The sequence below is a fragment of the Bordetella ansorpii genome, from assembly GCF_900078315.1.
In the GTDB taxonomy this organism is placed as follows: domain Bacteria; phylum Pseudomonadota; class Gammaproteobacteria; order Burkholderiales; family Burkholderiaceae_B; genus Bordetella; species Bordetella ansorpii.
Genome location: NZ_FKBS01000029.1, coordinates 537,950 through 594,633, shown reverse-complemented (window position 1 = coordinate 594,633; position 56,684 = coordinate 537,950). Strand labels below are relative to the sequence as shown.

55 protein-coding genes (2 of these 55 running past the window's edge) are annotated in these 56,684 nt (G+C 67.9%); 49 read left to right on the top strand and 6 right to left on the bottom strand.

The genetic code is table 11. The annotated features are described in order from the left end of the window. A protein-coding gene (locus A7W11_RS24440; protein WP_066420335.1) for a gluconate 2-dehydrogenase subunit 3 family protein crosses the window boundary here: on the bottom strand, positions 1–19 show its 5' portion. The gene continues 701 nt to the left of window position 1, outside the view; only the first 19 of its 720 coding nucleotides appear in the window; the start codon lies at positions 17–19; its stop codon lies beyond the left edge, outside the window. A 188-nt stretch (positions 20–207) separates the two neighbouring features. Between A7W11_RS24440 and A7W11_RS24435 the strand changes: the two genes are divergently transcribed. The 29 genes from A7W11_RS24435 (at position 208) to A7W11_RS24295 (ending at position 30,661) form a co-directional block, all read left to right on the top strand. Next, positions 208–1,254: a CDP-6-deoxy-delta-3,4-glucoseen reductase gene (locus A7W11_RS24435; RefSeq protein ID WP_066421749.1), complete on the top strand. Its 1,047-nt coding sequence runs from the start codon at positions 208–210 to the stop codon at positions 1,252–1,254. A gap of 165 nt (positions 1,255–1,419) precedes the next feature. Beyond that, entirely contained in the window at positions 1,420–2,676 is a 1,257-nt protein-coding gene (locus A7W11_RS24430; protein ID WP_066420334.1) for a D-amino acid dehydrogenase, read from the top strand. A 5-nt stretch (positions 2,677–2,681) separates the two neighbouring features. Continuing rightward, on the top strand, positions 2,682–4,013 hold the full coding sequence (locus A7W11_RS24425) for an extracellular solute-binding protein (protein ID WP_066420333.1): 1,332 nt from the start codon (positions 2,682–2,684) through the stop codon (positions 4,011–4,013). A gap of 293 nt (positions 4,014–4,306) precedes the next feature. Continuing rightward, complete coding sequence (locus A7W11_RS24420; protein ID WP_156523224.1) at positions 4,307–4,747, top strand: hypothetical protein; 441 nt, start codon at positions 4,307–4,309, stop codon at positions 4,745–4,747. Between the two features lie 135 nt (positions 4,748–4,882). Beyond that, positions 4,883–5,758 carry a TrbG/VirB9 family P-type conjugative transfer protein gene (locus A7W11_RS24415; protein ID WP_066420331.1) on the top strand — a complete coding sequence of 292 codons (876 nt, stop codon included), beginning with the start codon at positions 4,883–4,885 and terminating at the stop codon, positions 5,756–5,758. Then, positions 5,755–7,344, top strand: a complete 1,590-nt coding sequence (locus tag A7W11_RS24410) for a hypothetical protein (protein ID WP_412778750.1) — start codon at positions 5,755–5,757, stop codon at positions 7,342–7,344. The genes A7W11_RS24415 and A7W11_RS24410 overlap by 4 nt, the downstream gene beginning before the upstream one ends. A gap of 9 nt (positions 7,345–7,353) precedes the next feature. Then, positions 7,354–8,634, top strand: coding sequence for a type 4b pilus protein PilO2 (locus A7W11_RS24405; protein ID WP_066420329.1), 1,281 nt, complete (start codon positions 7,354–7,356; stop codon positions 8,632–8,634). Then, positions 8,621–9,238: a hypothetical protein gene (locus A7W11_RS28200; protein ID WP_156523223.1), complete on the top strand. Its 618-nt coding sequence runs from the start codon at positions 8,621–8,623 to the stop codon at positions 9,236–9,238. The genes A7W11_RS24405 and A7W11_RS28200 overlap by 14 nt, the downstream gene beginning before the upstream one ends. Next, complete coding sequence (locus A7W11_RS24395; protein WP_412778749.1) at positions 9,231–10,943, top strand: GspE/PulE family protein; 1,713 nt, start codon at positions 9,231–9,233, stop codon at positions 10,941–10,943. The genes A7W11_RS28200 and A7W11_RS24395 overlap by 8 nt, the downstream gene beginning before the upstream one ends. Then, positions 10,940–12,106 (top strand): type II secretion system F family protein, encoded by a 1,167-nt coding sequence (locus A7W11_RS24390; RefSeq protein ID WP_412778748.1) that lies wholly within the window; start codon positions 10,940–10,942, stop codon positions 12,104–12,106. Before A7W11_RS24395 ends, A7W11_RS24390 begins: the two co-directional genes overlap by 4 nt. A 34-nt stretch (positions 12,107–12,140) precedes the next feature. Then, on the top strand, positions 12,141–12,758 hold the full coding sequence (locus A7W11_RS24385) for a type 4 pilus major pilin (protein ID WP_066420325.1): 618 nt from the start codon (positions 12,141–12,143) through the stop codon (positions 12,756–12,758). Between the two features lie 7 nt (positions 12,759–12,765). Continuing rightward, positions 12,766–13,830: a PulJ/GspJ family protein gene (locus tag A7W11_RS24380; protein ID WP_066420324.1), complete on the top strand. Its 1,065-nt coding sequence runs from the start codon at positions 12,766–12,768 to the stop codon at positions 13,828–13,830. A gap of 85 nt (positions 13,831–13,915) precedes the next feature. Further along, entirely contained in the window at positions 13,916–16,534 is a 2,619-nt protein-coding gene (gene alaS, locus A7W11_RS24375; protein ID WP_066420316.1) for an alanine--tRNA ligase, read from the top strand. Further along, on the top strand, positions 16,521–16,787 hold the full coding sequence (locus A7W11_RS24370; RefSeq protein ID WP_066420310.1) for a sulfurtransferase TusA family protein: 267 nt from the start codon (positions 16,521–16,523) through the stop codon (positions 16,785–16,787). The genes alaS and A7W11_RS24370 overlap by 14 nt, the downstream gene beginning before the upstream one ends. Positions 16,788–17,014: 227 nt before the next feature. Further along, a complete protein-coding gene (locus A7W11_RS24365) occupies positions 17,015–17,536 on the top strand; it encodes an RDD family protein (protein ID WP_066420309.1) in 522 nt (173 codons plus the stop codon). Between the two features lie 26 nt (positions 17,537–17,562). Then, positions 17,563–19,260 carry a stage II sporulation protein M gene (locus A7W11_RS29025; RefSeq protein ID WP_268874745.1) on the top strand — a complete coding sequence of 566 codons (1,698 nt, stop codon included), beginning with the start codon at positions 17,563–17,565 and terminating at the stop codon, positions 19,258–19,260. Beyond that, on the top strand, positions 19,247–19,981 hold the full coding sequence (locus A7W11_RS24355; protein WP_066420308.1) for a hypothetical protein: 735 nt from the start codon (positions 19,247–19,249) through the stop codon (positions 19,979–19,981). The genes A7W11_RS29025 and A7W11_RS24355 overlap by 14 nt, the downstream gene beginning before the upstream one ends. Continuing rightward, positions 19,965–20,750 carry a DUF4129 domain-containing protein gene (locus A7W11_RS24350; protein WP_156523222.1) on the top strand — a complete coding sequence of 262 codons (786 nt, stop codon included), beginning with the start codon at positions 19,965–19,967 and terminating at the stop codon, positions 20,748–20,750. Before A7W11_RS24355 ends, A7W11_RS24350 begins: the two co-directional genes overlap by 17 nt. Further along, positions 20,747–22,168 carry a hypothetical protein gene (locus tag A7W11_RS24345; protein WP_066420306.1) on the top strand — a complete coding sequence of 474 codons (1,422 nt, stop codon included), beginning with the start codon at positions 20,747–20,749 and terminating at the stop codon, positions 22,166–22,168. The genes A7W11_RS24350 and A7W11_RS24345 overlap by 4 nt, the downstream gene beginning before the upstream one ends. A gap of 14 nt (positions 22,169–22,182) precedes the next feature. Further along, the gene (locus A7W11_RS24340) at positions 22,183–23,172 is read left to right on the top strand and encodes an AAA family ATPase (protein WP_066420304.1); all 990 of its coding nucleotides are present in this window, start codon (positions 22,183–22,185) and stop codon (positions 23,170–23,172) included. Between the two features lie 6 nt (positions 23,173–23,178). Next, positions 23,179–24,543, top strand: a complete 1,365-nt coding sequence (locus A7W11_RS24335; protein WP_066420300.1) for a DUF58 domain-containing protein — start codon at positions 23,179–23,181, stop codon at positions 24,541–24,543. 113 nt (positions 24,544–24,656) lie between these two features. Beyond that, a complete protein-coding gene (rpsP, locus tag A7W11_RS24330) occupies positions 24,657–24,917 on the top strand; it encodes a 30S ribosomal protein S16 (RefSeq protein WP_066130660.1) in 261 nt (86 codons plus the stop codon). Between the two features lie 36 nt (positions 24,918–24,953). Beyond that, a complete protein-coding gene (gene rimM, locus A7W11_RS24325; RefSeq protein ID WP_066420297.1) occupies positions 24,954–25,577 on the top strand; it encodes a ribosome maturation factor RimM in 624 nt (207 codons plus the stop codon). A 3-nt stretch (positions 25,578–25,580) separates the two neighbouring features. Next, positions 25,581–26,354 (top strand): tRNA (guanosine(37)-N1)-methyltransferase TrmD, encoded by a 774-nt coding sequence (trmD, locus tag A7W11_RS24320; RefSeq protein ID WP_066420296.1) that lies wholly within the window; start codon positions 25,581–25,583, stop codon positions 26,352–26,354. 163 nt (positions 26,355–26,517) lie between these two features. Beyond that, positions 26,518–27,201, top strand: a complete 684-nt coding sequence (locus tag A7W11_RS24315; RefSeq protein ID WP_066420295.1) for a helix-turn-helix domain-containing protein — start codon at positions 26,518–26,520, stop codon at positions 27,199–27,201. Then, the gene (locus A7W11_RS24310) at positions 27,198–27,953 is read left to right on the top strand and encodes an ABC transporter substrate-binding protein (RefSeq protein WP_066420294.1); all 756 of its coding nucleotides are present in this window, start codon (positions 27,198–27,200) and stop codon (positions 27,951–27,953) included. The genes A7W11_RS24315 and A7W11_RS24310 overlap by 4 nt, the downstream gene beginning before the upstream one ends. A 13-nt stretch (positions 27,954–27,966) precedes the next feature. Next, positions 27,967–28,620: an amino acid ABC transporter permease gene (locus tag A7W11_RS24305; protein WP_066420293.1), complete on the top strand. Its 654-nt coding sequence runs from the start codon at positions 27,967–27,969 to the stop codon at positions 28,618–28,620. 2 nt (positions 28,621–28,622) lie between these two features. Then, on the top strand, positions 28,623–29,354 hold the full coding sequence (locus tag A7W11_RS24300; protein WP_066421721.1) for an amino acid ABC transporter ATP-binding protein: 732 nt from the start codon (positions 28,623–28,625) through the stop codon (positions 29,352–29,354). 11 nt (positions 29,355–29,365) lie between these two features. After that, entirely contained in the window at positions 29,366–30,661 is a 1,296-nt protein-coding gene (locus A7W11_RS24295; protein ID WP_066420291.1) for an NAD(P)/FAD-dependent oxidoreductase, read from the top strand. A gap of 19 nt (positions 30,662–30,680) precedes the next feature. Here A7W11_RS24295 and A7W11_RS24290 read toward each other — a convergent pair whose 3' ends face one another. Together A7W11_RS24290 and A7W11_RS24285 are read right to left on the bottom strand one after the other, a co-directional pair. Beyond that, positions 30,681–32,234, bottom strand: coding sequence for an ATP-binding protein (locus A7W11_RS24290; protein WP_235816962.1), 1,554 nt, complete (start codon positions 32,232–32,234; stop codon positions 30,681–30,683). Then, complete coding sequence (locus A7W11_RS24285; RefSeq protein ID WP_066420289.1) at positions 32,231–32,899, bottom strand: response regulator transcription factor; 669 nt, start codon at positions 32,897–32,899, stop codon at positions 32,231–32,233. The genes A7W11_RS24290 and A7W11_RS24285 overlap by 4 nt, the downstream gene beginning before the upstream one ends. A gap of 166 nt (positions 32,900–33,065) precedes the next feature. Here A7W11_RS24285 and A7W11_RS24280 point away from each other — a divergent pair, with 166 nt between their 5' ends. Further along, a complete protein-coding gene (locus tag A7W11_RS24280) occupies positions 33,066–33,824 on the top strand; it encodes a MipA/OmpV family protein (protein WP_066420285.1) in 759 nt (252 codons plus the stop codon). A 176-nt stretch (positions 33,825–34,000) separates the two neighbouring features. On the opposite strand, the gene A7W11_RS24275 is transcribed toward A7W11_RS24280, so the two are convergent. Further along, positions 34,001–36,907: a valine--tRNA ligase gene (locus A7W11_RS24275; protein WP_066420284.1), complete on the bottom strand. Its 2,907-nt coding sequence runs from the start codon at positions 36,905–36,907 to the stop codon at positions 34,001–34,003. A gap of 188 nt (positions 36,908–37,095) precedes the next feature. On the opposite strand from A7W11_RS24275, the gene ndk reads away from it, so the two are divergent. The 16 genes from ndk to A7W11_RS24195 all read left to right on the top strand — a co-directional run bounded on the left by ndk (position 37,096) and on the right by A7W11_RS24195 (position 53,212). Next, on the top strand, positions 37,096–37,521 hold the full coding sequence (gene ndk / locus A7W11_RS24270; protein WP_066130635.1) for a nucleoside-diphosphate kinase: 426 nt from the start codon (positions 37,096–37,098) through the stop codon (positions 37,519–37,521). 47 nt (positions 37,522–37,568) lie between these two features. After that, a complete protein-coding gene (gene rlmN, locus A7W11_RS24265; protein ID WP_066421716.1) occupies positions 37,569–38,726 on the top strand; it encodes a dual-specificity RNA methyltransferase RlmN in 1,158 nt (385 codons plus the stop codon). After that, complete coding sequence (locus A7W11_RS24260) at positions 38,723–39,226, top strand: helix-turn-helix domain-containing protein (protein WP_066420283.1); 504 nt, start codon at positions 38,723–38,725, stop codon at positions 39,224–39,226. Before rlmN ends, A7W11_RS24260 begins: the two co-directional genes overlap by 4 nt. A 24-nt stretch (positions 39,227–39,250) precedes the next feature. Further along, positions 39,251–40,528 carry a flavodoxin-dependent (E)-4-hydroxy-3-methylbut-2-enyl-diphosphate synthase gene (gene ispG, locus A7W11_RS24255; protein WP_412778747.1) on the top strand — a complete coding sequence of 426 codons (1,278 nt, stop codon included), beginning with the start codon at positions 39,251–39,253 and terminating at the stop codon, positions 40,526–40,528. Between the two features lie 61 nt (positions 40,529–40,589). After that, on the top strand, positions 40,590–41,873 hold the full coding sequence (gene hisS, locus A7W11_RS24250; RefSeq protein ID WP_066421713.1) for a histidine--tRNA ligase: 1,284 nt from the start codon (positions 40,590–40,592) through the stop codon (positions 41,871–41,873). A 7-nt stretch (positions 41,874–41,880) separates the two neighbouring features. Continuing rightward, complete coding sequence (locus tag A7W11_RS24245; protein ID WP_066420279.1) at positions 41,881–42,519, top strand: YfgM family protein; 639 nt, start codon at positions 41,881–41,883, stop codon at positions 42,517–42,519. Between the two features lie 2 nt (positions 42,520–42,521). Further along, positions 42,522–43,682 carry an outer membrane protein assembly factor BamB gene (gene bamB / locus A7W11_RS24240; RefSeq protein ID WP_173678837.1) on the top strand — a complete coding sequence of 387 codons (1,161 nt, stop codon included), beginning with the start codon at positions 42,522–42,524 and terminating at the stop codon, positions 43,680–43,682. 34 nt (positions 43,683–43,716) lie between these two features. Continuing rightward, positions 43,717–45,078 carry a ribosome biogenesis GTPase Der gene (der, locus tag A7W11_RS24235; protein WP_066420275.1) on the top strand — a complete coding sequence of 454 codons (1,362 nt, stop codon included), beginning with the start codon at positions 43,717–43,719 and terminating at the stop codon, positions 45,076–45,078. Beyond that, a complete protein-coding gene (hisC, locus tag A7W11_RS24230) occupies positions 45,075–46,154 on the top strand; it encodes a histidinol-phosphate transaminase (RefSeq protein WP_066420273.1) in 1,080 nt (359 codons plus the stop codon). Before der ends, hisC begins: the two co-directional genes overlap by 4 nt. Before the next feature lie 112 nt (positions 46,155–46,266). Next, a complete protein-coding gene (hfq, locus tag A7W11_RS24225; RefSeq protein ID WP_003810707.1) occupies positions 46,267–46,503 on the top strand; it encodes an RNA chaperone Hfq in 237 nt (78 codons plus the stop codon). Positions 46,504–46,623: 120 nt separating this feature from the next. After that, positions 46,624–47,730 carry a GTPase HflX gene (hflX, locus tag A7W11_RS24220; protein ID WP_066420272.1) on the top strand — a complete coding sequence of 369 codons (1,107 nt, stop codon included), beginning with the start codon at positions 46,624–46,626 and terminating at the stop codon, positions 47,728–47,730. Beyond that, entirely contained in the window at positions 47,696–49,003 is a 1,308-nt protein-coding gene (hflK, locus tag A7W11_RS24215) for an FtsH protease activity modulator HflK (RefSeq protein ID WP_066420271.1), read from the top strand. Before hflX ends, hflK begins: the two co-directional genes overlap by 35 nt. Before the next feature lie 17 nt (positions 49,004–49,020). Further along, positions 49,021–49,926 carry a protease modulator HflC gene (gene hflC, locus A7W11_RS24210; RefSeq protein WP_066420270.1) on the top strand — a complete coding sequence of 302 codons (906 nt, stop codon included), beginning with the start codon at positions 49,021–49,023 and terminating at the stop codon, positions 49,924–49,926. A 189-nt stretch (positions 49,927–50,115) separates the two neighbouring features. Beyond that, positions 50,116–51,273 carry an ATP phosphoribosyltransferase regulatory subunit gene (locus A7W11_RS24205; protein ID WP_066420269.1) on the top strand — a complete coding sequence of 386 codons (1,158 nt, stop codon included), beginning with the start codon at positions 50,116–50,118 and terminating at the stop codon, positions 51,271–51,273. Positions 51,274–51,366: 93 nt separating this feature from the next. Further along, on the top strand, positions 51,367–52,662 hold the full coding sequence (locus A7W11_RS24200; RefSeq protein ID WP_066420267.1) for an adenylosuccinate synthase: 1,296 nt from the start codon (positions 51,367–51,369) through the stop codon (positions 52,660–52,662). A 10-nt stretch (positions 52,663–52,672) separates the two neighbouring features. Further along, positions 52,673–53,212 carry a phosphoribosyltransferase gene (locus tag A7W11_RS24195; RefSeq protein WP_066420266.1) on the top strand — a complete coding sequence of 180 codons (540 nt, stop codon included), beginning with the start codon at positions 52,673–52,675 and terminating at the stop codon, positions 53,210–53,212. Positions 53,213–53,271: 59 nt separating this feature from the next. Here A7W11_RS24195 and A7W11_RS24190 read toward each other — a convergent pair whose 3' ends face one another. Beyond that, a complete protein-coding gene (locus tag A7W11_RS24190) occupies positions 53,272–54,585 on the bottom strand; it encodes an O-antigen ligase family protein (protein ID WP_066420265.1) in 1,314 nt (437 codons plus the stop codon). Further along, complete coding sequence (locus tag A7W11_RS24185) at positions 54,582–55,607, bottom strand: glycosyltransferase (RefSeq protein WP_066420264.1); 1,026 nt, start codon at positions 55,605–55,607, stop codon at positions 54,582–54,584. The genes A7W11_RS24190 and A7W11_RS24185 overlap by 4 nt, the downstream gene beginning before the upstream one ends. 242 nt (positions 55,608–55,849) lie before the next feature. On the opposite strand from A7W11_RS24185, the gene A7W11_RS24180 reads away from it, so the two are divergent. From A7W11_RS24180 to dnaG, 3 genes are all read left to right on the top strand, one after another. Beyond that, positions 55,850–56,146, top strand: a complete 297-nt coding sequence (locus A7W11_RS24180) for a helix-turn-helix domain-containing protein (protein WP_082887459.1) — start codon at positions 55,850–55,852, stop codon at positions 56,144–56,146. 257 nt (positions 56,147–56,403) lie between these two features. Beyond that, positions 56,404–56,616, top strand: a complete 213-nt coding sequence (gene rpsU, locus A7W11_RS24175; RefSeq protein ID WP_066130597.1) for a 30S ribosomal protein S21 — start codon at positions 56,404–56,406, stop codon at positions 56,614–56,616. A gap of 48 nt (positions 56,617–56,664) precedes the next feature. Then, a protein-coding gene (dnaG, locus tag A7W11_RS24170) for a DNA primase (RefSeq protein ID WP_066420263.1) crosses the window boundary here: on the top strand, positions 56,665–56,684 show its beginning. 2,095 nt of this gene lie beyond the right edge of the window; only the first 20 of its 2,115 coding nucleotides appear in the window; its start codon is at positions 56,665–56,667; its stop codon lies off the right edge, out of view.

Below are 56,684 nucleotides of genomic sequence, written 5' to 3'. Positions count from 1 at the left end.
GTTCGGTATTGTTGGTCATCGTGTTCCACACATATAAATGTCTAGCGACAGAAATTGTACGCATACAACCTTCCTGGAACCTTAAAGCAAGCTGTCTACCTGACTGGGGCGCTAGAATCTGTCAATTCGACGTCAATGAATTCAGCCCGATCCCGGCTGGCGTTCTTTTTGCGCCACAGCCGGCAAGCGGGTATCCGCCACCAGATCATGAGCTTTCAGGTAACGATCCAACCCAGCAAGCATCAATTCCAGGTCGAGTCCGGCCAGACCGTGCTGGAGGCCGCGATGGCCGCCGGCTTCGTGCTGCCGTACAGTTGCCGCACCGGCGCGTGTTCCACCTGCAAGGGCAAGGTGCTCGAAGGCCAGTACGACGCAGGCCCGTATCCGGCGCAGGTGCTGGCTCCCGAGGAGCTGGCCCGCGGCTATACGTTGTTCTGCCAGGCCCGTCCGCAGACCGACCTGGTCGTGGAGGCTGCCGAGGTGCGGCTGGCCACCGACATTCAGATCCGCAAACTGCCCTCGCGCGTACAGACGCTCGAACGCGTCGCGCCCGACGTGGTGGTGATCAAGCTGCAACTGCCGGCCGCCGAGCAGTTCCGCTATTACGCGGGGCAGTACGTCGAGATCATCCTGAAGGACGGCAAGCGCCGCAGCTACTCGATGGCGGGCGCGCCGCACAACGGCAGCCCGCTCGAACTGCACGTCCGGCACCTGCCGGGCGGCCTGTTCACCGACCACGTCTTCGGCGCTGGCGCCACCCAGATGAAAGAGCGCGAGATCCTGCGCCTGGAAGGGCCGTTCGGCTCGTTCTTCCTGCGCGAGGACAGCGCCAAGCCCATCGTGCTGCTGGCCAGCGGCACCGGCTTCGCGCCGGTCAAGGCCATCGTCGAGCACATGCTGCACAAGCAGATCACGCGTCCGGTCACGCTGTACTGGGGGGGGCGTCGTCCTCGGGACCTGTACATGGACGAGCTGGCGCGCTCGTGGGAACAGGCGCTGCCCAATCTGCGCTACGTGCCGGTGGTGTCCGATGGCCTGCCCGAAGACGGCTGGCAGGGCCGCACGGGCTACGTGCACGAGGCCGTCCTCCAGGACCTGCCCGACCTGTCGGGCCACCAGGTGTATGCCTGCGGCGCGCCGGTGATGGTCGATGCCGCACGCCGCGAGTTCAGCCTGCAGTGCGGGCTGCCGCCCGAAGAGTTCTACGCCGATGCGTTTACCTCGGAAGCCGACCTGGCGCGCGCAGCGGGCTGACGGCCCGTGGCGTGATGCTTGCGGGGTCTTGCCAGGCCCTGTTTTACGCATTGAAATGACGAACCCGGCAGGCCGTCACGGTACACTGCCGGACCAGCACCCTGTCCGGGGCGCACGGCTTTCAGCCGTTCCGGACGGGCTTCGCACGCAGGGAGCGATTCGCGCATGAAAGTAGCGGTTTTGGGCAGCGGCATCATCGGCGTCTCCACCGCGTGGTGGCTCAGCCAGTCGGGTCATGAGGTCGTGGTCATCGACCGCCGCGCCGGGCCGGCCCAGGAAACCAGCCTGGCCAATGGCGGCCAGATATCGGTGTCCTACGCCGAACCCTGGGCCAATCCGCAGGCGCCCCTCAAGCTGCTGAAGTGGCTGGTGCGCGACGACGCGCCGCTGCTGTTCCGTCCGCAGCTCGACTGGCGGCAATGGATGTGGGGGCTGGCCTTCCTGCGCGAATGCCTGCCGTCGCGACTGGCGCCCAATATCCGGGCGATGGTGCGCATGGCCGAATACAGCCGTTCCACGCTGCGCGGCATGCGCGCCCAGATGGGCATCCAGTACGAACACCTGGAGCGCGGCATCCTCAATTTCTACCGCGATCCGCACGAATTCGAGGCCTCGCAGCAGGCCGCCGGCCTGATGCGCGATTTCGGCGTCGAGCGGCGCGTCATCGGACCCGACGAGGTCATCGCCATCGAGCCCGCGCTGGCGCCGCACCGCGGCACCATCGTCGGCGGCGACTACACGCCCGAGGACGAAAGCGGCGACGTGCACCTGTTCACCGCCGCGCTGGCGCAGCATTGCGAGGCGGCCGGCGTCGAGTTCCGTTTCAACACCCAGGCCACGCGCCTGGAAAGCGTCGGCGGCAGCGTGCAGGCCGTCGAGCTGATCGGCCCCGATGGCCGCTACGGCCGCCTGACGGCCGATGCCTACGTGGTCGCCATGGGCAGCTACACGCCCATCCTGGTGCGTCCGCTGGGCGTGCCTTGCAACGTCTATCCCGCCAAGGGTTATTCGGCCACGTTTCCGGTGCTGGCGCCCGAGCGCGCGCCCTCCGTCAGCCTGACCGACAGCAGCCACAAGGTGGTCTTCTCGCGCCTGGGCAACCGCCTGCGCATGGCGGGCACCGCGGAGCTGGCCGGCTACGACCGCAGCCTGAACGCGGCGCGCTGCGAGGCCCTGCTGCGCCTGGCGCGCGAACTCTTTCCCGACGCCCTCGATTTCGAGGGCGTCAACTACTGGTCGGGCCTGCGCCCGTCCACGCCTTCGAACGTACCGCTCATCGGCCAGACCCGCATACCCAACCTGTATCTCAACACGGGCCACGGCACGCTGGGCTGGACCATGGGTGCGGGTTCGGGACGAGCCTTGGCCGACCTGCTCAGCGGACGCAGGCCGGAACCTGACTTTCCCTTTCTGGGGTCGTGACACTTATGAAGACATTGCAACTCTCGGGCGTGGCCCGTGCACTGGGCGCCACGCGCCGCGTGTGGCTGTTCGGCCTGGCGATGACCGCCTGCGGCGCGGCGTACGCCGATTCGGTCCAGATCCAGGTCTGGCACACGCTGATGGGCCCCAACAAGGCCGAGTTCGAGAAACTGGTCAAGCAGTACAACAAGGAACAGGGCGACGTCGAAGTCACCTTGCGCGCCTTCCCGACCCAGGCCGCCCTGAAGCAGGAGGCCGTCGCATCCCGCAAGGCCAAGAACGGCCCGAACCTGGTCCAGCTGGACGACAACCACTCGCCCGAAGTGGTGGCCGAGCACCGCGACATCCTGCCGATGTACGAACTGCTGGCCAAGTATCCGATCAAGGATGCCAACTGGTTCCTGCCCACCACGTCCAGCTTCACGCGCGATGCCCGTGGCCGCTTGCTGGCGTTCCCGTGGATGGCCGAGATCCCGGTCATGTTCTACAACCTGGACCAGTACAAGAAGGCGGGCCTCGATCCGGCCAGGCCGGCCCGCACCTGGGCCGACCTGCAGGGCGACCTGCTGAAGCTGCGCGACGTGGCCGAGTCCAACTGCCCGTACGCCACCAGCGAACAGGTCAGCGTCCACCTCGAGAACCTGGCGCCGCTCAACGGCCAGACCTACACCAGCAACGAAAACGGCCTGGACAAGGGCCGTGCCGCGCCCGCGTTGCAGTTCGACACGCTGTACATGCGCCATCTGTCGCTGATGGTCAGCTGGAAGCGGTCCGAGCTGTTCACCAACCATTCCGAAGACCGTGCCAGCGACGCGTTGTTCGCCAAGGGCGACTGCTCGGTGCTGACCACCGGCTCGGGCGCGCTGGGCCAGTTCCTGAACGCCAAGTCGCTGAAGTTCGGCGTGGCGCCGCTGCCGTTCTATGACCAGGCCACCCCGACGGCGGGCCGTCCGTTCGTCAGCGGCGCCGCACTGTGGGCCATCGAAGGCCATCCGCAGTCGCAGGAAAAGGCCACGGCCCAGTTCCTGGCCTGGCTGTCCAAGCCGGTGATTGCCGCCGAATGGCATCAGCGAACGGGCTACCTGCCCCTGACCGAAGCCGCGTTCCGCGCGTCCGACGTGTCGTTCTACGACCGCATGCCGGGCGCGCAGCAACTGGTGGCTGCCATGCGCAACCAGCCGGCCCCCAGCGGCCGCGGTTTCCGCATGGCCAACTACGATCGCATCGAGCCGGTGCTCAGCCAGGGCCTGAACGAAGCGCTCGAAGGGCGCACGCCGCCGATGGCGGCCTTGAACAACGCCGCGTCCCAGGCGCGTGCGATCGCGCAACAGAAGTAAGGCTGTCGTAATAAGCGCCCCGATATAATTCGGGGCGTTTTTTTGAATTAGGCGAATTAATTCACCCCTTGCGCCGGCACGATCCGGCAAATGCGGAATATGCAACCGCGATAAATAAAAGGGGCGGTTGGTGTTTTTGTGTTTTGAACAAGACGTTGTGCTCCGTCGAGTCCATCCTGGCCGGCGTGTGTCGCGGATAGGCGAAAGATCCGTGCCGTGCGTTGGCGGTTTGAGGAGGGTGAGGTTTCGCGTGGAGCGCGCGGTAACTTAAAAGAAGAAAGGTTTTGACTGGCATGTCTGATCCGATGATCAGTGGTTTGCGAGTATTCGATAACAATAATTGGAATATCTCGATCGATGGAATACCCGGCCTCGGCCCCACGCTGCGGCAACTGGCACATGAACTGACGGCGGTATTCGACCACGTGGCCGCATCCGTGGCAGGGTTGGGCGACAGGTTGGCCACGGTGAATTCGGCGTTTGCCCGCCTGGGCGCGCTGCCGGACGCCTTGTCGGGCGGTGCGCATGCCGCGCCGGCGCCGCCGCCCCTGTCCCCCGCACCTGTCGACAGCGGGGTGGGCAGCCTGGTCGACGCCATACAGGTGTTCAACGGCAAGCTCTATTCCCTGGTGTCCTGGATCGAGACGCCGGTGCAGGGCGTGGACAATCTGCTTGCCTTGCTGCAGACGTCCTATCAGGACGTCAGTACGTTCATCCATACGCTGGCCATTTGACCGCGGGCCGCACGCACGGCCATATGGCGGCGCGCGCCGAAGGGACCGAATGATCCATGCGTAGATCTGCGTCTATCGCGGTTTTTCCGGCAGCCCCACCATGCGGGCATGACGGATGGCCGTGGCGGAGGACGCATGGTGCGGTGGACGAGTTGGGTGCTGTTGGCGGCGGCGGGTGGCTGCGCGGCGCCAGCGGATGATCTGAGCGGGCCCGGCTTGGCCGGACCCTACGATTTCGATTGGCAGTTGTCCGGCGATGCCGCCGTGGCGCCGTTGCAGGTGTTCGCGACGCAGGCCCAGGTATGGCTGCAGTTCGGCGCGGGGCAAGAGGTGCCGGCCATTTTCGCCGGCACGGGCCAGGGCGATCGTCTGGTCGCCTGGCGCCGGCAAGGGCCGTATGTCGTGATCGACGGCGCGTGGCGCGCGCTGACGATGCGTGGCGGACGATACGTGGCGCGCGCGGCCCGTGCCGGAACCCAGGGTGCTTTCGGTCAAGGGGGCGCGGCGCTGGCGGCTGCGGGGGCCTTGCCGATGGGCAACGGGCTGTCCGCCAGCGCCGCAATGCCGGGCAATGTTGCCGCGGGGGCGCAGCCGGTCACGCCCGCGCCACTGCCGGACACGTCCGTTGCTGTCGCCACGGCAAGCCAGACGCACGCCGTGGCGACCGCATCCGGGCAGGCCTTGTCCGCCGCCGCATCGCGTGCCACGCCGGCATCCGCCTTCCATGCCGGGCCGCCCGACGCCACGCTGCGCGCGGTATTGTCCAAGTGGGCGGGTTCGGCGGGCTGGACATTCCAGTCGCAGCATTGGGCCGTCAGCGTCGACATTCCCCTGGCCGGCAGCGCCGAGTTCGGCACGGATTTCAAGCAGGCGGTGCGCGCCTTGCTGGGCGCGACCGAACTGACCGACCGGCCCGTGCAGCCGTGCTTCTACACCAATCGCGTGCTGCGCGTGGTGCCTTATACGCAGGCCTGCGATCCCTCCGCGGCGCCCATTGGAGTGCCGTCATGATGCGCGCCTTGCCTGTCATGCTGGCGACGGGGGCAACGCTGGTCCTGGGCGGTTGTGGCGTCAGCGAGGCCCTGCTGGCCTTGCGCGGACAGACGCGGCAACAGCAGCAGGCCCTGGATGCGCAGCAGCGCCAGTTCAAGCGCGGCATGACCGATCCGCAGGCGCGTCAGGCCGCGCAGAACGTGGACAAGCCGTGGCTGGCCGGACCCGCGCAGCCGTTGGCGCGCGAGGTGTTGCTGCCGCCCGCCTTGCGGGCCGACGTGGATACGACGCTGCTGTTTGCCGGACGCCTCGACCTGCCGGCCATCGCCGAGCGGCTGCAACGCGCCACGGGCATTGCCGTGCGCGTGCATCCCGATGCCCTGTTGCCCCACGAGTTGTTCCTGCCCAGGCTGGCCGAGCAGGCCACGTTGGCGGTCGGCGCGGCCACGCGCATCGAGATCCAGTCCGGCCCCAGGCCCTTGCCCGACACGCTGGATGCCCTGGCCGCGCAGTTGTATCTGCAATGGCGCTATCACCAGGGCGCCATCGAGTTCTACCGCACGCAGACGCGCGTCTTCGACGTGCGTGCCCTGACGCTGTCCAGCCGGGTCGAGGCGCGGATCGGCCGCGCCGCCAGCGCGCAGGCGGGCGGCTTCGAAAGCGCGTCCAGCACCTCGCTCAGTTCCGGTGACCAGCAGGCCCTGCAGGCCGTGCGCAGCCGCCTCGAACCGTTCCTGACCCGCGCCGGCGTCATTGCGCAGGCCGAGGGCGGGGGCTCGTCGCTGGTGGTCACCGACATTCCGGTCGTGCTCGATCGCATCGCCTCGTTCGTCGAACGCGAGAACCGCGCGTTGACGCGGCGCGTGCGGCTGGTCTTCGAAGAGATCACGGTGCAGACCCGCGACGACGCCGAGGCCGGCATCGACTGGTCGGCGGTCTACGACAGCCTGCGCGGCGTGGCGTCGCTATCCTTGCCCGCCGACACGGACAGCGCCGCCGCGGCGGCCAGCGCGGCGGTGGCGGGCGGCCCCTTCGCGGGGTCGCGCGCGGTGGTCAGCGCCCTGTCCACGATGGGGGCGGTGGTGCGGCATGCCAGCGTGCCGCTGCTCACGCTCAATCGCAGGCCCGTCACGCACGCGGTGCGATCCACGTTCTCGTACGTGGATCAGGTGCAGAGCGTGGCCGTGCCCGCGGCGGGCGGCGTGTCGGCGGCGTTGCCGTCGGTGTCCATCAGCCAGAAACAAGAGACGGTGGGCACGGTGCTGACACTGGTTCCCGACGCGCAGGACGACGGGAGCATCCTGCTGTCGGTGTCCTACGACAACACGGTCGCGCAGCCCCTGAAGTCCATCAGCTTCGGCGAGTCCGGCAATCAGCTGCAGGTGCAGCAGATCGCGGTGGACGGCAGCGGCACGGTGCAGCAGGTCGAACTGCGGCCTGGCGTGCCGGTGATCCTGTCGGGCTTCGACCGCCGCGAGGACGAGTACGAACGGCGGCGCGTGCTGCCCGATGCGCCGCTGCTGGCAGGCGGGCGCGACCGCAGCGCGCGGGACCGGCTGACGACGGTGGTGCTGATCACCGCGCAGGCCGAGGATGGCGTCTGAGGAGCGCGCATGCAGCCTGGCAATGTCCATATCGTGGCGCGCGACGATGCGCGCCAATCCCTGGTCTTCGGCCTGACGTGGTTCGCCCTGGTGGGCAGCCACATCGCGCCGATGGCGCGTGCGCGTGCCCGCCAACTGCGTGCCACGCATTACGTGGCGGGCGGCTTGCGGGCCGCGGCCGGTGGTTGCGCCCGCATCGGCCGCCAGGCGCGCCGAGCCCCGCTGTATGCCGCGGCGCAGGCCTATGCCCACCTGCATCCGGACGGGGCCGTGGCATGTGTAGTCGCCTTGCCCGAGGGGCATCACTGGCTGGTGGCGGCCCAGGACGGCGCGGTGCTGGCGCGCGCGGATCGTCTGTATGCCAGCGCCGATGCCGCCCATCTCGCGTTGCATGAACTGTGCGAACTGCGTCCGGAGTTGCAGGTGCTGGATGGCGCTGATGTGCTGGCGCGCCTGCAACAGGCCCTGGATCCGGCCTCGCGCCTGCTCGCCGTGGATACCCGGTGGGGAGGGCTGCCGTGGCCGGTGCGTGCGTTCGCCGTGGGGTTGACGGGGGTGTTGGCGGCGCCGCAACTGTGGCATTACGTGGCGGCTGGCCGTGAGTCGGAGCGGCCAACGGCCGCGATCGACACCGACGCCATCTGGCGCGAAGCGGTCCACGCATGGCGCGCCGGCCTGCGCGTGCATACGCCCGCCGACCTGCACCGCGTCGTGCGGTCCCTGTACGACCTGCCGCTGGCCGTCAAGGGCTGGCGTCTGCAGCGGGCGCAATGCGTGCCCGATGCGGCGGCCTGGCGCTGCGCGGCCCATTTCGAGCGGGTGTTGCCGCAGGCGACCCACGACGATCTCGCGGGCGCCGCGCCCGCGGGCTGGCAGGCGCGGTTCGAGGCGCTGGGGCTCAGCACCTGGCATTGGCAGGTGCCGGGCGCCGGCATGTCCCTGGCGTCGCTGCCCGTTCGGCAGCGCGCATTTATCAGCGATCTGCAACGGGTCGCGCTGGCATTCACCGACGTGCAACTGGGGCCGCTCGTGCCCCTCGCGCCGCCGGCCCCCAGGGACGCGGGCGGCCTGCCGTTGCCGCCGCCGGACACGCCGGGGGTCCTGCCGCAACTGCGCAGCCGCACGGTGTCCCTGTCCGGTCCGCTGCGTTCGTTCGGCGTGCTGGCATGGGACGGCGTCCCGACGTTCTGGTCATCGATATCCCTGCGGCTGGAGCCCGGCCGGTCGGCCGCGCTGGCCGCCAGCGTGGTGGTCGCGCAACTTCAAGGAACCCTCTATGAACAGCATTGATCCGCGCGGCGTTGCCGCTGCGCGCGACCCGAGACCGGAGGCGCCGCCGGCGGCTGCCAGGGGGCGCAAGCGGCTGGCGCGGAAGATGGCGTCCTGCTTCGTCGCGGCGGCGATGCCGGCCCTGGATGCCTTGGCGATGGACGAGCCGGGGCAGCAGGCACCGGCCGCACCGGACGCATCCGTCGTCTCCGCCGCGCCGGCCAAGCCGGCCTGGCCGGAGTCCGACACGGTGCTGGACCTGCTGCGGGCCGATGCCCGCGCCGCAGCGCGGCAGCGCCTGGGCCACGCGCAGGACTGGCTGTCTTCGTCGTCCCCTGTCCCACAGCCCGCGAGCCTGTCCGCGCCCGGCATGCCCGGAAGAGACGGACAGGATCGCGTCGATGTGCTGGCCATCTACGGGGTGGGCCGCACGCTGCACGCCGACGTGGCCGTCAACGGCGCCGTGTGGCGCTATCGGCAGGGCAGGCATTGGCCGCTGGGCATTGCCGGGCAGAACGGCGAGCCCCGCTACGCGCTGGTTGCGATCGATCTGCCCTGCGTAAGACTGCGGCGTCAGGACGATGTCCGCACCGCGTGCCTGCATGCGGAGCCCGCCCATGATTGAAAGCCACGGCATCGATGCGGCGCGCATGCCGGGGCGATCGCGCGCCATGCCACTGCTGGATTCGTCCGAAGACCTTGCCGCGCTGGATCCGCCGCTGCAACGCTCCCTGGGGGATCTGTTCGACCTGGCCGCGCTGTCGGGCAGGTTGTGTCCCGTGCTGTTCGAGGATGGCCGCGCCGCGCTGTTCGCCCTGGCCGAGTACGCCGCGGGCGACCAGGCCGACGAGATCGAACGCATGCTGCGCCGCCGGGGCTACCCTGCCGCTTCGCCGCCGCGCTATGTCGTGTCCCCGGCGTTGCTGCTCAGTGTCGCGCGCGGCCAGTTCGGCGCGGTCGCGGCGCGTGGCGCGCATGGGGTGCCAGCGCGTGCGCAGCGGTCGGCGCTGGCTGCAATGTTCGCCGAGTTCGTGCATTGGGGCGTGCGCGCGGGCGCCAGCGATCTGCACATCAACGTGGACGAGCGCGGCAATGGCTCGCAGGTGCGCTACACCGTCAATGGCGCCTATGTCGCGCCGGCGTGCTTCGAGGGTATCGCCGCGGCCACGCTCGCCGAAGTGCTGGCGGTGGCCTGGATGGACGTGCGTGGCGGCAATGGGGCGGTGTTCGATCCGCGCATCGAGCAGCAAGGCCGCATCGCCATGCAGGTCGATGGCGTGCCCTATGTGCTGCGCTGGGCATCGCTGGCCACCGATGCCGGCCCTTCGGTGTGCCTGCGCCTGTTGCGGCTGGACGCGCCCGCCGGCGGGGCCACGCTCGAGGCGCTGGGCTATCTGCCGTCCCAGGTCCTGGCGCTGGAGCGCGCGCGAGAGCGCGAGGGCGGGGCCATCGTGATGGCCGGCATCGTGGGGTCGGGCAAGTCCACCACCATCGCCACCTTGATGGGCGGCATCGATCCGTTGCGCAAGGTCATCACGCTGGAGGACCCGGCGGAGTACCTCATCGAGAATGCGCTTCAGAACACCGTGGGCCGTTCGCTCGATGGCGACGAGGCCTTTCCGTTCGCCGCCAAGCTGCGGACCATCAAGCGTTCGGCGATGAACGATCTGTTGATCGGCGAGGTGCGCGATATCGAGACCGGCCGGGCATTCATGGACCTGGCGGGCAGCGGCGTCAGCCTCTATACCACGACGCACACCGGTTCGGCGCTGATGATTCCGGAGCGCCTGGCATCCGATTTCATCGGCATCTCGCGCGACTTCCTGGCCGCGCCCGGGGTATTGAAGCTGCTGGTCTATCAGACGCTGCTGCCGCGCCTGTGCAGCGTATGCGCCCTGCCGCTTGATACGGCCGCCGGTTGGCACGCCTGGGGGGAGGGCATGCAGCGCGCGTTCGGTGTCGACGCCGCCCGCTTTCGCGTGCGCAACGCCGAAGGTTGCCCGGCGTGCGCGTCCGCTGCCTACGCGCAGGTGTCCGGGCCGTTGGCGGGCAGCCGGGGCCGCACCGTCGTGGCCGAAATGTTCGCACCCGCGCAGGACGACGTCCTGCTCGATTGCATCCGGCGGCGCGACAATCCCGGGATGATGCGGCATCTGCAGGCGATGCCGCGCAGCGCCGCCGACGATCCCGACATGCAGGGCAAGCCCGCGCATCTATGCGCGCTGTACAAGGCCCTGCAGGGGGAGTTGGACGCGCGGCTGCTGGCGCGCCAGTTCGGCCTGTGCGACGACATCGCGCCGCGTGCCGCTACCAGGGCGGGGCGGGCATGAGGCATGACCATGCCGCGCATGGCCGGGACCTGTCGAAAGGCATGCCGGGCCTGTTCGCCGGTGGATGGCGCGCCCGCTGCGCGCAAGGGCTGGACGCCTGGCGGTTTCGCGCCATGCGCGCCGATTACTACGCCTATCTTGCCGAGGTCCTGCTGGCGCTGCAGGGGCGCAAGACCCTGCTCGATCTCTTCGAGGACGATGCGCGCCGGTATGGCCAGGCCACGGTGCGCGGACGGCTGGCGCGGCGCTGGGCGCGGCGCTACCAGGAAAGCGGCGGCGATCTTGCCGCCGCGTGGGCCGATGCGTTGCCCGCCGACGAATGCCTGCTGGTGGCGTCGGCGCAGGCGGCCGGCGGCGATGCGCTGGCCGAGGTGCTGCGCGATCTGGCCCGTGCGGTCCGGCTGGTCCGGGGGCTGCGCGACGAACTGCTGGTCACCGTGGCGGCGGGGTTGGCCGCCCTGGGCGTGACCCTGGCCTTGTTGTGCGCCGTGCCTTTCTTCACCGTGCCGCGGCTGCAGCAGGTGTTCCAAGGGCTGCCGCCCGATTACCTGGGGCCGTTGACGCGCAGGCTCTATGCCCTGGCCGATGCCGTGCGGTATGCGCTGCCGCTCTGGGGCTTCGGCTTGCCCGCCGGGGTGGCGCTGGTCCTGTGGTCCTTGCCCAACCTTACCGGGCGAGTGCGCACAGGGTTGGATCGCTGGGCGGTATGGCGGCTGTACCGGGATTTCCACGCCATCCGCTTCCTGGCGATGCTGTCGGTGCTGCTGCGCCAGCGCGGCAACATCGACACGCGGCTGCGCGAGGCGCTGGCCACGTTCGCCTGGAACGCGCGGCCCTGGCTCGCCGGCCATGTCGCCGCCATGCTCGCCCGTATCGATGCCGGCATCGTCGGCGAGCACAGCCTGGACACCGGCCTGTTCGATCGGGAGCTGTGGTGGTTCATGGCCGACATGATCGGCGCGCATGGCCTGGCGGGCGGCTTGCAGCAGGCGCGCGCGCGCATCGAGTCCCACACCGTCGCCCGGGTGCGGCGCCAGGCCCAGGCCGCCCGCTGGGTCCTGTTGCTGGGCGCCACGGGCGCGGTGATCGGCCTGGCGTTGTGGCATTACGCCGCCATCGACGAACTACGGCGCGCGCTCACCCAATTCCATGCCAGCCGTTGAATTCCTTTTCGTTCCTTCCCTGGAGTCATTTCCCATGCGCCATTTCCTGCATTGCCGTGCCGCCGCGCCGAATCAGCACGGTTTTTCCCTGATCGAGGTTTCCATCGTCACGGCGATCGTGCTGCTGGCGGCCATCGTGGGCATTCCCGCGATCGGCAACTACGTCGTCGAGAACAAAGTGCCCAACGTGGGCGCGGAACTGCAGCGCTTCGTTGCCCGAACCAAGGCCAATGCCCAGGGCGCCGGCCCCACGCCCTATGCAAGCATCGATACCGGCACGCTGGCCAACGCGTTGCGCGACTCCAGCGTGCTGTCGGTGGATGGCTCCGGCGCCTCCTCCGTGGTGGCCCACGGGCTGGGCGGCAACGGCACGGCGGGCAATGGGGTCGTTTCCCTGGCGCCCGCCGTGTTCGCGGCGGGCGGGGCAGGCTCGGGATTCACGCTGACGCTCAACAACGTCAGCCATGCGGCCTGCCCTGGCCTGGCTTCGGTCATGCAGCGTTCCGCCGAGATCATCTCCGTGCAGGGGCAGGGCGGGGCGGTGGTGGTGAAGGACTCGACCGCCACGCCGGCGCTGGCCTACCTGGCCACGCGCGCCGAGGCGCAGTGCGCGCAGGGCGACCGCAATACCTTCGTGTTCACGGCGCGCTGAGGCCATCATGTCCGCATCCGTCTCATACCGATATGTCCGAAGCGCGGGTGGCCGTGCGCGGAGAGGCTTCGCGCTGATCGAGCTTTCCATCGCGTTGCTGGTGGGCACGCTGCTGGCGGTATGGGGGTCGGCTGCCCTGATGCGGCGCGCCGACGACGTTGCTGCCCAGGCCACGGGCAAGTGGCTGCTGGAGATCCGGCACGCGGCCAGCCGCATGCTGGAGCGGCATTTCGATGCCCTGGCGGCGGGCTCGCGCCCGGTGGATGAACAGGGCCGCTGGCGCTATGCCGATCCCATGGCGCCCACGCTTGCCGAGTTCCGATCCCAGGGGCTGCTGCCGGCCGGTTTTCCCGAGACGGCGGCTGGCGGCGCGCAAGCCCGTATCCGCCTGTTCCGTCCGAACGCCTGTCCCGGCGCAAACTGCCGGGTCGAGGCCCTGGTGTATTCCACACAGGCGCTGCAGGGCGCCGATGGCACGCCCGATGCGATGCGGCTGGCGGAGCTCGTGGCCGCCACCGAGGGGCATGGGGGCCATGCCACCGCGGCGTCGGGCGGCCGTCTGCGGGGCGCGGCATTCGATTTCGCCAATCCTTACGCGCCGGGCGCGGCGGTATTGCCCGCGGGCACGCCGGTGCTCTGGGCCGGCATGGATCTGGCAACGGCCGATCGCTACGTGCGGCGCTTCGACTCGCGCGATCCGCAACTGCAGGGCAGCCTGACCACGTCGGGATCGGTCGTCTCGGGCGGCCGCCTGATCTCCCAGGAATATCTGCTGCTGGGCGTGGCCACCGTGGGCCAGGCCTGCAACGTGTCCGGGCTGGCGGCGCGCTCGAACCCGGGCGGCATGCTGACGTGCCGCAATGGCGCCTGGGCCGCCGAAGACGGCGGATTCGGCGGCGGGTTCGCCGAGAACAACCGCTTCGGCTGCCATCATTACACGGGAATATCGACGGCGAACCCACGGACCGGCGCTTGCTCGTGCCCGGCGGGTTATTCGGCGGTGATCATTTCCGCGGGCGGCAAATGGAATGACGACGAGGGCTGGACCACCGGTTATATCTGTGTGCGCTGACCGAGGACACGAAGCGGGGCGCGCCACCCAGAGGGCAGCGCACCCCCTATAATCAAAGATTCGCCTAGATCCTGCGTCATCCACGATGAAATCCTCCGAGATTCGCCAGAAATTCCTGCAGTTCTTCCAGTCCAAGGGCCACAGCATCGTGCCGTCCTCGTCGCTGGTGCCTGCCAACGACCCCACGCTGCTGTTCACCAACTCGGGCATGGTGCAGTTCAAGGACGTCTTCACGGGCAAGGAATCGCGGTCCTACACGCGCGCCACCTCGTCGCAGCGCAGCGTGCGCGCCGGCGGCAAGCACAACGACCTGGAGAACGTCGGCTACACGGCCCGGCATCACACGTTCTTCGAAATGCTGGGCAACTTCAGCTTCGGCGACTATTTCAAGCGCGATGCCATCCAGTACGCCTGGGAACTGCTGACCAAGATCTACGGCCTGCCGGCCGAGAAGCTGTGGGTCACGGTGTATCAAGAGGACGACGAGGCCTACGACATCTGGGCCAAGGAAGTCGGCGTGCCCGCCGAGCGCATCATCCGCATCGGCGACAACAAGGGCGCCCGCTACGCTTCCGACAACTTCTGGCAGATGGCCGACACCGGCCCGTGCGGCCCGTGCTCCGAGATCTTCTTCGACCACGGCCCCGACGTCTGGGGCGGCCCCCCGGGATCGCCCGAGGAAGACGGCGACCGCTACATCGAGATCTGGAACCTCGTGTTCATGCAGTTCGAGCGCGACGCGGCCGGCAACATGCCGCGCCTGCCCAAGCCCTGTGTCGATACCGGGATGGGCCTGGAACGTATCGCCGCCGTGCTGCAGCACGTGCATTCCAACTACGAAATCGACCTGTTCCAGAAGCTGATCGCAGCCGCCGCGCGCGAAACCGGCGTCAAGGACCTGGCCGACAATTCGCTGAAGGTCATCGCCGACCACATCCGAGCCTGCTCGTTCCTGATCGTCGACGGCGTCATCCCCAGCAACGAAGGCCGCGGCTACGTGCTGCGCCGCATCGTGCGCCGCGCGCTGCGCCACGGCTACAAGCTGGGCCAGACCAAGCCGTTCTTCCATCGCCTGGTGCCCGACCTGGTGGCCGAGATGGGCGAGGCCTATCCCGAGCTGGCCGAGGCCGCCACCCGCGTGGCCCAGGTGCTCAAGCAGGAAGAAGAGCGCTTCGGCGAAACGCTGGAAAACGGCATGAAGATCCTGGACGTGGCGCTGGCCAACGTCTCCAAGGGCGGCCAGCTCGACGGCAACACGCTGTTCACGTTGTACGACACCTACGGCTTCCCGGTCGACCTCACTGCCGACATCTGCCGCGAGCGCGAGGTCGAGGTCGACATGCCCGGCTTCGAGTCGGCCATGGAGCGCCAGCGCGACCAGGCGCGTGCCGCCGGCAAGTTCAAGATGGCCGAAGGCCTCAGCTACGAAGGCGCGCAGACCCGCTTCGAAGGCTACGAAAGCCTCGAGATCTCGGGCGCCAAGGTCGTGGCGCTGTACGTCGACGGCACGCAGGCCGACCGCGTGCAGGCCGGCCAGGACGCCGTCGTGGTGCTGGACGCCACGCCGTTCTACGCCGAGTCCGGCGGCCAGGTGGGCGACACCGGCCTGCTGGAGGCCGATGGCGTGCGCTTCGCCGTGGCCGACACCCTGAAGATCCAGGCCGGCGTGTTCGGCCACCACGGCAAGCTCGAATCCGGCAGCCTGGCGGTGGGCGACAGCCTGCTGGCCCGCGTCGACGCCGTGCGCCGCGCGCGCACCGTGCGCAACCACTCGGCCACCCACCTGATGCACAAGGCCTTGCGCCAGGTGCTGGGCAGCCACGTGCAGCAGCGCGGCTCGCTGGTCGATCCCGACAAGACCCGTTTCGACTTCGCGCACGACGCCCCCGTCACCGCCGAGCAGATCGCGCAGGTCGAGGCCATCGTCAACGCCGAAGTGCTGGCCAACCGCCCCGCGCAGGCGCAGGTCATGGCCTATGACGATGCCGTCAAGGGCGGCGCCATGGCGCTGTTCGGCGAGAAGTACGGCGATACCGTCCGTGTGCTGGACATCGGTTTCTCGCGCGAACTGTGCGGCGGCACCCACGTGCAGCGCACTGGCGACATCGGCCTGTTCAAGATCGTCGCCGAAGGCGGCGTGGCCGCGGGCGTGCGCCGTGTCGAGGCCATCACCGGCGACAACGCGCTGGCCTGGGTGCAGCAGCAGAACGCGCTGCTGGTGCGCGCCGCCGGCGCGCTGCGCAGTACCGTGGCCGATCTGCCCGACCGCATCGCGCAGGTGCAGGACCAGATCAAGTCGCTGGAAAAGGAACTGGAGCAGGCGCGCGGCAAGTTGGCTGCCAGCGCCGGCAGCGACCTGGCCGACAAGGCCGCCGAGGTCAAGGGCGTGAAGCTCGTGGCCGCCAGCCTGGGCGACGTTGATCCCAAGGCCTTGCGCGGCATGGTCGACACGTTGAAAGACCGCCTGAAGTCCGCGGTCGTGCTGCTGGCCGCCGGCGCCGACGGCAAGATCAGCCTGGTGGGCGGCGTTACGGCCGACCTCACGGGCCGCGTCAAGGCCGGCGACCTCGTGGGCTTCGTGGCCGGCCAGGTGGGCGGCAAGGGCGGCGGCCGACCCGACATGGCCATGGGTGGGGGCTCCGACCTCGCGGCGCTGCCCGCCGCGGTCGCCAGCGTGCAGAAGTGGCTCGATGAACGCCTCTGACACCCCCAGCGGGGCCGGCGAGCTGCCGGCCCATCAGCACGAGGTCGACGCCACGGGCCTCAATTGCCCGTTACCGATCCTGCGCGCCAAGAAGGCCTTGGCACAGATGGCCAGCGGCGACGTCCTGCGCGTGCTGACCACCGATCCGAACGCCGTCCGCGACTTCCAGGCGTTCTCGCGCCAAACAGGCAACGCCTTGTTGGCCCAGCAGTCCGACGAGGGCCGCACGGCGCATTTCCTGCGCCGCCGCTAGCCGGTCCATCGCGTCCCTCCGGCGAGCCGTCGCCGCGCGGCTCGGGCCGAGGCGGCGCGCCGCGAGCCCGTTTGGATACGGTTTCTTACGAATAGACCGAAAATGCCGCATTTTGATGCGGCATTAGACAAGGTTTATTGCGAAAAGTTCTTGTTGTTACCGCTGCCCGCGAGTAATCTCCGTGCCTGGCTTGTCTCCCCACTTCCCACTTCCAGAAAAGGAAAGTCATGCAGCAGGTGACTGATACGCAAGTGATTGACTCGCAGGACATCGACCAGCGTTACGCGCCGCCCACGGCCACTGTCGGTGACATCGCTCCGCAGGCACCGGGGGTCGGCCGCCTGGCCGGACGTCTCGCCCGCCTGGCTGCGGTCATCATCGATTCCCTGTTGTTCCTGCCGGCGGGTATCGTGGTGGGCATCATGGATTCGAGCGGTGGTTCCACCATCGCCGTGCTCTTCGCCGTGCTCTGGTTCGTGGCGATCGCCGCTTTGCAGATCTACATGCTGGTCACCCGCAGCCAGACCGTCGGCAAGCGCGCCATGAAGGTCCGCATCGTCCGCGCCGATGGTTCGCGCATCACCTTCGGCCGCATCTTCGGCCTGCGCTACCTGGTCCCGGCCCTGATCAGCGCCATCCCTATCGTTGGCAGCATCTTCGGCCTGGTCGATTCGCTGTTCATCTTCCGCCAGGACCGTCGCTGCATCCATGACCTGATCGCCGACTCCATCGTCGTGGAAGCAGACTGAGCCACGTCGGACGCACCCGTAGTACCGTGCGCCTGGACGCCGCTCACCCCTCCGAGACACCAGAAGGCATCTTCATCGCGCTGCGCCCGGCCGGCATCATGGCCCGCAGCCTCGCCTATCTGGTGGATTGGCTTATCCGCTGGGCCATCCTGGCCGTCCTGTTCACCTTCGCCGTGGGCCTGGGCGGCCTGGCCCAGGGGCTGATCCTCATCGCCTATTTCCTTCTCGAATGGCTGTATCCGGTCGCTTTCGAGATGACGCGCCGCGGCGCCACGCCCGGCAAGCGCCTGATGGGCCTGCGCGTGGTGATGGATACCGGCCAGCCCGTCACCCTGGGCGCCTCGCTGACGCGCAATCTGCTGCGCGCCGCCGACTTCCTGCCCGGTTTCTATGGCGCGGGCGCCATCGCCATCCTGCTGCGCCGTGACAGCAAGCGCCTGGGCGACATGGCCGCCGGCACCCTGGTGGTGTTCGACCAGTCGGCCGACCTGGACGGCAAACTGCCCGACGCCGCCATTCTCGATCCCGGCCGCACCCTCGGCCTGCCCGAGCAGGCCGTCATCGTGGCGCTGGCCGGCCGCCACGGCCGGCTGACGCCCCAACGTTTCGACGAGCTGGCGCGCATGGCCGGCTCCGCCTTGCCCGATACCGGCGACAACGCCAGCGCCACCCGCCGCCTGCTGGGCGTGGCCCAGTGGGCGGTGGATCGGCATCCTTATGGCGCGCCGCAGGCGCCTCGCCAGTTCGAGATCGCGCACGCCCCCGGCTGGGCCGAGCTCGACACCCTGGTCAAGGCCTCCCAGGAGGGCAAGCGCCATGACGGCGCCCGGCTGGCGGCCCTGTACCGCCAGGCATGCGGCCACCTGGCGCTGGCGCAGTCGCGCGCCTATCCTGCTTATCTGGTCCGGCGGCTCGAGTCTTTGGTGCAGCGCGCCCACACGGTGGTGTATCGCCCCCGCGGCGCCGGCCGGCAGGCGCTGGCCAGGTTCCTGCTGATCGATTTCCCGCAGGCGGTGCGCACGCATTGGCGCTATGTGCTGATGTCCGCCTTGCTGTTCTCGGTGCCCTTGCTGGCCCTGGGCGTGGCGGCCGCGCTGGACCGCGACCTGGCCGGCCACATCCTGGGCGCCAGCCAGGTGCGCGAGTACGACGACATGTACCGCAGCGGCGCGCAAGCGCTGGGCCGCAAGCGCGACGCCGGCGACGACTGGACGATGTTCGGCTTCTACATCATGAACAACATCGGCATCGGCTTCCAATGCTTCGCCAGCGGCATCTTCGCCGGCGTGGGCAGCGTGTTCTACATCGTCTACAACGGGGCCTCCATCGGCCTGATCGGCGGCTACATGGTGGCGGCCGGGCACGCCGAGAATTTCTACTCCTTCGTCGCCACCCACGCGGCGTTCGAACTGACGGCCATCGTCCTGTCCGGCGCGGCCGGCCTGATGATCGGCCACGCCTGGCTGGCGCCGGGTACGCTGACTCGCCTGGAATCCCTCAAGCGCGCCGCGGGGCAGGCGGTGGTGCTGGTCTACGGCGTGGCCGCCATGCTGCTGATCGCGGCGGCCGTCGAGGCCTTCTGGTCCTCGTCGCGCTGGATCGAACCGGACGTGAAATACAGCGTTGCCGCGGCCTGCTGGCTGCTGGTCATCGGATACCTGGGCTGGCAGGGCCGCCCGCGCCGCGATCCGGCTCCCAGGGAGGCCGCGCATGCCGGTGATTGAAGCCGCCATCGAACTGCGCCACCGCAGCATGGCCGAGGCCAGCGACCTGGGCGTTGCGCTGGCGCGCAGCCTGTGGCCATCCCTGTGGCGCATTTTCCTGCCCGTCTATGCGGTCGCCGCGCTGGTGTCGCTGTCCAGCGCCCTCATCGCGACCTGGCTGCCGATGCTGCTGATCTTCCTCTTCAAGCCCTGGCTGGACCGCACCCTGCTGTTCGTGCTGTCTCGCGCGGTGTTCGGCCAGTCCACCACCCGGGCCGACCTGTGGCGCCAGCGCAAGGCCGTGTGGGGCAGCCAATGGTTCACCACCTTCGTCCTGTGGCGCTTCTCGCCCTGGCGGTCGTACGTGCAGCCCGTGGTGCAACTGGAAGGCCAGCGCGGCCGCCAGCGGCGCGAACGGCGGCGCCTGTTGCTGAGCGGCTGGCGCTTCAGCGCCGCCGGCATGCAGACCGCCTTCGCCACGGTCGAGCAGGCTTTGACGCTGGCCATCCTGTCGACCCTCATCCTCTTGATGCCGCACGATACGCAGCGCAGCGTCTTCGACTGGTATCTGTATTCCGAATCGGTCTGGGGCGACCTGCTGATGGCGGGCGCCTACATGCTGGTCGTGTTCGTGCTGGAACCCTTCTACGTGGCGGCGGGCTTCGCCATGTATCTGAACCGCCGTGTCCAGCTCGAAGCCTGGGACGTGGAACAGGAGCTGCGCCGTGTCTTTCCCCGCTAGGCGCGATGGCGCGCGCTTGCTGCTGGCGGCCGTCCTGGCCCTGGGGCCGGCCTGCGCGGCCACGGCGGCCAGCCCGTCGCTGGACGACGACGCCGAATACATCGAGCAGGACGACTTCACCGAGTCGCCCATGCCGTTCTCGCGCGAGGACGTGCGGCAAGCCGCCGCGAAGACACGCGCCGATCTCGAACGGCCCGTGAATCGTCCCAAGGAAGACAAAGAGCCGGCCAAGCGCAGGGACGACTCGCTGTCGCCCATGACCGGCCTGGAAGAGGCCTTGCGCCTGGCGATGTGGGTGTTCGGCGGGCTGCTCGTCATCTATGTGCTGCTGAACCTGCGCCGCTGGATCAAGGTGCGTGGAACCGCCGAGGCGCCCAGAACGCGGCGCGAGCCCTTGCCGCCCGGCACCGTCAGCGGCCTGGACATCCGGCCGGCCAGCATGCCCGAAGACGTCGCTGCCGAGGCCGCGCGCCTGTGGCGCGAGGGAGCGGGCAGGGCGGCGCTGGCGCTGCTCTACCGTTCCGCGCTGTCGCGCATGGTGCATGGGCATGCCGTGCCGATCCGCGCGGCCAGCACCGAGCGGGAATGCGTGGCGCTGTCCGCGCGCGCGTTGCCGCCGGCCTCGGCCAGCTTCTTCGCCAGCCTGGTCGGCGCCTGGCAACTGGCCGCCTATGGCGCCAGCCTGCCCGATGCGTCGCGCATGCAGGCCCTGTTCGACGATTTCGAGCGCATGCTGCCGCCCGGCGCATCTTCCGGAGCGGCGCCATGAGCCTCTCGCGGAAGTGGACCGTGGGCATTGCCGTCATCGTCCTGCTGCTTGGCGTGGGCGGCTGGTGGGGCGCCAGGAATCTCGACCGGCTCAAGGACGACCGCCCGCGCGAGTTGCCGTTCTTCGCCGACAATTTGCACGTCACCCAGGAACTGGTGCACAGGCTGGGCGCCAAGGTGGTGACCAGCGATGGCTTCGATCCCGAGACGCCCCGGCAGGCGCGGGTGGTGGTGGCCGATCTGGGCGATGAGGCGGACTCGGAGCAGGTGTTCCATCTGGCGGGCTGGGTGCGCCGGGGCGGCCATCTGGTGGTCTTCGGCTCGCTGGACGGCATGACGGCGTTGCCCGGCGTATTGCTGCGCGACGTGGACGAGTACCTGCCCGACGAGGACGAGAACAGCGAGGACGGGTGGGATAGCGACGAGCGCGACCAGCTCGTTCCTCCTCCTGCCGAGAAACTGAAGCCCTTGCCGGCCGACAAACCCGGGCAGACGACTGCCGCGGCGTTCCAGGGCCCTGTCCTGGCCGCCGCCCGGGCGGATGACGAGGCGGTCCAGGCGGATGACGAGGACGCCGATCCGCCCATTGCCGAAAAGGGGCAGGCCAAGTCGTCCGGCGTGGTGTGCCGCCAACTGGTCGAGGTCTGGCCGGAAGCGTCTGGCACCTACGGCAGCGAACGTGCCTTCAAGGCCTGCGGATGGCCTTCCCAGGCGTATTACGTGCCCATCGGCGAGCGCGATCCCACCTGGGCCCTGCAAGGCGAACACGGCATCGAGATGATGCGTGTCGCGGTGGGCAGCGGCAGCGTCACGGTGATCGGCACGCCGTCCTTCATGTACAACGGACAGGCGCTGATCGAGGACAATCCGCTGGTGCTGGCGGCAGCACTGCAGGTGCGGCCCGACAGCGAGGTCTGGTTCGTCGATGGCTTGGGCCAGCAGGCGCACAAGCCGTCGCCGTCGCTTTCCAGTTGGCTCTGGAACAACGCCTGGGTCGCCGTGCTGATCGCATTGCTGGCCGCCGCCGCCGCGGTGTGGCGTTCGGCCACGCGCTTCGGCCCCGTGATGCCGCCCGGCCAGGCGAACCGCCGCTCGATGGGCGACCAGGTGCGCGGCACGGGCCAGTATCTGCGCGGGCAGGGCGCCGCCGCGCTGCATGCCGCGCAGGTGCGGGCCTTGCACGAGGCCGCCGCGCGCGTGCTGCCGCAGTACACCGCCTTGAGCAGCCCGGCCCGTGTGCAGGCCATCTCGCGCGCCACGCGCATGGATGCCGAGTCCCTGGAGCGCGCCCTGGTGCTGCCCGGCGAAGACGCCAGGGATAAATTCGAGAGCGAGCTCGCATTGCTCGAGGCCGCGCGCCGCCGCCTGCTGGAGCAGGCCGACGCCAGGCGCTCATCCCATCCTCCCCCTTCAACCTGATCCCCTGACCCCTCATGCAAGCCATCTCTCCGGAAGCACTGACGCGCACAGCCGAGCAATTGCAGGGGCTGCGCGCCGAAATCAGCAAGGCCGTGGTCGGCCAGCAACAGGCCGTCGACCTGACGCTGGTGGCGCTGATCGCCTCGGGCCACGCGCTGATCGAGGGCGTGCCCGGCCTGGGCAAGACCCTGCTGGCGCGCGCGTTGTCGCAGGCGCTGGCGCTGGATTACGCCCGCGTGCAGTTCACCCCCGACCTGATGCCCTCCGACATCACCGGCCACGCCGTGCTCGAGCCCAGCGCCGATGGCGGCCTGGGCACGCTGCGAATGCGGGAAGGCCCCGTGTTCACGAACCTGCTGCTGGCCGACGAAATCAACCGCGCGCCCGCCAAGACCCAGAGCGCACTGCTGGAAGTCATGCAGGAGTATCAGGTCACGATGGAAGGCCGCACGGTGCCGCTGCCCAGGCCGTTCATGGTGCTGGCCACGCAGAACCCCATCGATACCGAAGGCACCTACCCGCTGCCCGAGGCCCAGCTCGACCGCTTCCTGCTGAAGATCGACATCGGCTTTCCCGAGCACGAGGAAGAGATGTCCATCGCCCGGCTGGCCACGCAGGATCGCGCCGGCGACCAGTTGCCGCTGGATCAGGTGCGCCCGTGCCTGAGCCAGCACGATGTCCTGGAACTGCAGCGCCTGGCCAGCCAGGTGCATGTGGACGGCCAGGTGCTCGATTATGCGGTGCGCATCGTGCGCGCGACGCGCGGCTGGCCCGGCCTGTATTGCGGCGCCGGTCCGCGCGGCGCCGTGGCGCTGATCCGCGCGGCCCGTGCCGCGGCGTTGCTGGAAGGGCGCGGCTTCGTCACGCCGGACGACGTGGCGCAGCATGCGCTGCCCGTGCTGCGTCATCGCGTGCTGCTGACGGCCGATGCGCAACTGGAAGGCCGTAACACCGACGATCTGCTGCGCGCCGCCATGGGCAGCGTGCAGGCGCCGCGCCTGTAATCGGGCATGACGCCAAACGCCGGTTTCCCCATCCCTTCCCGCCGGGCGGTCTACGCGCTGGGCGGGTTGGCCCTGGCCACGGGCATCGCGCTGGCCTTCGGCCTGCCGCTGCGGACGGCCGCCCAGGCGGCTGGCGGGCTGCTGCTGGCCGGCCTGGCCTATGCCGGATGGGATTGGGCAAGCAGCCGCCGCGCATGGCGCGAGACGCCGCTGCGCGCCGAGCGCGAAGTGCCGGGGTCCGCCGTGCAAGGCACGCCCATCGTCGTCACGCTTGCGCTGATCAACGAAAGCCGCCGTGCCTGGCCGGTGCAGGTGTTCGACGACGTGGACGAACACTTCGCCTACGAGGGGTTGCCGCAAACCGTTCGGGTGCCGGCGCGCTCCCGCGTCGAGATCCGCTATCGCGCCACGCCGCGCCTGCGCGGCCCGGCGCGCTTCGGCGCGGTCCACCTGCGCTGGCGCAGTCCGGGCGGATGCTTCGAGTTCTCCCGGCGCGTGGGCCAAGCGCAGACCACGCGCATCTATCCCGACACCGGGCCGATCGGCAGGCAGGCCTGGATGGCCGGCACCCGCCGCATCACCCGCGCGGGGACGCGCAGCCACGCCTTGCGCGGCACCGGCACGGAATTCCGCCAGCTGGCCGACTACCGCATGGGCGATTCGCTGCGCCACATCGACTGGAAGGCCACGATGCGCCATCGCCGGCCCATCGTGCGCGAATACCAGGACGATCGTGGCCAGTGCGTGTTCTTCCTGCTGGATTGCGGCCGCCGCATGCGCGCCGACGAGGGGGCCGACGCGGGCAGCAGCCACTTCGACCAGGTGCTCGGCGCCTTGCTGCAACTGTCGCGCATCGCGCTGAAAGAGGGCGACGAGGTCGGCGCCATGACCTTCGGCTGCCTGCCCGAAGAACGGCGCCATATCGCGCCGCGCAAGGGCGCCGCCGGATTCAGCGCCCTGATGGAGGGGCTGTACGACGTGCAGCCCAGCGCCATCCATTCCGATTACATCCAGGCGTCCCGCCTGCTGATGGCCTCGCATCACCGCCGCGCGCTGGTCATCGTGCTGACCAACTTCCGTGACGAGGACACGTCCGAACTGGGGCCGGCGCTGGGCCTGCTGCATCGCCAGCATCTGGTGATGGTGGCCAGCCTGCGGGAACGGGTGCTGGGGCAGTTGGCCGGGCAGGGCCTGGAAGCGCCTGGCGGCCCGGTCGACGTGGCGTCGGCGCACCTGTTCGCCCAGGCGCGCCGTGATGCCTTCGAGCGTCTGGCGGGCACGGAGATGCTGGCCGTCGACGCCGAACCCGGCCAATTGGCCGCGGCGCTGGTCGACCGCTACCTGACCGTGAAACGGGCCGGCGCGCTGTAGTTTTATCGCCCTTTTTTGCCTCGATTCGCACGGCTGACACACTTTGGTTTGCCATCGCGCCGGAAAAGGTGCTATAGTTTTCTGCTTTCTCCAACTAATTCAAGGGATTACCTATGGTGGTGATTCGTCTGGCTCGTGGCGGCTCCAAGAAGCGCCCCTTCTACAACCTGGTGGCTACGGATTCGCGCAACCGCCGCGACGGTCGTTTCGTCGAACGCGTGGGTTTCTACAACCCCGTCGGCAGCGAAGGCACGGAAAACCTGCGCATCGCTCTGGACCGCGTTCAGTACTGGACCGGCAACGGCGCCCAGCTGTCGCCCGCCGTCGAGCGTCTGGTCAAGGAATACTCGGCCAAGGTTTCCGCCGCGGCCTAAGCCGTCGGCAGGCTTTGTCGGTCATTCCCGGCTCGCGTGACACAAGTAGTAAATCCTGGCGCGGTTCCGCCTGATCTGGTGGAACTCGGCCGCATCACCGCGGCCTACGGCGTCAAGGGCTGGATCAAGGTCCAGCCGCACTCCGCGCAGGCCGAAGTCCTGCGCTCGGTCAAGCAATGGTGGCTGCTTCGCCCCGTGCCCCAAGCGGCGCGGGGCTCTGCCGCGCCCGTGCCCGTCGCGCATGCCATCGTGCAGTCGCGGGCCCAGGGCTCGACGGTGGTGGCCCAGCTTGCCGGCCTGTCCGACCGGGACCAGGCCGAGGCTTTGCGTGGCTGCGTGGTGCTTGCGTCCCGCAGCGCCTTTCCGCAGCCCGACGAAGACGAATACTATTGGGTCGACCTGATCGGTTGCGACCTCTACAGCACGGCCGAAGGGCCGGCCCAGTTGCTGGGCCGCGTCGAGGAAGTGCTGGACAACGGCGCGCACGCCATTCTTCGCGTGGCGCGCCTGCGCGTCGAAACCGAAGGGGCAGACCCCCAGCCGGTACTCGACGCCAAGGGGCGTCCGGCCGACATGCTGGTGCCGTTCGTGCAGGCCCACATCCACGGAGTCGACCTGGCGGCTCGCCGTATCGACAGCGACTGGCCGGTCGAATACTGACCGATGCGTTTCGACGTCGTCACGCTGTTCCCCGACATGTTCGCCGTGGTCCGCGACCTCGGCGTCACGGGCCGTGCGCACGGCCAGGGCATCTGGTCGCTGCACGCCTGGAACCCGCGCGAATTCACTCATGACGTGCACCGTACGGTGGACGATCGCCCCTACGGCGGCGGCCCGGGCATGGTGATGATGGCGGCCCCGCTCGAAGCCGCCGTTGCCGCCGCGCAGTCCGCCCGCGCCCAGCAGGGCCTGGGCGCCGCGCCCGTCATCCTGTTGTCGCCCACCGGCCGCCGCTACGATCAGCGGGCGGCGGGTGAAATGGCCGCCGGCGACGGCGCCATCTTCATCTGTGGCCGTTACGAAGGCGTGGACCAGCGTTTCATCGACCGCTGCGTCACGCTGGAATTGTCGCTGGGCGACTTCGTGCTGTCGGGCGGCGAGCTGGCCGCGCTGGCCATGATCGACGCCGCGGTGCGCCTGTTGCCGGGCGTGCTCAACGACGGCGATTCGGCCTTGCAGGACTCCTTCAATCCCGCATTGGACGGCCTGCTCGACAGCCCGCATTACACCCGCCCCGAAGTCTACGAGGGCGGTCAGGTGCCCGCGCCGTTGCTCAGCGGGCATCACGCGCACATCGCCCGCTGGCGCCGCGAGCAATCCCTCACGCTGACTGCCCGCCGCCGGCCCGATCTCATCGACCGCGCCCGCGCCGATGGCCGCCTGACGCCGGCCGACGAGCGCTTCCTGGCCGCGCTACCGCCTTCGCCCGCGGACTGAACGTCTCCCTGCGGCGCCCGGCGCCGGCGTCCCATTCATTTCCCTAGGGACATACCCCAGTCCTTCATAGGCGCGTGTCCGGGCGCTAGGGCAATCCCCAGCTTTCGCGGCGCGGCGGATTCTTTCTAGGATTGAAACTTCCACAATATTGAAACTTTCAATCGTGGCCAGATCCGCTGCCGCCGTGATTCGTCCCAAAAGCCTGATCGATCTCTGGTTGGGTGCGCAATTGCGCCAGTTGCGCAAGCGCCAGGGCCTGTCCCTGGCCGAGGTGTCCGAGGCCTGCAACGTGTCGCTGGGCATGCTCAGCCAGATCGAGCGGGGCCTCAGCGCGCCGTCGCTGCGCGCGCTGCAGGCGCTGTCCCGCCTGTACGGCGTCTCCATCGATGCCTTGCTGCGCAATGCCGGGCAGGACGGCGGCGACACCGACGGGCACGTGCTGCGCGCCGGACTGCACCGCCGCATCGACAGTCTCGACCGGGGCGTCTCCAAAGAGGTTTACACCCCGCCGCGTTCCAGCACGCTGGACCTGTGCCGGGCGGTGCTCGCCCCAGGCGGCGCCAGCGGCGACGAACTGTTCGTCACCGACACGCACGAGCAGGTGGGTCTGGTCGTGCGCGGCGAACTCGATCTCTGGATCGGCCAGCGCGTCGTGCGCCTGCGGTCCGGTGACAGCTTCTGCTATGCGGGCAACGAGCCGCGCCGCTGGTGCAATCCCGGCGATACCGAAACCGAAGTCATCTGGGCGATCAGCCATTCGGCCTCCCAGGTGCCGGCCAGCCCGCCCCCGTCACCGGACGCGGGCGGCAGTTCCATCCCAACAGATCAGCAAGGGGAATCACCATGAAGTTCAAGACTCTGACGATGGCCGCCATGATGGCCGCCGCGGTTCTGGCCGGTGGCGCCGCGCAGGCGCAGCAGGCACTCAAGGTGGGGTCGACGCCGACCGGCAGCCCGTTCACCTTTCTGGATACCAAGACCAACACCATCCAGGGCGTGATGGTGGACATCACCAATGCCATCGCCAAGGACGCGGGCTTCAAGGCCACCATCGAGCCGATGCAGTTCTCGGCGCTGATCGGCTCGCTGACGTCCAAGCGGATCGACCTGATCTCGGCGGCCATGTTCATCACGCCCACGCGCAAAGAGGTGGTCGATTTTTCCGAGCCGATCTACGCGTACGGCGACGGCATGGTGGTGCCCAAGACCGATGAAAAGGCCTACAAGGGCTATGCGGACATGAAGGGCATGACCGTCGGCGTGCAGGTCGGCACGGCCTTCGTCGAGCCCATGCAGAAAAGCGGCATCTTCAAGGAAGTGAAGCTGTACGAATCCACGCCCGACATCATGCGCGACGTCAATGCGGGTCGTCTGCAGGCGGGCTTTCTCGATTTTCCGATCGCGGCCTACGCCATCAACCAGGGCAGCTATCCCAACCTGAAGATGGTGCGCAGCTACCAGCCCGCCGTCACCTCCAGCGTGGGCATCGCCACGCGCAAGGACGACAAGGCGTTGCTGGCCAAGGTGAACGCCTCGCTGGCCAAGCTCAAGAGCAGCGGTGAACTGGACAAGATATTGAAGAAGTGGGGGTTGGACTGAGCCGGGGCTGGCCATGACCCAATTCTTCAATGATGCGGCGCAGTTCCTGCCGATCCTGCTTCAGGGCGCGTGGCTGACCGTGGTGGTGGCCGCGGGCTCCCTGATCTTCTCCACGCTGCTGGGGTTGGTCTGGGCGCTGATGCGGGTCAGCAACATCCCGGTGCTGGCCAGGATCAGCGCGGGCGTCATCAACGTGCTGCGCGGCATTCCCATCATCGTCCTGCTGTTCTACATCTACTTCGTGATGCCGGACATCGGCATCGCGCTGACGGCCACGCAGGCGGCCATCATCGGGCTGGGCATCGCCTATTCGGCCTACCAGGCCGAGAACTACCGGGCGGCCATCCAGGCGGTGGACGAGGGGCAGATCGAGGCGGCGCAGGCCATGGGCATGGGCTGGTGGCTGACGATGCGGCGCGTGGTGTTGCCGCAGGCCTTCAAGACTATGCTGCCGCCGTACGGCAACATCATGATCATGATGCTGAAGGACTCGTCGCAGGCCTCCACCATCACCGTGGCGGAGCTGGCGCTGCAAGGCAAGATGATCGCCGTCGCCACCTTCAAGAACTCCACGGTGTTCTCGCTGGTGGCCCTGATGTATCTGGTGATGTGCGTGCCGCTCATCCTGTTCGTGCGGCACATGGAAAAAAGGAGCGCGAAGCGATGAGCATGATCCGCGTGGAAGGCTTGCGCAAGCGCTTCGGCGACCTGGAGGTGCTCAAGGGCATCGACGTCGCGGTGCAGAAAGGAGAAGTGGTCTGCGTCATCGGCCCGTCGGGGTCGGGCAAGTCCACCATCCTGCGCTGCATCAATGGCCTGGAGCGTTATGAGGGCGGGACCATCAGCGTCGACGGCGTGAAGGTCGACCGCGACGATCCGTCCATCGTGTCGATACGCACGCAGGTCGCCATGGTGTTCCAGCGATTCAATCTGTTCCCGCACCGCACGGCGCTGGAAAACGTCGTGGAGGGGCCGATCCATGTGAAGAAGGAGCCGCGCGCGCAGGCGCTCGAACACGGCCGGCAATTGCTGGAGCAGGTCGGGCTGGCGGACAAGGCCGATGCGTATCCGCCCCAGTTGTCCGGCGGGCAGCAGCAGCGCGTGGCGATCGCACGCGCGCTGGCCATGCGGCCCAAGGCCATCCTGTTCGACGAGCCCACGTCCGCACTGGATCCGGAACTGGTGGGCGACGTGCTGCGCGTGATGCGCAGCCTGGCCGAGACCGGCATGACCATGATGGTGGTCACGCATGAAATGGACTTCGCGCGCGAAGTCGCCGACCGCGTGCTGTTCTGCGATGGCGGCGTGGTCGTCGAGCAGGGGCCGGCGCGGGAAGTCCTGAACCATCCGCAGCACCCGCGCGCGCAGGATTTCCTGCGGCGTGTGCTGCACCACTTGTGAGGCCATCCGTCATGTCGCAGCAAGCTCCTTTTCCCCTGTCCGCGTCGTTGTGGGCGGCCACCGCCGCCGCGCCGCCGGCCACCGGGCCGCTGGCCGCGGGCGCGCACCGCGCCGACGTGCTGGTGATCGGTGGCGGCTATGCCGGCCTGAGCACGGCGCTGCACCTGGCCCAGCAGGGCGTGGACGTAATGGTGCTGGAGGCCCGCGAGATCGGTTTCGGCGGCTCCGGGCGCAACGGCGGGCAGGTGATTCCCGGCCTGAAATACGACCCCGACGATCTGCTGCGCATGTATGGGAGCGACGCGGGCGAACGGCTCATCCAACTGGTTGGCAGTACGCCCGGGCTGGTGTTCGACCTGATCGAGAAGCACGGCATGGACGTGCCGCGTGCCCGGGCCGGCTGGATCCAGGGCGCGCACACCGAGGCCGCCCTGAGGACGGCCGCCAGCCGCGTGGCCCAGTGGGCGCGCCACGGCGCCGACGTGCAGGAACTGGATCGCACCGAAACCGCCCGTCTGCTGGGCACGTCGCGCTACCTGGGCGGCTGGGTGGACCGCCGCGCCGGCACGGTGCAACCGCTGTCCTACGCACGGGGTCTGGCGCGCGCGGCCCTGGCCGCGGGCGCGCGCGTGCATACAGACTCGCCGGTGACGGGGCTGCAGCGCAATGGGTCGCAATGGACGGCAAGCACCGCCAGCGGCGGACAAGTCTCGGCGGGCCGTGTGGTGATGTGCGCCAATGCCTATTGCGGCGACCTGTGGCCGGGGCTGAAGCCGTCCATCATCGACGCCAACACCTACCAGGTGGCCACCCAGCCGCTGCCGCCCGAGGCGCGAGCCAGCATCCTGCCCCAGGGGCATGTGTCCTCGGATACGCGCAACCTGTTGCTGTACTTCCGGCTGGACCACGAGGGCCGGCTGCTGATGGGTGGTCGGGGACCGTTCCGCGAGCCCAAGGGGCAGGCCGATTGGGCGCATCTGGAGCGCGTGCTGGTCAAGCTGTTTCCGCAGGCTGCCGGCGTGCCGATCCAGTTCCGCTGGTGCGGCCGCGTGGCCGTCACGCGCGACTATCTGCCGCACCTGCACGAACCCGCGCCGGGCCTGCTGGTGGACATCGGCTGCCAGGGGCGCGGGGTAGGGCTGCAGACCGCCATGGGCCGGGCCATGGCGCAGTACGTGGTCAGCGGCGACCGCCAGGCGCTGCCCCTGCCGGTGACCGGCATCAAGCCGTTTCCGCTGTACGGCCTGCGCCGGTTGTACGTCGGCGCGGTGGTGAGCTGGTATCGGATGACCGACGGCGGAGTCTGAGGGCGGCGCAGGGCCGGCTTCAGGCCGCCGCCGTCGTGGCGGGGGGAAACGTCACCTCGACGCAGAATCCCCGGTTCTCCAGCCCATCGCAGCACTCGATGCGCGCACGGTGCAACTGCGCGATCTGCGCCACCAGCGAAAGCCCGATGCCGCTGCCGCGCGTGACGGTGCCTTGCGCGCGATAGAAGCGCTGGAAAATGCGATCGCGCTCGTTCTCCGGTACGCCAGGCCCGTTGTCGGCGATCCGCAGCAAGGCGCCGCCCTCCTGGCGGGGGCCGCAGCTGACGTCGATGCGCCCGCCCTCGGGCGTGTAGCGCAGCGCGTTGTCGACCAGATTGCTGACCAGGATGCCCAGCGCGTCCAGGTCGCCGTGTATCGTGCAGGGTTGCACGTCCAGCACCACGCGCTGGCCCTTGGCGCGCGCGGCCGATTCATGGTCGCGCACCATCAGCGCCACCAGCGCGGCCAGTTCGACGGGCTCGTTCGAGGCGTGTTCCAGTGCGTCCAGCCGGGCCTGGTCCAGCAACTGCTCGGACAGCCGCGTGGCGCGGCGCGCCGCCGTCAGCAGCTTGTCCAGCGCCTGGTCTTTTTCCTCGATCTGCGTGGCGCCGCGCGCCACCTCGGCCTGCGTGGTCAGCACGGCCAGCGGCGTGCGCAGTTCGTGCGCCGCATCGGCGATCAGGCGCCGTTCGCGGTTCAGGGCCGTATCCAGGCGCGCCAGCAGGCGGTTGATGGATTCGATCAGGGGACGCAGCTCGATGGGCGTGTCCCGCGTCGGCAGCGGCGCCAGGTCGAAGGGGTCGCGTTTCTGCATGGCGCCGCGCAGGCTGTCGATGCTGCGCAGGCCGTGCCGCAGCACGCAGAACACGGACAGGCTGAGCAGCGCGAACAGGATCGCCGTGGCGTTCAAGCTTTCGCGCATCCAGAGATGGAACTCGGCGCGGCGTTTGCTGATGGGGTGGCCCACCTGGACCTGCACCAGGTTGTCGCGGTCGTTCAGTGAATAGACGCGCCAGGGCTCGTTGTTGATCTCGATGTCGGTGTAGCCCAGCCGGTCCGTGCCGCCCGCGATGGACGTAGGCGGCGCGCCGGCCGAGCGCAGCGTCATGGCGTGCGGCTCGTCCAGTTGCCACACCTGGAAGGTCAGGCCGTCGGTGTCCTGCTTGCTGCGGGTCATGTTCTCGGGCAGGCGAAACCCGGTGGATCCGTTGGCGGGCGCCATGGGGCCGGGCAGGGACAGCAGCACCTTCTGGGCCACGTCCTCCAGGTCGGCGTCCCACTTGCCCGTTTGCTGGCGCCCCATTTCCACGGCCTGCATGGTGAACCAGGCGCCCCAGTTCAGCAATACGGTCAGCAATAGGGCCAGCAAGAGGCGGCGTTTCAGGGAACTGGCGCGACGGTCGCGGGGGGCGCAGGCCGTGCCACAGGCGGGCATGGCGGCGGGAGCGCCGGTCTCTTCGCCGTCCGCGGTGCGATACGGCGTGTCGCTTGCCATGGGCGCGGCGTCGGCCGGGACGCCTTCATGGATACGGCCTCGCCTGCAGCCTTGCCTGAGCCATGCGCGAAAGCTCATGCCCCGTCCTCGGGAATCCGGTAGCCATAGCCGTGCACGGTCTCGATCAGCCCGTCGCCCAGCTTGCGCCGCAACTGGTGCACGTATACCGCCACCGTATTGCTTTCGATGGTGCCGTGCCCGCCGTACACCGCGTCTTCCAGCTGCTCGCGCGTGACGGCGCGGCCGCGGCGCTCCAGCAGGGCCAGCAGCGTGCGGTACTCGTTGGCGCTGAGCGACACGGGCGTCTCGCCACGGCGCACCACGCGCGCCGCCGGATCGACGACGACGTCGCCGTGGCGCAGCAGCGGCGACACCTGGTTGCTGCTGCGGCGGATCACCGCGCGCAGCCGGGCCAGCAGCTCTTCGAGCTGGAAGGGCTTGATCACGTAGTCGTCCGCGCCGGCGTCCAGGCCGCGGATGCGGTCGCTGAGCTGGTCGCGCGCCGTCACCAGCAGCACGGGCGTGGTGTCGTAGGCGCAGCGCAGCGCGTGCAGCACCGTCAGGCCGGATTCGCCGGGCAGGCCGACGTCCAGCAGCACCGCGCGATAACGGTGATCGATCAGCGCCACGCGCGCCGCGGCCGCGTCGCGCACCCAGTCCACCTCGGCCGACAGCCCGCGCGCCAGGCCGGCCTGCATGGCCTCGCCAAGCATGGGGTCGTCTTCCACCAGCAGGATCTGCATCGTCGATCGGGTTCCGTAAATGATGATTGCATGACACCGTCCATGCGGTGCGTCCAGGCCGCAGTGTGAGGCCCGGCAGTTAAAAAGAATTTAAAGCCGTGGCCCCAGAATCTGCGGGATCGGGCGCCACACGGGGTGGTTTTGCCGGATATTACGGGGAAATGCCATGAAACGACGTTTGCCGGCCCTGGCCGGCCTGCTGCTCGCGGGCGCGGCGCTGCCGCAAGCGTATGCGCAACAGAACTTTATCGGTATCGGCGCGGCCGTCGTGCCGCGCTACGAGGGGTCGGACGAATACCGCGTCCGGCCGGTGCCGCTGGTCAATTACGAGAACGGCCCGTTCTTCATCTCGCCGCGCGGCGGCATGCCCTCGCTGGGCCTGAAGATGAAGGCGCTGCCGGACGTCACCATCGGCGCGTTCGTGGGCCTGAACATGGGCCGTGACGAAGACGATGCCGACCGGCTGCACGGCATGGGCGACATCGACACCCATGCCACCTATGGCGGCTTCGCCGAATGGACGCCGGGCCGCTTCAAGCTGGGCGCGGCCTATGCCCAGGCGGCCAAGAGCGGCTACGGCGGCTCGCTGGAACTGAGCGCGTCCTACGCCCTGGTGCAGACCCAGCGCGACCGCCTGAGCCTGGGCGTCAGCACGGTCTGGTCCAACGACGACGCCATGCAGACCTGGTTCGGCGTATCGCAGCGCCAGGCCGCGCGCAGCAACGGCCACCTCAGTGCGTATGACGCCGGCTCGGGCTTTCGTAACGCGTCGCTGTCCGCCACCTGGATCCACAACGTCAGCGGCAACTGGAGCGTCATGAGCACGGCCGGCGTACGCACGCTGCTGGGCGACGCCAAGGACAGCCCCCTGGTCGAGCGCAAGACCAGCGTCTATGGCGCGGTGGGCGTCATCTACGCGTTCTGACCAACTGGCCCCGTTTTACCCGGGCGCATCTTTGCCCGATAAATACCGCTTCGCTACCTTGAGCTTGAAACGCTCGTCGTACTTCGCCATGTAAAAACCCCTGAAGGTCGGACCAATGTCCAGCTTTCAGGGGTCAGTTCATGCCGGCGGGCGGTTTTTCACGGGTAATGCCAGGCTCAGTCACCCAGCTTGCCGCGTTGCTGCCGCACCTTGGCCAGCGTTTCCTCGAACTGGGCCAGGCGGCCCTTTTCCTGCTCGACCACCGCGGCGGGCGCGCGCTCGACGAAGCTGGCGTTCGAGAGCTTGCCATTTGCCTTGGCGATCTCACCATCCAGGCGGGCGATTTCCTTGTCCAGGCGCACGCGTTCGGCGGCCACGTCGACCTCGACGTGCAGCATCAGGCGCGACTGGCCCACCACCTGCACCGGCGCGCCGGCGTCCGGCAGCACGGACACCACGTCCACCTGGCTCAGCTTGGCCAGCGCGGCCAGGTAGGGGCCGTTGCGGGTCAGCGTGGCGGCATCGCCCTCGGCCACCAGCGGCACGCGCTGGGCAGGCGACAGGTTCATCTCGCCGCGCAGCGCGCGCACGGCCTCGATCTGCAGCTTCAGCTCGGCCACCTCGGCTTCCGCCGCCGTGTCGATCGCCTCGGGATTGGGCACGGGGTAGGGCTGCACGCTGACGCTGGCAACCTCGCCCACCGCGCGCTTGCCGGCCACCACCGAGACCTTCTGCCACAGCTCTTCCGTGATGAACGGAATGACCGGGTGCGCCAGGCGCAACACCGCTTCCAGCACGCGGATCAGCGTGCGGCGCGTGCCCAACTGCTGGGCGGGCGTGCCCGACTGGATCTGCACCTTGGCCAATTCCAGGTACCAGTCGCAGTACTCGTCCCACACGAAGCGGTACAGCGCGTTGGCGATGTTGTCGAAGCGGTAGTCGGCGTAGCCCTTGGAGACGTCGGCTTCCAGGCCCTGCAGCGCGCTGATGATCCAGCGGTCGGCGAAGGACGTTTCGCCTTGCCCGCCCGTCGCCAGGTCATGGCCCTCGGTGTTCATCAGCACGAAGCGCGTGGCGTTCCACAGCTTGTTGCAGAAGTTGCGGTAGCCCTCGCAGCGCTTCAGGTCGAAGTTGATGTTGCGGCCCAGCGTGGCGTAGGCGGCCATGGTGAAGCGCAGCGCGTCGGTGCCGAACGCGGGAATGCCGTCCGGAAACTGGCGGCGCGTCGCCTTCTCGATACTGCCGGCCTGCTTGGGATTCATCAGGCCGAAGGTGCGCTTTTTAACCAGGCCTTCCAGGTCGATGCCGTCGATCAGGTCGACGGGGTCGAGCGTGTTGCCCTTGGACTTGCTCATCTTCTGGCCTTCCGCGTCGCGGATCAGGCCGTGCACGTAGACGTGCTTGAAGGGGATCTCGCCCGTCATGTGCAGGGTCATCATGACCATGCGCGCCACCCAGAAGAAGATGATGTCGAAGCCCGTGACCAGCACGCTGGAGGGCAGGTAGCGGCGCAGGTCGGCGGTGTCTTGCGGCCAGCCCATGGTGGTGAAGGGCACCAGCGCCGACGAGAACCACGTGTCGAGCACGTCGGCGTCGCGCGTCAGGGGGCCGTCGACACCGGCGGCGCGTGCCTGCGCCTGCGCGTCGGCCTCGTCGTAGCCGACGAACACTTCGCCGTTCGGGCCGTACCACGCCGGGATCTGGTGGCCCCACCACAGTTGGCGCGAGATGCACCAGTCCTGGATGTTTTCCAGCCACTGGTTGTAGATGGTGGTCCAGTTTTCGGGGAAGAACTGCACGCGGCCGTCGGCCACGGCGTCCAGCGCGACCTGCGTGATGCTCTTGCCGGGATTGCGCGTGCCTTCGGGCGCGGGCTTGCTCATGGCCACGAACCACTGGTCCGTCAGCATGGGTTCGAGCACGACGCCTGTGCGGTCGCCACGCGGCTGCATCATCTTGTGCGCCTCGACCTTGACCAGGTAGTCCTTCTGCTGCAGCTCGGCCACCACGGCCTCGCGGGCCACGTAGCGGTCCATGCCCTGGAACTGGGCGGGGCCGTTCTCGTTGATGTGCGCGTCCAGCGTGAAGATCACGATCAGCGGCAGATTGTGGCGCTGCGCGCAGGCATAGTCGTTGAAGTCATGCGCGCCGGTGATCTTGACGCAGCCCGTGCCGAATTCGGGATCGACGAAATCGTCGGCGATGATCGGGATGTTGCGGTCGCACAGCGGCAGTTCGACCTGCTTGCCGACCAGGTGCTTGTAGCGCGGATCATCGGGGTGCACGCACAGCGCGCCGTCGGCCAGCATGGTCTCGGGCCGCGTGGTGGCGATGGTCATGCCGCGCAGCGTGACCGTGTTGCCTTCCTTGTCGGTGATGGTCTGCGGGCCGTCGACGAAGGGGTAGAGGATGTGCCACATGTGGCCGTCGGTCTCTTCCGACTGCACTTCCAGGTCGGACACGGCCGTCAGCAGCTTGGGGTCCCAGTTCACCAGGCGCTTGCCCCGATAGATCAGGCCCTGCTTGTACAGGCGCACGAAGGTCTCGACCACGCCGCGCGACATGCGCTCGTCCATGGTGAAGTATTCGCGGGCCCAGTCGGCCGAGGCGCCCAGACGGCGCACCTGGCTGGTGATGGTGCTGCCCGACTGGCCCTTCCATTCCCAGACCTTCTCCACGAACTTCTCGCGGCCCAGGTCGTGGCGCGACACCTTCTGGGCGTCGAGCTGGCGCTCGACCACGATCTGCGTGGCGATGCCGGCGTGGTCCGTGCCGGGCACGAACACCGTGTCGTCGCCGCGCATGCGGTGATAGCGCACCAGGCCGTCCATGATGGTCTGGTTGAACGCGTGGCCCATGTGCAGGGTGCCCGTGACGTTGGGCGGCGGGAACTGGATGACGTAGGGTTTGGGGTCGGTCCCTGTTTCTACGTGCCGGCCACCCTCGAAGTAGCCGCGGCGCGCCCATTCGGCGTACCAGCGGGATTCGATGTCGGAGGGTTCGAAACTCTTGGACAGTTCCGGTGTCTCGATGGAGGCGGTCCCGGCGTCGGGGGTCTCGGGGCGATCGGCAGCTTGGGTCATTACGGGTTCCGGCAATACAGGGGGCTCGGCCAGGGGGATGGCCAGCCAAACCGTCGATTTTAAGATGTAAATAGGTTCTTTTCGGCGTGCTAGAATGCCGGGTTACTGTAAACCAGTTCGAAGTATCTGTTTTCTTTACAGAAAACGCGCAGAAAACCCAAAAAACCCCCGAGCTTTCCGGAGTACTCATGTCCAACCAACGCACCCTCTCGATCATCAAGCCCGACGCCGTCGCCAAGAACGTCATCGGCCAGATCGTCAGCCGCTTCGAAGAAGCCGGCCTGAAGGTCATCGCCGCCCGTCTGACGCAACTGTCGCGCGCCGATGCCGAGCGCTTCTACGCCGTGCACGCCGCCCGCCCGTTCTTCAAGGACCTGGTCGACTTCATGGTCTCCGGCCCCGTGTTCGTGCAGGTCCTGGAAGGCGCCGACGCCATCCAGAAGAACCGCGACCTGATGGGCGCCACCGATCCCAAGAAGGCCGAGAAGGGCACCATCCGCGCCGACTTCGCCGACAGCATCGACGCCAACGCCGTCCACGGCTCCGACGCTCCGGAAACGGCCGCTGTCGAAATCGCCTTCTTCTTCCCCGAAATCAACATCCACAGCCGTTGATTTCTCGCGGCTCCGTCATGGGGCCGCTCAGCAAGACACTGCAAGACATGGAATCCGAACGCATCAATCTGCTGGGCATGGATGCCGCGGCGCTGTCCGAACTGGTCGGGCAGTGGGGCGGCAAGCCTTTTCGCGCTCGTCAGTTGCAGCGCTGGATGCACCAGCGCGGCGCCGATTCGTTCGACGCCATGTCCGACCTGGCCCGCGAATTCCGCGGCCAGCTGTCGCAACACTGCCGTATCGAGGCGCTGCCGGTCAACACCGAGCAGCGGTCCTCCGACGGCACCCGCAAGTGGCTGTTCGACGTGGGCCAGGGCAACGCCATCGAAACGGTGTTCATCCCCGAAGACGATCGCGGCACGCTGTGCGTGTCCAGCCAGGCGGGTTGCGCCGTCAACTGCCGTTTCTGCTCCACCGGCCACCAGGGCTTCAACCGCAACCTCAGCACCGCCGAGATCATCGGCCAGCTGTGGTGGGCCAAGCGCGTGCTCGAGGCCGACGCCGGCACGGCGCGCCTGGCGGGCAGCAAGGCTTCGGCCGACACCGACACCCGCGTGGTCAGCAACGTCGTGATGATGGGCATGGGCGAGCCCCTGCTCAACTACGAGCAACTGTTGCCGGCGCTGCGCCTGATGCTCGACGACAATGCCTATGGCCTGTCGCGCCGCCGCGTCACGGTGTCCACCTCGGGCGTCGTGCCCATGATGGACCGCCTGTCGCAAGACTGTCCGGTGGCGCTCGCCGTGTCGCTGCACGCGCCCAACGACGCGCTGCGCGACGAGCTGGTGCCCCTGAACCGCAAGTACCCCCTGAAGTCGCTGCTCGACGCGTGCGAGCGTTATCTCGCCCATGCGCCGCGCGATTTCATCACTTTCGAATACTGCATGCTGGACGGCATCAACGATACCGACCAGCACGCCCGCGAGCTCATCGACGTGGCCCGCCAGGTCCGCTGCAAGCTCAACCTGATTCCGTTCAACCCGTTCCCGGCCTCCGGCCTGAAGCGTTCGCCCTCGGCGCGCGTCAAGGTGTTCGCGCAGCGCCTGATGGACGCGGGCATCATCACCACGGTGCGCAAGACGCGCGGCGACGACATCGATGCGGCCTGCGGGCAGCTTGCCGGCGAGGTGCGCGACCGCACCCGCCTGGCCGAACGCAACGCGCGCGCCGGACGCACCATTCCGATCGCACAGGTGAACGCATGACGCAGGAATCCGTGCCTACGCCGGCGGCAGCGCCGGCGCAGGCGGCCAATGTACCGCCCACCGTCGGGGGCGCGCTGCGTGCGCTGCGCACGGCGCGCGGCTGGTCGCTCGAAGACGTCTCCACGCGCATCAAGTTCTCGCCGCGCCAATTGCAGGCCCTCGAGGAAGAACGCTGGGAGTCGCTGCCCACCGGCGTGTCGCTGCGTGGCCTCATCCGCAACTATGCGCGTCTGCTGGGCGCCGATGGCGACGTCATCGCGGCCTCGCTCGACGGCGTGGCGCCGCCCGCCGCGCCGGGCCGGCCCCCGGTCAATGGCGTGCATCCGCGCACGGGCGCGGGCCTGTCCATCGAAGACGAACGCGCGCCCACCAGTTCCTGGGGCTGGCTCATCGCCATCCTGGCCGTGGTGGCCATCGCCGTCGCCTATGCCTTCTGGCAAGGCTGGCTGCCGCAGGAGTGGCTGTCGTTCCAGTGGCTGGCGCACGTCATCACCCAATAAGCCGCAACGATGCAGGAGTCCGTCATGACCACCAGCCAGGATGATCTGCCCCCGCCCGACGTCGGCGCGGGCAAGCGCCGCGTCACGCGCGCCGTGAAGGTGCAGTGGAACGACCGCGTGGTCACCGTGGGCGGCGGCGCGCCGGTGGTGGTGCAGTCCATGACCAACACCGATACGGCCGATGCCATCGCCACGGCCATCCAGGTCAAGGAACTGGTCCAGGCGGGTTCCGAGGTCGTGCGCATCACGGTCAACACGCCCGAGGCCGCGCGCGAGGTCGCCGCCATCCGCGAGCAGCTCGACCGCATGGGCGTGTCCGCGCCGCTGGTGGGCGACTTCCACTACAACGGCCACAAGCTGCTCACGCAGTTTCCCGAGTGCGCGCAGGCGCTGTCCAAGTACCGCATCAATCCGGGCAACATGGGCGGCGGCAAGCGCCGCGACGACAATTTCGCGCAGATGATCGAAGTCGCCTGCCGCCACGACAAGCCGGTGCGCATCGGCGTCAACTGGGGCAGCCTCGACCACGAGCTGATGGCGCGCAAGATGGACGAGAACAGCCGCCGTTCGCAGCCCTGGGAAGCCCAGGCCGTCATGCGCGACGCGCTGGTGGTGTCGGCCATCTCCAACGCCCGGCGCGCCGAGGAACTCGGTCTGGCCGGCGACAAGATCATCCTGTCCTGCAAGGTCAGCCACGTGCAGGACCTCATCGCGGTCTACCGCGACCTGTCCGCGCGCTGCGACTACCCGCTGCACCTGGGCCTGACCGAGGCCGGCATGGGCAGCAAGGGCATCGTGGCGTCCACCGCCGCGCTGGCCGTGCTGCTGCAGGAAGGCATCGGCGACACCATCCGCATCTCGCTCACGCCCGAGCCGGGCGGCGACCGCGCCCGCGAAGTCATCGTCGCGCAGGAAATCCTGCAGACGATGGGCCTGCGCGCCTTCACCCCGATGGTGGTGGCGTGTCCCGGCTGCGGCCGCACCAGCAGCACCTTCTTCCAGGAACTGGCCGACAGCATCCAGTCGTACCTGCGCCGCCAGATGCCCGTCTGGCGCGCCCAGTATCCCGGCGTCGAATCCATGAACGTGGCCGTCATGGGCTGCGTGGTCAATGGTCCCGGCGAAAGCCGCCATGCCGACATCGGCATCAGCCTGCCCGGTACCGGAGAGGTCCCGGCCGCGCCGGTCTTCATCGACGGCGAACGCACGGTCACGCTCAAGGGCGACCACATCGCCCAAGAGTTCCAGGCCATCGTCGAAGACTACGTCGCGCGCCGCTACGGCGCCGTGGCGGCCCACTAGAACAAAGGAACTGGCTGTCCGGCGCGTCCGTTGCATGCGGGCGTCCGGCAGCGCGACACAGATGACGCAAGCCTTCCAGAAAGTCACCGCCATTCGCGGCATGAACGACCTGCTGCCCGGGGCCAGCGCCCGCTGGGAGCAATTCGAGGCCATCGTCCGAGACTGGCTGCGCAGCTACGGCTACCGCAACGTGCGCACCCCGGTGCTGGAAAACACCCGCCTGTTCACGCGCGGCATCGGCGAAGTCACCGACATCGTCGAGAAAGAGATGTACACCTTCACGGATGCGCTCAATGGCGATTCGCTGACGCTGCGCCCCGAAATGACGGCCGGCATCGTGCGCGCCACCATCGAGCACAACCTGCTGTACGACCGGCCGCACCGTGTCTATTCCATCGGTCCCGTGTTCCGCCACGAGCGCCCGCAGCGTGGCCGCTACCGCCAGTTCCACCAGATCGACGTCGAGGCCCTGGGCTTCGCCGGTCCGGATGTCGATGCCGAGCTCATCGTCATGCTGGGCCGCCTCTGGAAGACCCTGGGCCTGACCGACGTGCGCCTGGAGCTGAACTCGCTGGGCCTGCCCGCCGAGCGCGCCGAGCACCGCGCCGCGCTCATCGCCCACCTGGAAAAGCACCAGGACATCCTGGACGAGGACGGCAAGCGCCGCCTGTACACCAATCCGCTGCGCGTGCTGGACACCAAGAATCCCGCCATGCAGGAAATGGCCGACAGCGCCCCGCGCCTGTTCGACTTCCTGGGCGACGAGTCGCGCGCGCACTTCGACGGCGTCTGCCAGCGCCTGGCCGACGCGGGTATCGAATACCGGCTGAACCCGCGCCTGGTGCGCGGTCTCGACTACTACAACTCCACCGTGTTCGAGTGGGTCACCGACCGCCTGGGTTCCCAGGGCACGGTGTGCGGCGGCGGCCGCTACGACGGCCTGGTCGAGCTGCTGGGCGGCAAGCCCGCGCCCGCCGTGGGCTTCGCCATCGGCGTCGAGCGCCTGCTCGACCTGTGGGAACAGACCGTGCCGGCTGAACCCGTCCCCGAATGCGAGGTCTACATCGTGCACCAGGGCGAGCAAGCCCAGCGCCTGGCCGCCAAGGTCTCCGAGACCCTGCGCGACGCCGGCCTGGACGTCATCGTGCACGCGGGCGCCAGCAGCTTCAAGGCCCAATTCAAGCGCGCGGATGCCAGCGGCGCCCGGGTTGCGGTTATCCTTGGCGGCGACGAAGTGGCCAACCAGACCGCCAGCGTCAAATTCCTCCGCCAGGCCGATCAGGATGGCGCCCAGCAGCAGGTGCCGCTGGCGCAACTGGCGGATGTACTGAATTCCAAGGGTTAAGGCAGCAATGGCATACGATCTCGAAGAACAGGAAAAACTCGACGCGCTGAAGGCGTGGTGGGCCCGCTACGGCATGCTCGTCACCATCGTGCTGGCCATCGCCGCCGTCGGCGCGGCTAGCTGGTCCGGTTGGCGCGCCTACCAAAGCTACCGCGCGAACCAGGCCATGGGCTACTTCGAGGCGCTGGAAGACGCGGCCCGCCTGGGCGGCGCCGACTCGGCCGCGCGCATCAAGGCTGCCGCGCAGACCCTGCGCAACGACTATCCCTCCACCGGCTACGCTGGCCGCGCTGCGCTGATCGCCGCGCAGGCGCTGGGCGACCAGAAGGATATCGACGGCGCACGCCAGCAGCTCGAATGGCTGGCGGGCCAGTCCAAGCAGGCCGCGCTGCAGCCCGTGGCGCGCCTGCGCCTGGCGGGCCTGCTGCTCGACCAGAAACAATACGACCAGGCGCTGAAGCAGCTGGAGAACCCGCCGGCCGCGTTCGCCGCGCTGTATGCCGATCGCCGCGGCGATGTGCTGGCCGCGCAGGGCAAGCGCGACGAAGCCCGCGAGGCCTGGAAGACCGCGCTGCAGGCGCTGGGCGCCGCCCACCCCCTGACGCAGATCGTGCAATTGAAACTCGACGCATTGAGCGGAGCCTGACAGTGATGCGCTTTCCCCGTTTTGGCCGCTCCTGGCGCGGCGCCCTGGTCCTGGCCGGCATCGCCGTGCTGGGTGGCTGCTCGATGTTCGGCAGCGACGACACGCGCTATGCGCCGGTTCCGCTCACCGACTACAAGGCGGGCATCTCGGTCAACGCCGCCTGGAAGGCCTCGATCGGCAGCGGTTCCGGCCTGGGCTTCGTGCCCACCGTGGTCGGCGATGCCGTCTATGCCGCCACGCCTGACGGCCGTGTCGGCAAGTTCGACCTGCTCAGCGGCCGTTCGCTGTGGCGCGTCTCGGCCGATACCCAACTGTCGGCCGGCGCCGCCAGCGATGGCCGTGTCACCGTGGTGGCCACGCCCCTGGGCCAGATCATCGCGTTCGACGACACCGGAAAGGTCAAGTGGAAGGCCCAGGCCACCAGCGAAGTCGCCGTGCCGCCCGTGGTCGGCGACGGCGTCGTGGTGGTGCGCAGCGGCGACTACCGCGTGCAGGCCTTCGACGCCAACACCGGCGACCGCCTCTGGAGCCTGCAGCGTCCCGGCCCCGCGCTGGCCCTGCGCAGCGCCGCCCAGCTGGTCATCGCCCAGGGCCTGGTCATCACCGGCCTGCCTGGCGGCAAGATGATGGCCATCAACCTGGCCAGCGGCAACGTCCAATGGGAAGGCACGGTCGCCACGCCCAAGGGCGGCAGCGACCTCGAACGCCTGACCGACGTGGTGGGCGCGCCCGCGCTGGCCGGCCGCCTGTTGTGCGCCGTGGCCTACCAGGGCCGCGCCGTGTGCTTCGACGTGTCCGCTGGCGGCCGTCCGCTCTGGAGCAAGGACTTCTCCAGTTCCACCGGCCTGTCCGTCGACGACCGCTACGCCTACTCGTCCGACCAGCACAGCGTGGTCAACGCCTTCGCGCTGGACACCGGCGCCGGCGTGTGGCGCCAGAACGCGCTGCGCAACCGTGGGCTGACCGTCCCGGCGTCGTACGGCGGCGCCGTCGCGGTGGGCGATCTCGAAGGTTACGTGCATTTCCTGTCGCGCAGCGACGGCGGCCTGCTGGCGCGCCTGTCGGTCGGCGGCGATCCCATCGTGTCTCCGCCCCAGGCCACGTCGCAAGGCGTGCTGGTGCAGACCGGCGATGGCGATCTGGTCATGATCGGCATCAAATAAACCCACCCGTTTTCTTTCGCTCTTCCAATCTACTGTGTCCTTCAAGCCTGTCGTCGCCCTGGTCGGCCGTCCCAACGTCGGTAAATCGACCCTCTTCAATCGCCTGACGCGTTCGCGCGCCGCGCTGGTGGCCGATTACGCCGGCCTGACGCGCGACCGCCACTACGGCGAGGGCAGAGTGGGCGAGATCCCGTTCATCGTCATCGATACGGGCGGTTTCGAACCCGTGGCCAAGACCGGCATCATGATGGAGATGGCGCGTCAGACGCGCCAGGCCATCGCCGAAGCCGACGTCGTCGTGTTCCTGGTCGATGCCCGTGCCGGCATCAACGCGCACGACCACGAAATCGCCCGCCTGCTGCGCAAATCCGGCCAGCAGCGCGTGGTGCTGGCGGTCAACAAGGCCGAAGGCATGGGGTCGGGCGCGGCCACCGGCGATTTCCACGAACTGGGCCTGGGCCAGCCCACCCCCATTTCGGCCGCGCATGGCGACGGCATCGTCGACCTGATCGAGACCGCGCTGCGCGATCTCGTGCCGGTCGAGAATGAGCCCGAAGCGCAGGAAGGCGAGGGCGAGCACGACCACCGCATCAAGCTGGCCATCGTGGGCCGTCCCAACGTGGGCAAGTCCACGCTGATCAACACGCTGATCGGCGAAGAGCGCGTCATCGCGTTCGACATGCCGGGCACCACGCGCGACGCCATCGAGATCGATTTCGAGCGCGACGGCAAGCGCTATACGCTGATCGACACCGCGGGCCTGCGCAAGCGCGGCAAGGTGTTCGAGGCCATCGAGAAGTTCTCCGTCATCAAGACCCTGCAGGCCATCGAGGCCTGCAACGTGGTGGTCCTGGTGCTGGACGCGCAGACCGAGGTGTCCGAGCAGGATGCCCACATCGCCGGCTTCGTGCTCGAAACCGGCCGCGCGGTGGTGGTGGCCATCAACAAGTGGGACGGCCTGAGCCTCGACCAGCGCGAGCAGATCGAGCGCGAATTCCAGCGCAAGCTGCGCTTCCTGTCGTTCGCCAACGTGCATACCATCTCGGCCTTGAAGGGCTCGGGCATCAAGCCCCTGATGAAGTCCGTCAATTCGGCCCATGCCGCGGCCTTCGCCAAGCTGTCCACGCCCAAGCTCACGCGCGAACTGCAAACCGCCGTCGAGCAGCAGCAGCCGCCGCGCAAGGGCATCTTCCGGCCGAAGATGCGCTACGCCCACCAGGGCGGCCAGAACCCCCCGCTGGTCATCATCCACGGCAATGCGCTGGACGCCATCCCGGATTCGTACCGCCGTTATCTCGAAACGCGTTTCCGCGAGGCCTTCAAGCTGGCCGGCACGCCGCTGCGCATCGAGTTCAAGTCTTCGCACAATCCCTACGCAGATCAGGAAGGTAAATGAGTCGTTACTGGAGCCCCGTGGTGGGCACGCTCAGCCCGTACGTTCCGGGCGAGCAGCCGAAGCTGACCAACCTCGTCAAGCTCAACACCAACGAGAATCCCTACGGCCCGTCGCCGCGCGCCCTGCAGGCCATGCGTGATGCGTGCGACGACGCCATGCGCCTGTATCCCGATCCCAACTCGGATCGCTTGCGCCAGGCCGCCGCGGCCAGCGCCGGCGTGCGTCCTGAGCAGGTGTTCGTGGGCAATGGGTCCGACGAAGTGCTGGCCCACGTCTTCCTGGCGTTCTTCCAGCAGCCGCAGCCGCTGCGTTTCCCCGACATCAGCTACAGCTTCTACCCGGTGTATTGCGGCCTGTACGGCGTGGTGCAGCACACCGTGCCGCTGACCGACGACTTCCGCATCGATCCGGCCGGCTATCTGCCCGACGCGGGCGATCGCGGCCCCGCCGGCGGCATCATCTTCCCGAATCCCAATGCTCCCACGGGCCGCGCGCTCGAACTGGGCGACGTCGAGCGCATCGTCGCCGCCAATCCGCAATGCGTGGTGGTGGTCGATGAGGCCTACGTCGATTTCGGCGCCCAGTCGGCGGCCTCGCTGGTCGAGCGCCACGAGAATCTTCTGGTGGTGCAGACGCTGTCCAAGTCGCGTTCGCTGGCCGGCCTGCGGGTGGGGTTCGCCATTGGTCACGAAGCGCTGATCGACGGCCTGCAGCGTGTGAAGAACAGCTTCAATTCCTACCCGATCGACCGCGTGGCCGAGGCCGGCGCGGCCGCTGCGCTGGACGACGCGGGCCACTTCGAACGCACCCGCCGTGCCGTGATGGAAACCCGTGCCCGCATGACCACGGGCCTGCAGGATCTGGGCTTCGACGTGCTGCCGTCAGCCGCCAATTTCGTGTTCGCCCGGCACCCCGCGCACGACGGCGCCGTCCTGGCCGCCGGCCTGCGCGAACGCGGCATCATCGTGCGCCATTTCAAGCAGCCGCGCATCGACCAGTTCCTGCGCATCACGGTGGGTACGGAGCCTCAGTGCACGACCTTGCTCGAAGCCTTGCGGGCACTGGTTGCGGGCTGAAATTTCTGGTGTCATCTTGCTCCCTGGGCCAAGTGGCACAGGGGGGGAAAACCCTGTAGAGTACCAATTCCGGCGTCTGCTGCCGTTATCCAAAACAAAAGGAGCCTGGCCAATGAGCAATAAAGGGCAAACTCTGCAAGATCCGTTCCTCAACACGCTGCGTAAAGAACACGTGCCCGTGTCCATCTACCTCGTGAACGGCATCAAGCTTCAAGGGCAAATCGAATCTTTCGATCAGTACGTGGTTCTGCTGCGCAACACGGTTACCCAGATGGTGTACAAGCACGCCATCTCCACCGTGGTTCCTGCCAGGGCCGTCAATTTCCAGGTGGAAGTTCCTGCTGAATAACCCGCCTGTTCCGGTAGTACCCCCTATTGCCCGCCGCGCGTTTCGCGCAGGCGGGCATTTTCGCTGGGGGCCCCTATTGCATGCCGGCGCTCGCTCGCCGGCAAGAGAGACCATTCAAGCATGCGTGCACTGATCATCAGCGTCGATCTTGGCAGTCCTGAACACGCCGCTCACGCCGACGAATTCGCCATGCTGGCGCGCGGCGCGGGCGCCGAGATCACCGGCATTCTCACCGCCCGCCGCGACACCCCCGACGCCAAGTTCTTCATCGGCTCGGGCAAGGTCGAAGAGGCCGTCATGATGGCGAAGGCCCAACTGGTCGACATCATCCTGTTCGACCAGCCGTTGTCGCCGGCGCAGCAGCGCAACCTCGAGCGCGAGTTCAATCTGCGCGTGGTCGACCGCGTGGCGCTCATCCTCGACATCTTCGCCCTGCGCGCCAAGAGCCACGAAGGCAAGCTGCAGGTCGAGCTGGCCCAACTGCAGCACCTGGCCACGCGCCTGACCCGCCTGTGGTCTCACCTCGAGCGCCAGCGCGGCGGCATCGGCATGCGCGGTCCCGGCGAAGCCCAGCTCGAAATGGACCGCCGGATCATCGGCGACAAGGTCAAGGTGCTGCGCGAGCGGCTCGACCGCGTCGAACGCCAGCGCGTCACCCAGCGCCGCGCCCGCGCGCGCGGCGGCGCCCTGTCGGTCTCGCTGGTGGGTTACACCAACGCCGGCAAGTCCACGCTGTTCAACGCGATGACGCGCGCCGGCGCCTACGCCGCCGACCAGCTGTTCGCCACCCTGGACACCACCACGCGCCGCATCTGGATCGAAGGGGCGGGCAATGTCGTGCTGTCCGATACCGTGGGGTTCATCCGCGACCTGCCGACCAAGCTGATCGCCGCGTTCCGCGCCACGCTGGAAGAGACGGTGCACGCCGACCTGCTGCTGCACGTGGTCGACGCCTCCAGCGCGCAGCGCGACGAGCAGATCTTCGAAGTGAACAAAGTGCTGGCTGAAATCGGTGCGGCACAAATCCCGACAATCCTGGTCTATAACAAGATCGACCGGGCCGGACTGGCGCCCAGGGTCGAGCGTGATGCACATGGTACGATTGCGCGCATATTCGTAAGCGCTACCGAGCGCGCCGGCTTGGATGCGTTGCGTGGGGCAATTGCAGAAACCGGCCAGATTGTGGGAAACAATGCGTCGAATCATCAAACTCTTCAATCTGAATGACCCGGGCTGGGGACGCGGCAACAACAACGGCTCCGAGCCGCCGCGCCGTCCCAAGAACGAAGACGGTCCTCCGGACCTCGACGAAGTCTGGCGTGATTTCAACAACCGCCTGGGCGCGCTGTTCGGCCGCCGGGGCGGCGGAAACCGGCCCAATCGGGGCGGGGGCGTCACGCCGCCTTCGCCGCGTGGCGCGCGCATCGGCCTGGGCGTGATCGTCGCCGTGCTGGTCGCGCTGTGGCTGGCCAGCGGCTTCTTCATCGTCCAGGAAGGCCAGGTCGCCGTCGTCACGCAGTTCGGCAAGTACAAGAGCACCGCGCCCGCCGGCTTCCAGTGGCGCCTGCCGTATCCCATCCAAAGCCACGAAATGGTCAACATTTCGCAGCTGCGCACGTTCGAGGTGGGCTTTCGCGGCAACGCCCGCAACAAGGTCCTGCCCGAGGCGCTGATGCTGACCACCGACGAGAACATCGTCGACATGCAGTTCGTGGTGCAGTATCGCCTGCGCGCCGACGGCGCGCCGGACTACCTGTTCAAGATGCGCGACCCCGATGACGCGGTGCGCCAGGCCTCCGAGACCGCCATGCGCGAGATCGTCGGCAAGAAGCCCATGGACTTCGTGCTGTACGAAGGCCGTACCGAGGTCGCGTCCGAGGTCCAGACCCTGATGCAGCAGATCCTCGACCGCTACGCGGCCGGCATCCAGGTCAGCACCGTGGCCATCCAGAACGTGCAGCCGCCCGAGCAGGTCCAGGCCGCGTTCGACGACGCCGTCAAGGCCGGCCAGGATCGCGAGCGCCAGATCAACGAGGGCCAGGCTTACGCCAATGGCGTGGTGCCGCTGGCTTCCGGCCAGGCCTCGCGCATGGTCGAGCAGGCCGAGGGCTACAAGGCCAAGGTGGTGGGCGATGCGCAGGGTAACGCCGCACGCTTCACGTCCATCCTGGCCGAGTACGAGAAGTCGCCGCAGACCATGCGCCAGCGCATGTACCTTGAAACCATGCAGGAAGTCTTCACCAATGCCAGCAAGGTCATGGTGGATTCGCGCAGCAACAACAACATGCTGTACCTGCCGCTGGACAAGATCATGCAGCAGACGGCCAAGGACGGCGGCAAGCCGTCGGGCCAGGCCAACTTCGGCCTGCCCGGCGCCAATACGCCCGCCGTGCCCGCCGCGCCGCAGCGTTCGTCCAACGCGGGTTCCGCGTCCTCGGCCGGCGGCAACGCCGGCGCCAGCAGCGCCAACACGCTGACCCGCGACCGCATGTCGCGCTAACCCGAGGAATCCGGAACATGCAACGTCTCATGCCCATCCTGGTCGGATTGCTCATCGCGCTGGCCGCCCTGTCTTCCTGCGTCTTCACCGTGCGCGAGCGTGACTACGCCCTGGTGTTCTCGCTGGGTGAAGTCCGCAAGATCATCAGCGAGCCCGGCCTGTACTTCAAGCTGCCGCCGCCGTTCCAGAACGTCGTCACCATCGACAAGCGCATCCTCACCATCGAGTCCACCGATGCCGAGCGTATCCAGACTTCCGAAAAGAAGAACCTGCTGATCGACTCGTACGTGAAGTGGCGCATCGCCGATCCGCGCCTGTACTACGTCACCTTCGGCGGCAACGAACGCGCCGCCCAGGAACGCCTGCAGGCCCAGATCCGCGATGCCCTGAATGCCTCCGTCAACGTGCGCACCGTCAGCGACGTGGTCTCCACGCAGCGCGACAAGGTCATGGCCGAAATCCTGACCAACGTGGCCCGCCGCGCCCAGCCCCTGGGCGTGGAAGTGGTCGACGTGCGCCTGCGCCGCATCGAGTTCGCGCCCGAGATCTCCGAGTCGGTCTACCGCCGCATGGAAGCAGAGCGTACCCGCGTGGCCAATGAACTGCGCTCCATCGGCGCCGCCGAAAGCGAGAAGATCCGCGCCGAGGCCGACCGCCAGCGCGAGGTCATCGTGGCCCAGGCCTATGCCAAGGCTCAGGCTGTCATGGGTGAAGGCGATGCGCAGGCCAGCAACATCTACGCGCAGGCCTTTGGCAAGAACCCCGAGTTCTACGACTACTACAAGAGCCTGGAAGCCTACCGTTCGGCCTTCTCCAAGCCCGGCGACGTATTGGTCGTCGATCCCAGCTCCGACTTCTTCAACTACTTCAAGAACCCGAATCCGGGTTCGCGGCCGGCGGCGCCGCAAGCCGCCCGCCAGTAGTCGGGCATCCTCCAGTCGGGCCGCTCGCGGGCGGTCCGGCCTTGTCACGCCAACGGCGGCGCGAGCATGTATAATGCCGCGTAAGCTAGAAAACATTCCGCACACGGCTGAGCGGGGCTTACGCCCCCTCAGCCGTTTTTGTTTTGGCAACGCCCCGCGCACGTCGCGCGGCGTCATCCGGATAAATTCATGGGTAACTGGTTGCTGCCCGAAGGCTTCGCCGACGTATTGCCGGCCGAAGCCCGGCGCATCGAAGAGTTGCGCCGCGAACTGCTCGATCTGTACCGTACGTACGGATTCGAACTGGTCGCGCCGCCCCTGGTCGAGTACATCGATTCGCTGCTGTCCGCCACGGGCAGCGATCTCACGCTGCAGACGTGCCAACTGGTCGACCAGTTGTCCGGCCGCGCGCTCGGCGTACGCGCCGACATGACGACGCAGGTCACGCGCATCGACGCGCACCTGCTCAATCGAACCAGCGTCACGCGGCTTTGCTATTGCGGCAACGTGCTGCATGCGCGACCGGCAGACCTGCTGTCCAGCCGCGAACTGCTGCAGATCGGTGCCGAGATCTACGGCCATGCCGGTGTCGAGGCCGACCTGGAAATCCTGCGCATGGTGCTCGAGACGCTCGAGATCGCCGGCGTGCGCCAGCCCAGGCTGGACCTGTGCCACCCTGGCGTGCTGCATGCCATCCTGGAGTCCGATCCGGCCGCAAAGGCCAACGTCGACGCCATCATCATGCTGCTGCGCGAGAAGGATGGTCCCGGCCTGGCCGAACTGGGGCAGGGCGACGCGCCCGTCGCCCCGCAGACGCTGGCCGCGCTGCGCGCCCTGACCGAACTGTACGGCGGTCCCGAGGTGCTGGCCGAGGCCCGCGAGCGCCTGCCGGCGCTGCCCGGCCTGGGCCAGGCGCTCGATGGCCTGCAAACCCTGCTGGATGCGTTGCCGCAGGTCGCCATCAGCATCGACCTGGCCGACGTGGGCGGTTACGCCTATCACTCGGGCGCGACGTTTGCCGTCTACGCCGAAGGCTGGCACGACGCGCTGGTGCGCGGCGGCCGCTACGACAACGTCAGCCGCGCTTTCGGCCGGGCCCGTCCGGCCACTGGTTTCAGCCTCGATCTGCGCAAGCTGGCCGCCGGCCTGCCGCCGGCCGAGCGCGCCCAGGCCGTGCGCGCTCCCTGGAGCCAGGATCCCGCCTTGGCCGAGGCCGTGCGCGGCCTGCGGCGCGCTGGCGAGATCGTGGTCCAGGTGCTGCCTGGCCATGAGCACGGCCAGGACGAATTCGTCTGCGACCGCGAGCTGGCGCTGCAGGATGGCGCCTGGACGGTCCGGGCACTGTGAAGTTTTGAAGTAATCACCTAACCCCCGCCCCATACGGGCGGGCCCTTGGGGAGATTTCCGGATTTCCCGAGAAACTCTAGATCTGATTTCACCATGAGCAAGAACGTAGTCGTGATCGGCACCCAATGGGGTGACGAAGGCAAGGGCAAGATCGTCGACTTGCTGGCCGAATCCGTTGCCGGCGTCGTCCGTTTCCAGGGCGGCCACAATGCCGGCCACACCCTGTGGATCAACGGCAAGAAGACCATTCTGCGCCTGATCCCGTCGGGCATCATGCATCCTGGCGTGACCTGCTTCATCGGCAACGGCGTCGTGCTGTCGCCGGAGGCCCTGCTCAACGAGATCCAGGAACTCGAGGCCGCCGGCCTGGACGTGCGCTCGCGCCTGCAGATCTCCGAGATCTGCCCGCTGATCCTGCCGTACCACGTGGCCATCGACAAGGCCCGCGAAGCGCGCAAGGGCGACGGCAAGATCGGCACCACCGGCCGCGGCATCGGTCCGGCCTACGAAGACAAGGTCGCCCGCCGCGCCATCCGCGTGCAGGACCTGTTCAATCCCTCGCTGTTCGACGAAAAGCTCGCCGAGCTGCTGGATTACCACAACTTCGTGCTGACCCAATACCTGGGCGCCGAGGCCGTGTCGGCCAACGAGGTGCGTGACCAGGCCATGGCCCTGGCGCCCGCCATCGCCCCGATGGTCAAGGATGTGTCCAGCAACCTGTACGCCCTGCAGCAGGAAGGCAAGAGCCTGTTGTTCGAAGGCGCGCAGGGCGCGCTGCTCGACGTCGACCACGGCACCTATCCGTTCGTCACCAGCAGCAACTGCCTGGCGGGCGCGGCCTCGGCCGGCGCCGGAGTCGGCCCCCAGTCGCTGCAGTATGTCCTGGGCATCACCAAGGCCTACACCACGCGCGTCGGCTCGGGTCCGTTCCCGACCGAGCTGGTCGACGAGATCGGCACCCGCCTGGCCACCATCGGCAAGGAGTTCGGTTCGGTCACCGGCCGTCCGCGCCGTTGCGGCTGGTTCGATGGCGCCGCGCTCAAGCGCTCGGTGCGCCTGAACGGCATTTCGGGCCTGTGCATCACCAAGCTCGACGTGCTGGACGGCCTGGAAACCATCCAGTTGGGCGTCGGCTACCGCGTCAATGGCGAGTTCCGCGACGTGCTGCCGTACGGCGCACATGCCGTCGCGCAGGCCCAGCCCGTGTTCGAAGAGCTGCCCGGCTGGAGCGAGTCCACCGTGGGCATCACCGAATACGCCAAGCTGCCGGCCAACGCCCGCCGCTACCTCGAACGCGTGGCCGAAGTGTGCGGCGTGCCGATCGACCTGGTGTCCACCGGCCCGGACCGCAACGAAACCATCGTCCTGCGCCACCCGCTGAAGGGTTAAGGAGTCCGTCATGCTGCCAGCCAGTACCGATCGCGATCTGTGGGTATCGTGGGATCAGTATCACAAGCTGATCGAGCGGCTTGCGCTGCAGGTGTACGAGTCGGGCTGGCAGTTCGACCTGATCCTGTGCCTGGCGCGCGGCGGCGTGCGGGTGGGCGACGTCATGTCGCGCATCTTCGACGTGCCGCTGGGCATCCTGGCCACCAGCAGCTATCGCGAGGCGGCCGGCACCAAGCAGGGCGACCTGGATATCGCCCAGTTCATCACCATCACCCGCGGCGCGCCGCAGGGCAGGGTGCTGCTGGTCGACGACATGGTCGACACGGGGCTGACGTTCAACCGGGTGTGCGAGCACCTGACGACGCAGTTCCCCGCCATCACCGAGCTGCGCAGCGCGGTGCTGTGGTGGAAGGGGCATTCCAAGGCCACGCCCGACTATTTCGTCGACAAGCTGCCCACGAATCCCTGGATCCACCAGCCGTTCGAAGACTACGACAGCCTGCGTCCGCACCAGCTCGAGGCGTGGGTCCGCAAGGGGTCTGCGACCTGACGCGACCCCTTCGGCACCGGGGCGCTTCGTCCCGGTGTGCCTGTGCGGCAGGCCGTACGCTAGATCGCGGGCGGCTTGCCTGCCGCCGCGGGAGTGTCGCAAGGGGCCAACGCGCCAGCCAGGCAAAGGCTCATCAGGCAACTGAAGAACGCCACCTGGAACTTTATCTGCAGCATGCTCTCGGTCAGGCTGAAGATGGCGATGGCGGTGCATACCAGGATGCACATGTGCGCGGACATGGCGGTGCAGGTATCGGTCGCGTGCCGCCGCTGCCATGCGTAGGCGGCAGGCGTGGCGTAAGTGGCCAGCAGCAGCGCCAAGCCTGCGATGCCGGATTCCGTCAGCATTTGCAGGTAGTCGTTATGGGGATGGCTGAAGCCCTTGATATAGCTGTCCGCCAGTCCTTTTGCTTCCTGTTGTGCCAATGCCTGGGGCCACTGACCGGCCCCGGCGCCGAACCACGGCTCCTGGCGCCATATATCCGTGGCCGTGCGCCACATCTCCAGTCTTGCTCCGATCGATGAATGCGTCGCGCCCTGCCGGTATGCGGCGACGTCGCTCATGGCTTCATGGAAGCGGAGCATGAACGTATCGCCGAAGATGGCGATGGCGGACACGAGCAGCGCGACGAGTGGGATAAGCACGAAATGCCCTGCGGGACGCAAGTGCGCACGCCATGTGGCGTGCCAGGGAGCCGCAGCGATTATCAACAGCACCGGGGCGGCGATCCATGCGCCGCGGGTCTGCGAGAGTCCGCACGCCAGCAGCCCGCAAGCTGCTCCCACCGCGCGGACGATGCGATCGAGCCGAGATAGATGCGGAAACTCGAAACGCAAGGAGGCCAGGGCGCACATGCCGAGCGTCAAGGCCATGCCGCCGAAAGGGACTGGGTTAGTGAAACCGTTCGACGCTCTGCACTGCAGCAATTGTCCGGGCAGGGCGTGCCAGCAGCTTTCCAGGGCGACATACACCGAGCCTATCGCGCCCAGGGCGAAAGCAGTGCCGATGCGACGCAGCGGCGTTGCGCGCAAGTGCGTCAGGACGCATAGCGCCATGGCTGCCAAGGCGAACCGCAGGGCTCGTTCCAGCGCAGGGCCGTCGAAGTAGCCGTTCAGAAGCATGTGGCCGCCCACCAGCAGCGGCCAAGCGCCGAATATCCAGGCCACGGCAGCGCCTTGTCCGCGCCGCAGGCGCAACTGGCGCCACGGCCGTGTCACCAATGCGGCCACGCAGGTCAGGGCCAGGGCGAACTGGATTGCGCTGGCGGCGTGCCGTACCGTAATTGCGAGCACCGGGAAGGCCAGTCCGAGTACCGTCGTTGCCGTTGCCAAGACGGCGATGGACGTTTTCGAATCTCTGTTTTTTTCGTTCATGAAAGGACTTTTCGCCCCAGGTCCAGCAAGATCCGTGCGTGTTCATCGAGTGACGGCGCATAGCTCAAGCACGCGCGCGGCGACTCCAGGCGGGCGGAGCCCGACTGGGCGCGGAGGGTGGCGCACCGTATGGCCGAGTGGATTTGCGCTGCATCATCGTGCTGGAACGTTGTGCATGCCTCTTGCGACAGCGTCTCCACGCACCCTGTGACCAAGGTCTGCAGCGTGGGCGTGCCGCACAGCACGGACTCCACGCCCACCAGGCCGAACGGCTCGTAGGCGGAATTCATGATGGTGAAGTCCGATGCCTGATAGAGCGGTGCCATGTCTCGCTGATAGCCCAAGTAGCGGACGTTGGGCGGCAAGGCTGCCGATGGTGCGTTGCCGGCGATCAGCAACAGCACCGGCAGGTCGGTCTGGCCGAAGAATCGGATCAAGGCGGCCAATCCTTTGCGATGATGTCCTGTGGACGGAAACAAGAACACGACCTTGTCTGGAGGCATGCCGAGCGCGGCGCGCAGTCGTGTCCTGGCAGATGTGGGGATGGGCTGGAACACCTGTTCATCCACGGGCGGGTAGGCGACCGTGATCTTCGAGGCCGGTATGCCGTACAGGCCGATCAGTTCGTCAGCAATGGCTCGCGAGTGAGCCACGATGTGCCCGGACGCGGCATAGGCCTGCCTCTCCATATCCATGCGCCTGCGCGTCAGCCAGCCCCGGCGCAGGCCGCGCGCCCGGGTCTCTCCCTGGAGGGTGAATCCGCATACGGCCAGATCGGCCGCCACGGTTGCCTTCATGCTGATGGTCAGGTCCAGGCGCATTTCCCGGCGCATCCGTTTCAAGACTGGTGTGTGCATCGCGCCTCGCAGCTTTCTGGGCAGCCATCCGTAGCCCAGCTTGACGGGATGCACCAGCCCGTATTCCGGAACGTCCGGATCCAGGCGTTCGGCGAAGACCCACAGCGAAGCGCCGGGCGTGTGGGGCAGGCGGTGGTTTCCCTCGGCCAGCAGCCAGTAGTCCATGTCGCCGGTTGAATGAATGGCCTGAGGGAAGGGCGGGTATGGGGCTTGCTTTCGCTGCCTTTTCGCGAGAGCTGAAACGACGTCCCGCGCATAGCGTTCCGTCCCGCCGCCGAATCCGAAATGCCCGCACAAAATTCCGATCCTCATTGCTTCCCGCCAAGCGATCTTCGATCTGATGATGCCTATAGGCACTGTGCCTATAGGCCGTGGATTATAGGCTACATCACCTCTAGCGTGGCGCGATGTCCGATATCCCCGCGCGCAATCTCCCTGTAATCTTTGGCGAAACCCTGCGTCAGCAAAGGCTGGCGCGGGCGATTTCCCAGGAGGAACTCGCCCATAAGGCAAACCTCGATCGCACCTTCGTGTCGAGAATCGAGCGCGGTATTCGTCAGCCGACCATTTCGACGTTGTTCGGCCTGGCGCAGGCATTGGGTGTGCCGCCCGAGCGGCTGATCGAGATTGTCGCGACCGAATGGCGCAGCCTGCCTCCGGTTGAGGAAGAGGGCGGGCCGCATGCCGGCGGCGCAGAGGATTGAGCGGTCCTGTTGTTGCGAAATCCAGATGGCATGTTGGCAATTCGGGCAGGTTCATGTTAAATTGCCGAGTTACCACCGATCCTAGATGATCCCTTTGCCTTTTTTGTGGCTGTGGCGCCGTCGCAAGCATGGCGGTGCCCCCAGCCCGGGCGAAACGGTCGGCCCATTGCTTCGCACCCTTACGGGGGTGTGCGCCATGGGTCTGCCATTTCGCCGGGGCACGAACTTTTACTTTAAACAGCAGGCCAACCACCTCTATGCCTATCGTTCGACTGAAGGAAAACGAACCGTTCGAAGCCGCTCTGCGTCGCTTCAAGCGCACCATCGAAAAGACCGGGCTGCTCACCGAGCTGCGCGCACGCGAGTTCTACGAGAAGCCCACGGCTGAGCGCAAGCGCAAGCACGCCGCCGCCGTCAAGCGCCACTACAAGCGGATTCGTAGCCAGCAACTGCCCCCGCGCCTGTACTGATTCTTGCGGCAAGCAAGAGTCGCTGGCTCGACCTGATTCCAGAATGTATTGATCCCAGAGTCGTTCAT

Coding starts and splice junctions, on each gene's coding strand:
- hflK (WP_066420271.1), top strand. CDS start 47,696: ATGCGTCGAATCATCAAACTCTTCAATCTGAATGACCCGGGCTGGGGA.
- hfq (WP_003810707.1), top strand. CDS start 46,267: ATGAGCAATAAAGGGCAAACTCTGCAAGATCCGTTCCTCAACACGCTG.
- rpsU (WP_066130597.1), top strand. CDS start 56,404: ATGCCTATCGTTCGACTGAAGGAAAACGAACCGTTCGAAGCCGCTCTG.
- A7W11_RS24335 (WP_066420300.1), top strand. CDS start 23,179: ATGACGCCAAACGCCGGTTTCCCCATCCCTTCCCGCCGGGCGGTCTAC.
- A7W11_RS24430 (WP_066420334.1), top strand. CDS start 1,420: ATGAAAGTAGCGGTTTTGGGCAGCGGCATCATCGGCGTCTCCACCGCG.
- A7W11_RS24260 (WP_066420283.1), top strand. CDS start 38,723: ATGACGCAGGAATCCGTGCCTACGCCGGCGGCAGCGCCGGCGCAGGCG.
- A7W11_RS24390 (WP_412778748.1), top strand. CDS start 10,940: ATGAGGCATGACCATGCCGCGCATGGCCGGGACCTGTCGAAAGGCATG.
- A7W11_RS24285 (WP_066420289.1), bottom strand. CDS start 32,899: ATGCAGATCCTGCTGGTGGAAGACGACCCCATGCTTGGCGAGGCCATG.
- A7W11_RS24415 (WP_066420331.1), top strand. CDS start 4,883: ATGGTGCGGTGGACGAGTTGGGTGCTGTTGGCGGCGGCGGGTGGCTGC.
- A7W11_RS24340 (WP_066420304.1), top strand. CDS start 22,183: ATGCAAGCCATCTCTCCGGAAGCACTGACGCGCACAGCCGAGCAATTG.
- A7W11_RS24425 (WP_066420333.1), top strand. CDS start 2,682: ATGAAGACATTGCAACTCTCGGGCGTGGCCCGTGCACTGGGCGCCACG.
- ispG (WP_412778747.1), top strand. CDS start 39,251: ATGACCACCAGCCAGGATGATCTGCCCCCGCCCGACGTCGGCGCGGGC.
- rlmN (WP_066421716.1), top strand. CDS start 37,569: ATGGAATCCGAACGCATCAATCTGCTGGGCATGGATGCCGCGGCGCTG.
- A7W11_RS24290 (WP_235816962.1), bottom strand. CDS start 32,234: ATGAGCTTTCGCGCATGGCTCAGGCAAGGCTGCAGGCGAGGCCGTATC.
- hflX (WP_066420272.1), top strand. CDS start 46,624: ATGCGTGCACTGATCATCAGCGTCGATCTTGGCAGTCCTGAACACGCC.
- A7W11_RS24280 (WP_066420285.1), top strand. CDS start 33,066: ATGAAACGACGTTTGCCGGCCCTGGCCGGCCTGCTGCTCGCGGGCGCG.
- A7W11_RS24435 (WP_066421749.1), top strand. CDS start 208: ATGAGCTTTCAGGTAACGATCCAACCCAGCAAGCATCAATTCCAGGTC.
- hisC (WP_066420273.1), top strand. CDS start 45,075: ATGAGTCGTTACTGGAGCCCCGTGGTGGGCACGCTCAGCCCGTACGTT.
- A7W11_RS24345 (WP_066420306.1), top strand. CDS start 20,747: ATGAGCCTCTCGCGGAAGTGGACCGTGGGCATTGCCGTCATCGTCCTG.
- A7W11_RS24205 (WP_066420269.1), top strand. CDS start 50,116: ATGGGTAACTGGTTGCTGCCCGAAGGCTTCGCCGACGTATTGCCGGCC.
- rpsP (WP_066130660.1), top strand. CDS start 24,657: ATGGTGGTGATTCGTCTGGCTCGTGGCGGCTCCAAGAAGCGCCCCTTC.
- A7W11_RS24385 (WP_066420325.1), top strand. CDS start 12,141: ATGCGCCATTTCCTGCATTGCCGTGCCGCCGCGCCGAATCAGCACGGT.
- A7W11_RS24200 (WP_066420267.1), top strand. CDS start 51,367: ATGAGCAAGAACGTAGTCGTGATCGGCACCCAATGGGGTGACGAAGGC.
- alaS (WP_066420316.1), top strand. CDS start 13,916: ATGAAATCCTCCGAGATTCGCCAGAAATTCCTGCAGTTCTTCCAGTCC.
- A7W11_RS24275 (WP_066420284.1), bottom strand. CDS start 36,907: ATGACCCAAGCTGCCGATCGCCCCGAGACCCCCGACGCCGGGACCGCC.
- A7W11_RS24395 (WP_412778749.1), top strand. CDS start 9,231: ATGATTGAAAGCCACGGCATCGATGCGGCGCGCATGCCGGGGCGATCG.
- A7W11_RS24295 (WP_066420291.1), top strand. CDS start 29,366: ATGTCGCAGCAAGCTCCTTTTCCCCTGTCCGCGTCGTTGTGGGCGGCC.
- A7W11_RS24310 (WP_066420294.1), top strand. CDS start 27,198: ATGAAGTTCAAGACTCTGACGATGGCCGCCATGATGGCCGCCGCGGTT.
- A7W11_RS24180 (WP_082887459.1), top strand. CDS start 55,850: ATGTCCGATATCCCCGCGCGCAATCTCCCTGTAATCTTTGGCGAAACC.
- A7W11_RS24195 (WP_066420266.1), top strand. CDS start 52,673: ATGCTGCCAGCCAGTACCGATCGCGATCTGTGGGTATCGTGGGATCAG.
- A7W11_RS24305 (WP_066420293.1), top strand. CDS start 27,967: ATGACCCAATTCTTCAATGATGCGGCGCAGTTCCTGCCGATCCTGCTT.
- A7W11_RS24185 (WP_066420264.1), bottom strand. CDS start 55,607: ATGGACTACTGGCTGCTGGCCGAGGGAAACCACCGCCTGCCCCACACG.
- A7W11_RS24245 (WP_066420279.1), top strand. CDS start 41,881: ATGGCATACGATCTCGAAGAACAGGAAAAACTCGACGCGCTGAAGGCG.
- A7W11_RS24190 (WP_066420265.1), bottom strand. CDS start 54,585: ATGAACGAAAAAAACAGAGATTCGAAAACGTCCATCGCCGTCTTGGCA.
- A7W11_RS24405 (WP_066420329.1), top strand. CDS start 7,354: ATGCAGCCTGGCAATGTCCATATCGTGGCGCGCGACGATGCGCGCCAA.
- A7W11_RS24365 (WP_066420309.1), top strand. CDS start 17,015: ATGCAGCAGGTGACTGATACGCAAGTGATTGACTCGCAGGACATCGAC.
- A7W11_RS28200 (WP_156523223.1), top strand. CDS start 8,621: ATGAACAGCATTGATCCGCGCGGCGTTGCCGCTGCGCGCGACCCGAGA.
- A7W11_RS24380 (WP_066420324.1), top strand. CDS start 12,766: ATGTCCGCATCCGTCTCATACCGATATGTCCGAAGCGCGGGTGGCCGT.
- trmD (WP_066420296.1), top strand. CDS start 25,581: ATGCGTTTCGACGTCGTCACGCTGTTCCCCGACATGTTCGCCGTGGTC.
- hisS (WP_066421713.1), top strand. CDS start 40,590: ATGACGCAAGCCTTCCAGAAAGTCACCGCCATTCGCGGCATGAACGAC.
- A7W11_RS24300 (WP_066421721.1), top strand. CDS start 28,623: ATGATCCGCGTGGAAGGCTTGCGCAAGCGCTTCGGCGACCTGGAGGTG.
- A7W11_RS24355 (WP_066420308.1), top strand. CDS start 19,247: ATGCCGGTGATTGAAGCCGCCATCGAACTGCGCCACCGCAGCATGGCC.
- A7W11_RS24420 (WP_156523224.1), top strand. CDS start 4,307: ATGTCTGATCCGATGATCAGTGGTTTGCGAGTATTCGATAACAATAAT.
- hflC (WP_066420270.1), top strand. CDS start 49,021: ATGCAACGTCTCATGCCCATCCTGGTCGGATTGCTCATCGCGCTGGCC.
- A7W11_RS24370 (WP_066420310.1), top strand. CDS start 16,521: ATGAACGCCTCTGACACCCCCAGCGGGGCCGGCGAGCTGCCGGCCCAT.
- ndk (WP_066130635.1), top strand. CDS start 37,096: ATGTCCAACCAACGCACCCTCTCGATCATCAAGCCCGACGCCGTCGCC.
- A7W11_RS24410 (WP_412778750.1), top strand. CDS start 5,755: ATGATGCGCGCCTTGCCTGTCATGCTGGCGACGGGGGCAACGCTGGTC.